Genomic DNA, 56,690 nt, shown 5'->3' on the forward strand with positions numbered 1-56,690 from the left:
GCGATTTCGATGACTTATTTTGAAAAAGTGGAATATTAGAGGCGTCGACAACGTCAGGGCGTTTGAGAAACCTCATCGCTATCACTTCGGTAAGGCCTGCGCGAGGTCCAGCACAATGCCGCGATCTTCGACATCAACGAGAAGCAGCGAGCGAAATTGTCTTCATCTCATTATCCTCGATTGCCTCCGCTTGCGCCGCCGTCAGAACGGCGGCGGCGTCAGCGTTTCAGGGATTTCATGAAGCTGCCGATATGCGGGAACAGTTCTTTGAAAGGCGTATCCGCTCGGTGTCTCATGAGAACCTCTGTGAAGAGCTTCAATCCGACGGTGAACTCTGCTGCCTCATCGTCGGGCAGCAGCTGCTTTTGACGCACTGCCGAGAGGATTTTGAACAGATCGTCGTGGTTGGTGGTGTGGAAAACAAGAGCTTCGTCGTCAGCCGAACGGACGTCGCCCTCCAGCCGCTCCACCGTGACCCGGTAAGTGTGAGCCATTGGCGTTTATCTACAATTCGATGGCGTAGTAGGTGAACCCGCCCTCGTCCTTGCCGACGCCGGAGATGGCATCATTGATCTTCTCCAACGGCCACACCATTGGCGACATGACCGACATGTCGATGATACCAGCCTCGACCATGGCAGCGATTTCCATGCCTTCAGCGGCGGTGAACCAGACCGAGCCGATCAGTTCCATCTGCTCGTCCATCCACCATTTGACGTCGACGGGCAAAGCTCCGGACGTTCCGCCGATGTTGACGATGCGACCACCCCGTTTGACGCCGCCCATGGCGTCCAGCATGGAATCCAAGGGGGCCTTTGCGCCGAGCGTATCGAGCATGAGGTCGGCGCCGCTTCCGTTGGTCTGCTCTTTGACGAAGCTTCCCGACGATCCATTGACATTCGAAAAAGTGACGATCCGGTCGGGAGCGATCGCCTTAAGCCGCTTAAGCAGCGTCTCGCCCCTAGCGACGGCATAGATTTTTGCGACGCCCATGGCCAGCGCGAAGAGCGTGGCCCCCAGCCCTAGAGTGCCGGTCGCACCGTTGATGATCAGGCTCTTGCCCATCAGCGGCCCGCATTTCTTGAGGGCGGCGTAGGAGGTGCCAAGATAACCAACGCGAGAGCCTTGGACGAAACTCATCTTGTCCGGGATCTTGATAACCTGCGCCTGCGGGGCGAGCATGAATTCGCCGAAGCCACCGTAAGGATAGCGCGCGAACATCTCCAGGCTTTTCTGATTGTAGCCGAAGTAGCCGCCGAGGGTCCAATGTTCGCAAGCCTGCGGCTTGCCCGACGAACAATGGTGGCAAGCGCCGCAGAATCGACCGGGGTTCACATACACCCTGTCGCCCGGCTTGACGTTGACGACCTGGGGGCCGACCTCATGGACGATCCCGCTCGGATCGAGTCCATGGATTGCCGGGCGTGGCGGGAGCGGCATCTGCGGATACCAGGTCTCCCAGTTGGCCAGGACGTTTGCCAAATTCGGGACCATTCCGCAGGCTTTCACGCGGACGACGACATCGCTTCCGGTCGCCTTCGGCCGCTCGACTTCGTCAATCCTCATCGGTTGACCAACGGCATGCAAGCGCGCAGCACGCATCATTTCCATAAGCTTTACCCTCCCAAACTCAGAGATCGAGTCGTATTGACATCCTATTTGGATTGTGAATACCGTTTAGTATCTGAAAAAGCAAGCGGGGATTGCCAATTATCCTCGCGGACCCGGCTAGAGGCCGGCGTCAAGGAGGAGACATGGACTTCGTGTTGGTTGACTGGCTCCGCATTCTTTGCGGCGCCTGGCTTGTTCCCCATCTCATCGGCAAGGGACTGCATTATGAGAAGGCCGGTGGAACGTTCGAGGCGGCAGGCTTCAGGCCCGGCAAGCTGTTCGTCGGGCTCACCATGGTTGCGGAAGCTTGCGCGGCCGTGGGGCTGATTTTCTCGATATACCCCCGGATTGCAGCCCTTTTCGGTGCTCTGGTGCTGCTTGGCGCGGGCTACGCAGTTGTGAAAATCAACGGCAAGAATTGGCGCTGGCAGAAGATGGGTCCCGAGTACCCGATTTTCTGGGCACTCGTTTGTCTTCTAACGGCTCTTGTGTGACGACCTCATTTTGAGGTACGCCTCGGTGTCTGGATACGCACGAAACGGATTTGCGAATGGCACGGCTGACACGTGAGCAAAGTCAGGCTCGCACAAAGGAAAAGCTTTTGGCGTCCGCTTACGAAGTCATGGCACGCTACGGCTATGCCGGGGCTTCGATCGAACGCATCGCCGAAGAGGCGGGCTACTCGAAGGGGGCGTTTTATTCAAATTTTGCCAACAAGGAAGATATCTTCCTGCAACTCCTTGCCGGTAACGCGGGTGGCGACGTCGTTCAGCTGACCGAGCTCCTCGGAAAACACGATGACCCAATGGGACTGATCGATGTCTTGGCAGGGTGGGCAAACGATCGCGGCGACGATCGCCGATGGGGCATGCTGGCGATAGAGCTTCTTCGGATGGCCCAACATGACCACACGCTCGGAGACCGGCATATAAAACTATTCAGGGATCAGTGGGAAGGCGTCGGCAAGATCCTTATCGACAAGCTGAACCTTGTTCTGCAGCCGCCGGCGAGCCCATTTTATATCGGCGGTATCGTGCTCGAGCTGACTTATGGCGGTATTTCGAGCTTCCTCAAGGACGGCGCACCTGGGGACATGGTCCGGGTCGTGCTGAGGGAAATGTACCGGTCCTCACGCGCGTCGACGCCCGCCAAAGCGGCTACAGTATAACCAAAATCATCCGCCATCTGATCATGTGAAGTGCGCGCCGCGGCCGGGCGCGCTCTTGAGCATGAGCAACAGCTCGGCCCATGTCGAAAGGACTTGCCAAACGCGCGAAAGCAAATCTTTCCGCGCAAATCGGCTTGACATCGTAAAACTCAAAGACTAGCTTTCATCCAGAAACTGCTTGGTATGTGAAAACCGAATGGTATTTTGGCCGGGAACGGCGACCGCTGTTGAGGAGCATGCGGGTTATGGGGGTATCATGGACAAAGTCATAATCGTGACGACCTGTCGAAGTGCACGAGCCGCAGGATAAGACACCTCGTGCGCGTCAGCGGCACGTCGTGGATTGGCAATTCGGAAAATCACTACATGCTTGGATTTGGCAACTCCCCTCAGGAGACGCTGGTCGCGTCCCTGCTCGTCATGGCGCTTGTTGGCTTTTTTGTATCGGGCCTGATGCGTTGGCGCGGCTTGGCGCGGCTGACCGACCTCCTGATGCCCGCAGCATTGCTGGCAGCCTATTGGCTCACCTACAACAAAGTTCCGACGTTTCCGCCCGTCGGTGCGATCAATAAGGTATTTTACGTGATCGTTGTCGGAACGGCGATCGGCTTCGCCGCCGAGATAGCGGCCCCACGCGCGGTGCGCCTTCTCGCGCTTCTGCAGCCGGTCGCGGTCGCATTCTATATCGGTTCGCCGCGATTGGGGACAGCGTCCTGGGAAGCGGCGCTCGCCGCGGTCGCCGGAATGGCGATCATGGGGATGGTCATGTGGCGCGGAGCAACAGGCGCAGAGGACGACGTGAAGCGAGGCGGCGTCGTTGCCGTACTTGCTACCGGCTTTGCACCGATTGCCCTTCTCGGCGCCTCATCTTCCTCGTTTCAGCTCTGCCTGATGTTTGCGACTGGATGCTGCGGAATTCTGATTGTTCACGCAGCAAAGCCGGCCTTCCGTTTTGGCGGCGCCTCGTCCCTCGGCGCCTTGGGCGGCCTCATCGCCATCGCCGATACCGTCGTGCTGATCACGCGCAAAGCCGATCTCATCGCACTTGCGGTACTCGCTCTCTGCACTGTGCTGCCGGCGCTCTCGGAACGCATCTGCCTGAAGCTCGGCCTTTCTCGGCCGTTTCCACGCCTTTTCGTCCATATCGCCTTGGCTGCACTGCCGGCTGCAGCGGCGTTTGCCGTCGCGTTCGTCGATTATGGATCGAGCTTTCCAGTTTAACGTGAGGAGGAGAATGAAAATGAAATACCGACTAGCAGCATTGTTACTTTCGATGACGACGCTCGCCGGCGCGGTGTCGCCCGCCTCGGCCGCGAAATTCGACATCGATCCGGTGCATTCGGGTATTGCGTTCTACATCGACCATCTTGGCTTCTCAAAGGTGATCGGTGTCGCGCAAGAGTTCTCCGGCACGTTCGATTTCGACGCTTCCAAGCCGGACGCCAGCAGTCTCGATGTCAAGGTCACCGTTGCGTCGATCTCGACGAATAACAAACAGCGTGATGGCGACATCCAGGGCGCCGCCTGGTTCAATGCCACGGAATTTCCGGACATCACCTTTGTCGGCAAGGAGTTCAAAAAGACAACCGACAACACCGGCCAGGTCGTCGGGGACCTGACGATAGCGGGAGTGACGAAACCCACGACCTTGGACGTCACGTTCAACAAGGAAGGGCAGAACCCTTGGGATAAGAGCCACGTTGTCGGTTTCAGCGCCACGACCAAAGTCAAACGCAGCGATTTCGGCATGAAAGCGGCGCTCGGCATGATCGGCGATGAGGTCGATCTCGTGATCCAAGTGGAAGGCCGCGAACACAAGGGGTGATACGAGACCGTCAGGTCGCCTCCCGAAACGGCGCCGTCGTGTTATCGCGACGGCGCCATTTTTGTTCAGGATGCCTCAGGCTGCTCTCGGCCGGCTCCGCCGAGCCGGCGGTCGCATCCGCTACTCCGTCACCGACAGCGGTGCGGATTTGGCGATTAGCCCCTTGATTTCCATCGCCGTTTCGCTGAGCGCTGTGAAGGTTCGTGAGGTAAGCCCGAGCGATCCGCAATCGTTCGAAGCATCTCAGATACTTTTTAGTATGCAGATGCTATTTGGTATGTTAACGAAGATCCCGTGCTGCTGACGAAAGGAAATTCTAAATGGACGTTCGCGCCGCCGTAGCCGTTCAGGCCGGAAAACCGCTGGAAGTGATGACCGTGCAGCTGGAGGGGCCGAAGGCCGGCGAAGTGCTGGTCGAGGTCAAGGCGACCGGCATCTGCCACACCGACGATTTCACCCTGTCGGGCGCCGATCCGGAAGGCCTGTTCCCGGCGATCCTCGGCCATGAAGGTGCCGGCATCGTCGTCGATGTCGGCCCCGGTGTCACTTCGGTGAAGAAGGGTGACCACGTCATTCCGCTCTACACGCCGGAATGCCGCGAATGTTATTCCTGCCTGTCGCGCAAGACCAATCTCTGCACCGCCATCCGCTCGACCCAGGGCCAGGGTCTGATGCCGGACGGCACCTCGCGCTTCTCGATCGGCAAGGACAAGATCCATCACTATATGGGCTGCTCGACCTTCGCCAATTTCACCGTGCTGCCGGAGATTGCCCTTGCCAAGGTCAATCCCGACGCGCCCTTCGACAAGATCTGCTACATCGGCTGCGGGGTGACAACCGGCATCGGCGCGGTGATCAACACCGCCAAGGTCGAGATCGGCGCCACCGCGATCGTCTTCGGTCTCGGCGGTATCGGCCTCAACGTGCTGCAGGGCTTAAGGCTTGCCGGCGCCGACATGATCATCGGCGTCGACATCAATCCTGAGCGCAAGGCCTGGGGCGAGAAATTCGGCATGACGCATTTCGTCAATCCGAAGGAGGTCGGCGACGACATCGTGCCCTATCTCGTCAACATGACGAAGCGGGGCGGCGATCTGATCGGCGGCGCCGACTATACCTTCGACTGCACCGGCAACACCAAGGTGATGCGCCAGGCGCTGGAAGCCAGCCACCGCGGCTGGGGCAAGTCGGTCATCATCGGCGTTGCCGGCGCCGGCCAGGAGATTTCCACCCGGCCGTTCCAGCTGGTCACCGGCCGCAACTGGATGGGCACCGCCTTCGGCGGCGCGCGCGGCCGCACCGACGTGCCCAAGATCGTCGACTGGTACATGCAGGGCAAGATCCAGATCGACCCGATGATCACCCACACCATGCCGCTCGAAGACATCAACAAGGGCTTCGAGATGATGCACAAGGGCGAGAGCATCCGCGGCGTCGTGGTGTACTGACGCAAATCTCCGAACGGAATGCGGCGAAGGTTTTCATTGGTTTAGCCTCGGCCGGACCGAAACCCACCGTCGCGTCGGATCAGTGACTTTCAAATTTTAAGGGAGGGATACATGCTAATAGGGTCGCCTCGAGAGAGGCTGGAAGGAGAGGCGCGCGTTGCAATGACGCCTGACAGCGCCACACAGCTTCAGAAGCTCGGCTATCAATGTGCCATCGAAACTGGCGCCGGCAAACTTGCGGGCTTCTCCGACGATGCCTTCCGTGCTGCCGGGGTAACGGTTGTCGACAGCGCCGAAACGCTCTTTGCAAGCGCCGACGTGATCGCCAAAGTGCGCCCGCCGGAGTCAAGCGAAATGGCGAGGCTTTCGAGCGGCAAGACGCTGATCTCGTTCTTCTATCCAGCACAGAACAAGGACCTACTGGACCGGGCGAAATCGACCGGCGCCAACGTGATTGCCATGGATATGGTGCCGCGCATTTCGCGCGCCCAAAAGATGGACGCGCTCTCCTCCATGGCCAATATTGCCGGTTATCGCGCCCTGATCGAGGCCGGAAATAACTTCGGCCGCTTCTTTACCGGTCAGGTGACCGCCGCCGGCAAGATCCCGCCGGCCAAGGTCCTGGTCATCGGCGCGGGCGTTGCCGGTCTTGCCGCGGTCGGCACCAGCGTTTCGCTCGGCGCCATCACCTATGCTTTCGACGTGCGGCCGGAAGTCGCCGAGCAGATCGAATCCATGGGCGCGGAATTCGTCTTCCTCGACTTCGAGGAACAGCAGCAGGACGGCGCTGCGACAGGCGGCTATGCCGCGCCCTCCTCGCCCGAGTTTCGCGCGGCACAACTGAAGAAGTTCCGCGAAATCGCGGCTGACATCGATATCGTCATCACGACGGCGCTGATCCCGGGCCGCGACGCACCGAAGCTCTGGCTTGCCGACATGGTAGCGACGATGAAGCCCGGTTCGGTGGTCGTCGACCTTGCCGCCGAGCGCGGCGGCAATTGCGACCTGACCGTCCCGGACCAGAAAATCATATCCGACAACGGCGTCACCGTGATCGGCTACACGGACTTCCCAAGCCGCATGGCCGCACAGTCGTCGACGCTCTATTCGACCAACATCCGCCACATGATAACGGACCTGACGCCGAACAAGGATGGCGTCATCGTCCACAACATGGAGGATGACGTGATCCGTGGTGCGACGATCGCTTTGAAGGGCGAGATCACCTATCCGCCGCCACCGCCAAAGATCCAGGCGATTGCCGCCCAGAAACCAAAGGAAAAGCCCAAGGAGCTGACGCCTGAAGAAAAGAAGGCCGCGGAGGCCGCCGGCTTCAGGTCTGCGACGCGAAACCAGGTCGGGCTTCTTATCATTGGCGGTCTGCTCATGCTCCTCATCGGCGCCTTCGCACCGCCGGTGTTCATGGGCCATTTCATCGTTTTCGCACTCGCCTGCTTCGTTGGCTTCCAGGTGATCTGGGGCGTTTCGCACTCGCTGCATACGCCGCTCATGGCAATCACCAACGCCATCTCCGGCATCATCATCATTGGAGCGGTCCTGCAGATCACCGCGGGCGGTTGGCTGGTGACGGCGCTTGCCGCCATTTCCGTGGCGATCGCAGCGATCAACATCGTCGGCGGGTTCATGGTGACACGCCGCATGCTGAACATGTTCCAGAAGTCCTGACCGCGTCGAGGGAGAATTGACAATGTCTATCGGTATCCAGACCGCGGCCTATATAGCAGCCTCGGTTCTCTTCATCCTCGCGCTTGGCGGTCTTTCGGGCCAGGAAAACGCGAAGCGCGCTGTGTGGTACGGTATCGTCGGCATGGCGATCGCCGTCGTTGCGACGATCTTCGGGCCGGGCGTCGGGCTTTCGGCGGTGCTCATCGTCATGCTCGTGATCGGCGCAATCGTCGGGGCGGTCATGGCGCGGCGCGTCGAGATGACCGGCATGCCGCAACTCGTGGCGGCCCTTCACTCCTTCGTCGGCCTCGCCGCCGTCTTGATTGGCCTCAATTCCGATATGACGGCGCATGAATTCACTGCGCATGCCGAGCAGATCATCCACGAGGTGGAAATCTTCCTCGGGGTCTTCATCGGTGCTGTGACCTTCACCGGTTCGATTATCGCCTATGGCAAGCTCTCAGGCCGCATCGGCGGCAAGGCGCTGATCTTGCCCGGCCGCCATGCCTTCAACATCGCGATGGTCGCCACCTCCCTCATCCTCATGCTGCTCTACATGAACGGCGCGGGCTCATGGACGCTCTATCTGATGACGCTGATCGCCTTCGTCATCGGCGCCCATCTCGTCATGGCGATCGGCGGGGCCGACATGCCGGTCGTGGTTTCCATGCTTAACTCCTATTCGGGCTGGGCGGCTGCAGCTACCGGCTTCCTGCTTGGAAACGACCTTCTGATCGTTACCGGCGCGTTGGTCGGCTCCTCCGGCGCAATCCTCTCCTACATCATGTGCAAGGCAATGAACCGGCAGTTCCTGTCCGTGATCCTCGGCGGTTTCGGCAATGCCTCGGGCCCGGCGATGGCCGTCGAGGGCGAACAAATCGCGATCGACGCCGAAGGCGCTGCCGCAGCGCTTAACGATGCCGACTCAGTCATCATCGTCCCCGGTTACGGCATGGCGGTTGCGCAGGCACAGGGTGCGGTCTCCGAGCTCACCCGCAAGCTGCGCGCCACCGGCAAGGACGTGCGCTTCGCCATTCACCCCGTTGCCGGCCGCTTGCCCGGTCACATGAATGTGCTTCTGGCCGAGGCAAAGGTGCCCTACGACATCGTCCTGGAAATGGACGAAATCAACCACGATTTTTCGAATACCGACGTCGTCATCGTCATCGGCTCCAACGACATCGTCAATCCAGCCGCACAGGAAGATCCGAATTCGCCGATATCAGGCATGCCGGTCCTGGAGGTTTGGAAGGCCAAGCAGGTCTTTGTTTCCAAGCGCGGCCAAGGGACCGGTTACTCAGGCATTGAGAACCCTTTGTTCTACAAAGAAAACACCCGGATGTACTACGGCGACGCGAAGGATTCGATCAACAAGCTTCTGCCGATAATCAACTGATCTCAGCCCGGCAGGGGAGTCTCGCCTACGTGGCGAGTACCCTCGCCCAAGCAGCCGCGTATCCAATTGCTTCACATGGGAAGACCGTAGGAACGGCGTAACTGATATTCCGCTCCCACGTTATCGTGTCTGTCCGAATTCTGTGATCGCCTTTCCATGGGACGAGCAATGGGAGCTTCTCCATGGAGAGTACTTTGGAGGCTCTCACGACCAGGAAGCCTGGACGTGAGGTTCACCGGCACTGGCCGGACGAGGTCAAAGCTTAGATCGTTTCGGATAGCGTTCGGCCCGGCACGGCGGTGAATGAGGTCGCAGAGCGGGGATTCAATGTCATGATTGCCCGGCAGCTTCCAGAATGAGCTTCGCGATCTCATCCGGATGTGAAATGAGCGACAGATGGCTGGAATTGAGTTCGATGGCTTTAGCGCCCATGCGTCTGGCCATGAAACGCTGCAGGTCTGGATTTATCGTCCCATCTTGCGTCGAAACGGCGTAGTAGCTTGGCTTGGAGCGCCAAGCAGCGTTTGAGGTTTTGCCGGTGAGCAACGCCTTTTGGAATGGTTGTTGAACGGCATAAAGAACCCTCGCCCTGGCCTCGGGAAGGTCGCCCCCGAAATCGCGCAGGAACGCTTCTTCCGTCAGCCGTCCTTCATCGCCGTCGAAGACAATGCCCGCGGTTGCGGGTGGTGTCGGGTAGGTTTTTGCCAAAGCTGCATAGTCCTCACCTGCATCCGGTGCTCGGGCAGCGACATAAACCAGTGAAGAGACGTTCGGGTGTACACCTGCTTCGGTGAGGATCATCCCCGAAAAGGAGTGGCCAACAAAGACGGTCGGACCGTCCTGCCGGTCGAGGACGCGCCGGGCGGCCGCCACGGCATCGGGCAGCGTGGTGAGCGGGTTCTGGACCGCCGTGCAGTTCAGGCCCTTCGCTTGCAGCAGGGCGATAACCTCGGTCCAGCATGATCCGTCGGCGAAAAGTCCATGCACGAGAACGACATTGCGCGCCTTTGGAGGCGTGTGTGTGGCGGCCAGGCCGGCATGTGTCGCAACAAATGACGTGGCGGCACCGACGAGCAAAGTTTTCGAAAACGTGCGTCTGTTCATCATCATGATCGAATCTCCATCGTTTGCGAAGCGGTAGGATTATTTGGACTCAGTCCGGAGCGGCATCTCAGATTGACATGCCGCCCGAGACCTCGATGCGTTGGGCATTGACCCAGCGGTTATCCTCAGAGAGCAGCGAGGCAATCATCGGACCGATATCGTCGGGCAGGCCGGCGCGGCCCAGCGCCGTCATTTCGGCGACACGCTGGTTCAGATCCGGATTGTCGCGCACCATCCCGCCGCTAAAGTCGGTCTGGATGGCGCCGGGCGCGACGACATTGACGGCGATGCGACGCGGTCCCAGCTCCTTTGCCATGTACCGGGTCAGCACCTCAACCGCTCCCTTCATCGCACCGTAAGGAGCGCTGCCAGGAACGATGATGCGAGTCAGGCCGCTCGACAGATTGACGATCCGGCCGCCGTCATTGATCAGCGGCAAGAGCTTCTGCGTCAAGAAGAAAACGCCCTTGAAGTGCACATTGTAAAGCATGTCCAGTTCATCTTCCGTCGTCGCCTCGATGCTGTTGTGGTGCGAGGTTCCGGCATTGTTGACGAGGTAGTCGAAGCGCTCGGCGCCTAGATCGGCAAGCGCCTGCTTTACGGCGCCGACGAAAAGGTCGAAACCGTGGGCGTCACCCGTGTCGAGCTTGAGAGCAATGGCTTTGGCACCGGTTTCAGCAACCAGGGCCACGACCTTTTCGGCTTCCGCCCTGCTGGAATTGTAGGTGAAGATCGAGTCAACACCGCGTCTGGCAAGGATGAGCACGGTGTTGCGGCCCAGCCCGCGGCTGCCGCCGGTGACGATTGCGATTTTGCGTTCGGAATTCTGTGTCATCGTCGTTCTCCTTTGATTGATGATGCTCAACATAAGAGGGCGAAGCACGGGCGAACATGCCGGAATCGGCTTCTTTCTTGCCTGATCCTGCCTGGGGCGTTAGCTTGGAATTCCAGATTTGCGGGGAATCCGATTGAGCACTCTTTCGATGTTGCATGATGCTGTCGTCGCCGCGTTTGCGGCTCATGGAAACAGGAGCCCCTATTTCACCGCGATCGACGGGCTGGCCTTGCTCCGATCCTTCTCCGAGCGGCATCCGAACCACCTGATCCACCGGCCGGCGCTCTGCATCGTGGTGCAGGGCGCGAAATGGACGACGTTCGGCGAACGGAGGCTCCACTATCGCACCAGCCAGGCCATGGTCGTCAGCGTCGAGATGCCGGGTGCAAGCCAGGTGGTGCACGGCGCGCCGGATGCGCCTTATCTCAGCGCCGTCATCGAACTCGACCAGGCAATCCTACGCGAAGTCTATGAAAGCATGGAGGCACCGCCCACTCCGGCCTCCGACGAGCATGCCGCCTTCGTTATGGAGCTCAACGAGGCGATCCTCGGATGCGCCGCGCGCGCCGTCAGCCTGCTTGGCGAGCCGCAGGCAATCCCGCTGCTCTATCCCGGCGTCAAGCGCGAACTCTGCTACCGCCTGTTGGCCGGCCCACATGGCGCTGTCTTCGCCCGCATGGTCGTCGGTGCGGAGCGAAACCGGCGTCTGGTCGAAGCGATCCACGCATTGCGGGGCAATTTCGACAAGCAGGTGCGCGTCGACGATCTTGCCGCGCTCGCCGGCCTGAGCCCGACAGCCTTCCATCGTCAGTTCAAGGCAATGACCGCGATGACACCGGTGCAGTTTCAAAAGCAGATCCGCCTGATGGAGGCGCGCCGGCTGATGCTGTCGCGCGAAATGTCGGCGGAAACGGTCGCCTTTGAGGTGGGCTATGCCAGCCCCTCACAGTTCAGCCGGGAATATGCCCGGCTGTTCGGGGCTCCGCCACGCCGGGACATCGGAAAGCTTCTGTCGTCCTGACTGTTTCGCACACTAAAACTGCGGCTGACAAATCTTTCCGTCGTTCGAACGCCGATGGTCCGGCCGAATATATGCCCTCGATAGACCGTGGGTCTCGCCCGGCTACGCCGCCATATGGGTTTTTGCCTAGTCGCCAATAGTGCCGCCAGCATCAGCATCTCTGCAAGTCCGGTATTGGCGCGAAGTAGCCGTCCCGTTGCAGTGTGCTGTCGGATGGCCCGCAGAATGCTGCAATCACGGATTTCGGGACGGCGGACAAACCATCTCTCATCGCCTATGCACGCGATCCAGAGGTAAATGCCCTTGAGCTTGAGCAAACTGAACCTCAGGCCGCCATCCGGACGTCGTTCAGCCGCCCCCGATGTTAGCGAGATTGACGTGCGACATCCTCACACTCTAGTCTTCGGGCGCAATTCCGATCACGATGCCGCTGAGTGTTTCATCGAACGGTATCTGACAGGAAAGCCGGGAGTTCTCCTGCCGGTAATCAGATCCCTCGAGCAACTCGGTCTCATCGATTGAGGCAACCGGCAAACTGGCGCTGCCCGGCACCTGCTCGACATACACATGACAGGTGGCACAGGACAGGCAGCCACCACACATCGCCAAAAGCTCTTCAAGTCCAGCGTTCCGGATATTCTCCATGAGCGAGGCGCCTACCCGTCCGTCGAAGCTATGGATCTCTCCGTCCCGGGTCCGCACTGATATGGTAGCCATTTTTTCCTCCACTTTTCCTACGCCTGCACCGCCTTATGACGTGACGAGGTCGATTTCCTTGAGATGTCTCGATGTGTCCGCCAAGGCGGCGGGATCAATCATTGCTGCGCTGTCGACAAGCTTTCGCCCCTGCACGTAATCGCGCGGCGAATTGATGCAATCGAGGGCGAGAACCGCTCCGTCCTTCAGATAGATGACACTGAAGCTCCGCGAGGCGGGATCTCCTCTCGTGACGAGACTGTCGAAGCCGTAATTGAGGCCGACCGTCTGCATTTTCAGGTCGTACTGGTTGGACCAAAACCACGGCGTTGCATCGTATTCCTTGAACTGGCCGCAGATCGCTTTGGCAGCGGTGGTCGCCTGATCGGTCGCGTTCTGCACAGATTCAATGCGGATGCCCGGGCCATTTTCCAAGCGGGCGCAGTCGCCGACGCAATAGATGTTCGGCAGCGACGTGCGGCAAAACTGATCGACGTCAACACCGTTTGCGCCATTGGCTCCCGCCGCGATCAGCGGATCGACCGACGGGATGATGCCAATTCCGACGACCACGATGTCGGCTGCAATCGCCTCGCCGGAGGCAAGAACGACGCTCGACACGCGGTCGTTCGCCCCCTCCAAAGAGGCGACATTGCTGTTGAGTCGGATGTCGACGCCGCGCGCCCGATGCTCGTTTTCGTAAAAGCGAGATATTGGCTCTCCAGCCACACGGGCCAGGACACGGTCAAGCGCCTCGACCAAGGTCACGTCCTTGCCGATCTCGCGGAACACTGCGGCCGCTTCCAGGCCGACGTACCCGCCGCCGATGATCACCATCCTTTGCGCGTCGGGAAGAACATCGATCAGTGCGTCGCAATCCGCCTTGCTGCGGATGTAGAAAACGCCTGCCAGGTCGCTGCCGGGGCAGGAAAGCCTCCGCGGATCGCCCCCCGCGGCCCAGACCAGCTGGCCGTAGGAGAAAGATTCACCGCGATCGGTCATCACGGTGCGAGCCGTGGGATCGACCGCGCGCACATGCCGGCCAAGCAACAATTCCACCTCACGCGCACCCCAGAAATCCTGGGGTCGCAGGTGCATCCTGTCGAACGTCTTCTTGCCCGCCAGATAGTCTTTCGAAAGCGAGGGGCGGTCGTAAGGCACTTCCGGCTCAGCACCGATCAGCGCGATGCTTCCCGTAAAGCCGGACTGCCTGAGTGCGGCGGCGGTCTGCGAACCGCCATGTCCGCCGCCGACGATCACGCAGTCGAAAGATCGGGTGAGGTTGTCCGGTGTCATCTCACGACTTTCTTTCAGCGCCGATGAGGACGAAGCACATCGTGGCAGGCCTGTCGCCCTTATTGCGCCAGGCATGGCGGGTTCCGCACTGAACCACGACGTCGCCTTGCTTCAGTAGGGTTTCGGCGCCATCGTCGAGTTCGAGCCAGATCTCACCGTCGAGGACGATGTCATAGTCGACGGTGTCGGTGGTGTGCATGCCGGGCACGTCAGGTTCGAAAGCGTGGATCAGGCCGGGGATGTGAACTGTCTGCTCTTCGAAGGCGGAGGCGTGATCGACGGTGGCGAACACCGAATCCGGCGGGAAGACGACGATCATGAGTTTCGTCGCGCCGGGTTCAGGCGTGATCAGGATTTGCGGTGGGGCCTGCTCCGAATGATCCTGCGGAAGGGCGGGTTTTCCGGCTGTCGCGTAAAGAACCGAGGTCAAATGTCCCGGCACAGAATCGTAGGCGTGGGCATTGGGCGTCGGGCCGTCGCTGACAAACACCGACTTGCCGTCCCTGATACCCGTGACGACGCGGCGAGGAATGCGCAGTTCAGTAGCCCTATTCATAGGTCAGGCCCTTCGCTTGGAGCTGCGGACGCATGTTGTTGATGTCGAGGCTGAGTTGGCCCGACTCGTAAAGGCCGCGCTTTTCGTCTTCCATCTGTTGTCGCTTGAGGGCCTTTTCGAGCACCTGAGCTGCCTCATCGCGCTTGACGACGCAGACCCCGTCGTCATCGGCGATGATGACGTCACCCGGTTCGATATAGGCGCCGGCACAGACCACTGGCGCCTGCACGTTCGCCAGCGTTTCCTTGACGGTGCCCTGGGCTGATATGGCCTTCGCCCATACCGGAAACTTCATCGCACGAAGATCGGCTACGTCGCGGACGCCGGCGTCGGTCACCAGGCCGAGAATCCCTCGCGCCTTGCAGGAGGTGGCGAGCAGGTCGCCGAAATAGCCGTCGGTGCATGGTGAGGTCGGTGCGACAACCAGGATGTCCCCCGGCTGGGCCATCTCCAGCGCCACATGAATCATCCAGTTGTCTCCGGGCGGAACCTCGCAGGTCAGTGCCGTGCCACCGATGCGCGCGCCGTCGATTACCGGACGCAGGTGCGGCGCCAGCAGCCCTTTCCGTCCCTGAGCTTCATGAACTGTGGCGACGCCGAGCTTACCCAGCGCCTCGCATATTTCGCGGTCGGTCCGCGGCGTCTTTGTCATTACTTTCATCGAAAATCTCCTGGTGTGACCATGGAACGCGCCTCAACAGATCGCTTAGCTGGATGCAGCTTCGAGGAGACCGTGATCGAACACGCCACCCGCTGAAGGTCTGGCGGCTTCGTCAAGCAGGTTCGCGCGGATCATAAGGTCGATGGTGGTGTCCATCGCAGCTTGTGGAATGGATAGGTCACTGGGCCACATACCCATGTCGCGCATATAGCGAAGGCCATGTGACGCCAGATCGATATCCTCCTTCGTTGTGATCCGCTGGAAAATTGGCAGCGTGATATCATCCCGACTGGGATTGTTGGTGATCGCATAGGCGTCGAGCAGCGCCCGCAGGAAGCGGACAACGATGTCGCGATTGCCGTCCAGCCAGCTCTTGCGGCCGATGACGGCCGCAAAGACGATTTCAGGGATGACGTCGTTGATCTCGCCGATCAGGTTGAAGCCGTCCCGCTCGGCCAGGAAATTCCAGGGTGCCGGCTGCGGCGCGCAGTCGATCTCTCCTGCCTGGAGTGCTTCCCAGCGCTTGGTGTGGATGCCGGCGAGTTCGAATTCATAGTCGCCTGGGTAATGCAGCCCATCCTTGGAGAGCAGCATCTGCGTGTAGATCGCAGTGCCTTCGGTGAGCGACGACGTGCCGACCTTCTTGCCCTTGAGGTCCTTGATCGACTTGATCGAAGGCTGGGCGACGAGCGACATCGGCAGTCGGTTCGAGTTCGAAGCGATCACACGCAATTCGCCGCCCTTGACGAAGTCGGCGACCGCGCCTTCCGGCGGCGTGATGGCGAGGTCTGCTTCACCCTCGAGCACAGCGCTGGTCGCCTTGTCGACGGTACCCATCTTTTTGTATTCGATGGACAGCCCATGTTTGGCGAAAATGCCGAGTTCTTCGGCGACGAAAATCGGTAGCCAGTTGAACCCTTGCGCCCCGCCTGCGAGGCTCAGATGTTGGCTCGAAGCCATTTGATTTCTCCCTGATAGTTGCGAGGCCTTCAAAGGCCGCGCTCGCGTAGTCTCTTGTCCAACAGCGGGTAGACTCGCCGCGCGTTTCCTTCGAAGACCGCATGTCTTTGGTCGTCGTCGAGCCCGAGCTGATCGATGTATCTCTTGGTATCGTCGAACGGATGCCCGGTCTCGGGATCGATCGCCTTGACCGCGCCGAGCAACTCCGAGCCGAAAAGGATGTTCTTGACTTCGACGACGTTGAATAGCGTGTCGATGCCAGCCTGATGGTAGACGCAGGTGTCGAAGAACAGGTTGTTCATCAGATGCGTGTCGAGGCTGGGCTTTTCGAGCATGATCGACAGTCCGCGATAACGGCCCCAATGGTAAGGAGCAGCCCCGCCGCCGTGCGGGATGATCAGCTTGAGCTCCGGGTGACGCTCGAACAGATCTCCCTGGATGAGCTGCATGAATACCGCGGTGTCGGCGTTGATGTAATGCGCTCCCGTCATGTGAAGGCAGCGTTCGCAGGAGCTTGACACGTGGATCATCGCGGGAACCTGGAGGGCGACCATGGCCTCCCACATCGGGTCCCACCACGGATCGTAGATCGGTGGGGCGCTCCACCGTCCGCCCGAGGGATCGGGATTGAGATTACAGCCGACGAAGCCGTTTTCGACGCATCGCTCCAACTCGTCGATGACCGCAGAAAGGTCGCCGTCGACGGTCTGCGGAAGCTGGCATACGGCAGCAAAGTTGTCGGGGAACATGTCGACGATCCGGCCGACATTGTCGTTCGACAGACGCGACCAGTCCTTGGCCACTGCCAGACCTGGAACGTGGTGGCCCATGCCGGAGGCACGCGGGCTTAAGAGCGTCACATGCGAACCGCGCTCGCGCTGTATCTTCAGCTGGTTCGCTTCGATGATGTCATGGAGTTGCTTGTCAGGAATGCCCGGATAGATGGGCTGCTCTAAGGATTTGCCTTCCGCATAAGCGACCTGCGCCGTTCGGAAGGCATGATGCTCCGGCGGTTCCGTCGTGAAGTGGCCGTGGCAGTCGATGACGAGCGACATTATGCGTTCCACTTCGCCGGAAGTTCGCAAATGCCGCGAAACCGCCAACCCTTGCCCTTCATCTCGCGCGCGGGGTCGAGCCGGAGTTCAGACAATTGCCGGAATACCTCCGCCAGCGCGATCTCGCCCATTGCCCTCGACAGGAAGTGGCCGGAACAGAAATGCGGGCGGAAGCCGAACGACAGGTGCTGCTTCTTCTTGCGGAACATGTCGAAGCTGTCGGCGTCTTCGAAGCGGGTCGCGTCGCGGTTGGCCGAACCCATGACGATCGCCACCGACGCTCCATGCGGAATGACAGTCCCCGCGATCTCGAAGTCCTCTCTGGCGACGCGCGGCGTCACGCCGATCGGAGCGATCCAGCGCAGGCCCTCGTCGAAGGCACGCATGGCGTTTTCCTGCGGCTGCTCCGCCATGACCTTCGCTTGACCGGCATTTGTAAGAAGACCGGCGCAGGCGTTCGCTGCCGCGTGGCCCGGCTCCTGCAGGCCGCCGAGGATGATGACGCGCATGGTGGGCGAAATTTCCTCCCAGCTGCGGACCTCGCCTTTGGGCATGCCTCCGTACATGACGTGGCTCAAAAGCGAATTGTTGGGCTTGGAAAGGCAGGCTTGGTAAAGATCGCCCATCTGCCTGTCGATGTCGGCAAGCGCATCGTCGAGCCGCTTCCAGATTGCCGCGTCGTTGCTGACATTCTGCAGGCCGAGCGCCATCGCATGGAACCACTCGACGAGGATCTCGTTGGGCGTTTCCGTCAGGCCGATGACGTCGCCGATGCAGCGCACCGAGATCGGCTCGAAGAGTTCGACCGTGAGGTTCGCTTCTCCATTCTTCTTGATGGAGTCGATATAACGCTGAACGACCGGGCGCGTTAGACCTTCAACGAACGAGCGCACGCGCTCCTGCGTAAGGTTCTGATCAATGCCTTCGCGAAGGCATTGATGGTCCTCGCCGGACATCGTCAGGACGTTCGGCATCCCCATCACGCGGGCTTCCGGCCGGTCAGTCGACCCCGACGGTCCGAACATCTTGTCGTTGCCGCCGACGGTGCGGCAATCGTCGAACCGAGTGATGAAATATTCCTTCGTTCCCTCGAAGAAGGCCACGGGCTGCTCTGCCCGCAGACGCGCGTAAACGGGATACGGATCCCGGTAAAGGTTTTCGCCCGTTAGTTCGGTGTGTGATCCCGTCATTGATTTCCTCCCATGCCCCCTTTGGGGAGCTGTCGCCAATCTAGCCGCCACGGTCTCCAGCCGGACGGTACGTGGACGTTTCGGGAAGCAATCGAGTGCGATTGATACTTGACATACCGAAACGTCTTCGGATACTGATAGGTATCCAAAGCGGGGTGAGCTGTCAACAACAGAAATCGACAGATCGAGGAGAAGCCGCTTCAGGAGGGAGGAATAAAGTGAACGACAGCAGCATCGAAGAGGTGCGCCCGGTGCTCCGGGCGCGGGGTGTTTCCGTGCAGTTTGGCGGCGTGAAAGCGCTGACAGACGTGTCGCTTTCCGTAAGACCGGGTGAAATCTGTGGCCTGATCGGGCCGAACGGTGCCGGAAAATCGACCTTTCTCAACGCGGCAACCCGCCTCGTAAACTACGCGACTGGATCGATCATGCTCGACGGCCAGCCGCTCGAAGGCGTGGAAACGCGCGAGATGATTGGAAAGGGCGTCGCACGGACGTTTCAGAATCTGGGCATCTATGCTTCGATGACGGTTCTCGAGAACGTCATGTTGGGTGCCCATCACCGGCTTGGCGGAAATTTCGCTAAGGCGATCTTCGCACCGTTCCGCGCAAGAGTGCTGGAGCGGTCTACGCGTGAAAGGGCAATGGCGGTGCTCGAGGAGGTCGGCATGGCGAACCTCGCCGCACGCGCGGCCGGCTCGCTGCCCTATCCCCTGCAGAAGCGGATGGAAATCGCCCGGGCGCTTGCCGCGGAGCCGAAAATACTCCTGCTCGACGAACCTGCCGGCGGGCTGACCCACGGCGAGGTCCACGAATTCGGCGCGCTCGTCGACGGGATAAGGCGCAGACACAATCTCTGCATCCTCCTTATTGAGCATCACATGGGTTTGGTGATGAGCCTTTGCGACCGGATCGTCGTCTTCCACCTCGGCCGCAACCTGGCCGAGGGAACTCCTGCCGAAATCAAGTCAAACGATGCGGTGATCGCCGCCTACCTCGGGAGAGCGGCATGACCCTTCTGGATATCAAAGATCTGTCCGTTTTTTACGGCAAGACGCGGGCACTGTTTGACTGTTCGTTCTCAGTTGATGAAGGCGAGTTCGTTGCGCTGCTCGGCGCAAACGGCGCCGGCAAGACGACGCTGCTGCGCGCAGTCTCTGGCCTCCTGCCCTTCAAGGGCTCGGTTTCCTATGCCGGCAAAGGGCTCGACACGATCTCCGCCCAGACGCGCCTTGCCCTCGGTGTTGCACACATACCGCAAGGTCGCGGCACCTTCACAGAGTTTACCGTGGAAGAAAACCTGTCGCTCGGCGCCACGATCGTGGCCAGCCGCTCGCAGGCGAAGGAAGACAAGGAACGCTGGTACGAGACGTTTCCAAGATTGCGGGAACGGCGCAACCAGCTCGCCGGAAATCTCAGCGGCGGCGAACAGCAGATGCTCGCCGTGGCTCGGGCGCTGATGTCCAGGCCGAAACTGCTGATGTGCGATGAACCATCTCTCGGATTGGCGCCCTCGATCACGCAGGAAATCCTGGCGATCTTCAAATCCCTGAACAAAGAGGCCGGCATGACTTTGCTCGTGGTCGAACAGAACGTCGACATCACCCTTCAATATGCCGACAGGGCCTTTGTCATCGAAGCTGGCCAGATCGTCGCGAGCGGTGCGGCAAGCGATCTGATCGGCAACGAAGACATCAAGAAATCATATCTGGGAGTCGCCTGATGAGCTTTTTCTTCCAGCTCGCCGTCAGCGGCTTGACCACGGGCGCCATCTACGCGGCGCTGGCGCTGGCGCTCGTCCTGATTTTCAGGGCGACGAATGTCGTCAATTTCGGCCAGGGCGAGATGGCGACGTTCTCGGCCTATGGCGCATGGCAACTGATGCAGTGGGGCGTGCCGCTCTGGCTCGCCGTTCTTGCGAGCCTCGTGGCGACATTCGCCATCGGGATCGTGACATTCCGCCTGATCATCCGACCGATGATGGACGCTCCCGTGGAAGCGACCGTCGTCATCACGCTAGGCATCCTCGTGCTATTCCAGGCCGCCTGCATGTGGATTTGGGGGGCGGAACAGCTCTCCTTCCCAAGCCTTTTTCCAGGTGGCGGCTTTAGCATCGGCGACGTCCGCGTGCTTGCCTCTGCCGTCGGGACACTGGCAATCCTCCTGGCGATTGCGTTGGCGATGGGTTTTGTCTTCCGCTTCACCAAGCTCGGCCTGTCGATGCGCGCAGCTGCCTTCGATCGTACACGCAGCGTTCTCGTTGGTGTCGATGTCGAACGAATGCTGATGCTCGGCTGGGGCTTCGCCGCCGTCATCGGGGCACTCGCCGCGATCCTGATTGCGCCCCGCCTGTTCCTTAGCCCGACGATGATGACACCGATCCTGTTCTATGCCCTGGCGGCTGCAACGCTCGGTGGCTGGGATAGTCCGCTCGGCGCCATCGTCGGCGGTCTCGCGGTCGGCGTCGCCGAAAGCCTGGGGGCAAGCTACCTCCCGTTCATCGGAGCCGACATGCGTGTCGCCGTCCCGATCGCGCTGACGTTGACCATCCTGCTCGTGAAGCCCGTTGGCTTGTTCGGCTCCTACAAGGTGACAAAACTATGAGAGACATTTCCCTCTCAACCGCGATCAAGCTTGGCGTCTTCGCAATCGTCGCGGTATCGATCCCGGTCTTCGCCCCGGCCTACGCACTCCAGCAAGTGGCCATAGCGATCGCCTACACAATTGCGATCCTCGGTCTGAACCTTCTGATGGGATATGCCGGGCAGATTTGCCTTGCCCAAGGAACGCTGTTCGGCGTTGGCGCCTATGTTACCGCCATCTTGAACGCGACCTACGGTATTTCTTCGCTGGCTACGCTACCGGCCGCGGCTGCGGTCGCCGCCGCAGTCGGCCTGGTGATCGGCCTTCCGGCGCTCAGGCTTCAAGGTCTGCAGTTGGCCATCGTCACTTTCGGTATCGCGGCGGCATTCCCGCAGTTGCTCCTCAAGATGGGAAGCCTGACCGGCGGCGTATCCGGGCTTCCCGTCGACGCTCCCGAAACGCCCGATTTCATGGCGGATGTTCCGGAGCTTTGGCTTTACCTGATCTCGCTCGCCTGCGCCGGCGTCGGTGCATTGCTCGTCTCCCGAATGCTGTTCGGCGACGCCGGTCGCGCTCTGAGGGCACAGCGCGACAACCCTCAGATTGCCCAGGCGCTTGGCGTGAACCTGACTCGCACCCGGCTCTGGGCGTTCGCGATCAGCTCGGCGCTCGCGGGGCTGGGTGGCGGGGTATTTGCCATCGTCAGCGGCTTCATCAGCCCGGAGTCTTTCCTGGCGATCCTATCGATCAACATCGTGATCGGAAGCATCGTCGGTGGCGTCACCAGCATCGTCGGCGCGTTCGTCGGCGGCCTGTTCATGGTGTTCGTTCCGAGCTGGGCATCTGACATCAACCTGAGCCTCGGCAATCTGATTTACGGCCTCGCGCTGATCCTCATCATGATGGTCGCACGCAATGGGGTGACTGGTTTCATCGAAAAATGGCTTTCGGTGATTTTTCGGAGGGCGGCTGGCTGAAAGCCCGCCATCGAACTGGGAGGAATTGAAATGAGACTGATCTCTATACTGAAGGGATGCACGATGCAGCTGGCCGCGGCCGGGTTGCTCGTCGCTTCTCACGCTAGCGCCGCGGAACCTTCGCCAGGCATCACCGATGACACGATCAAGGTTGGCGTGACCGGACCTTTGACCGGTCCTGTCGCGGTCGTCGGCGGCGTCGCCGAGGGCATTCGGGCGCGTGTCGAACAGGCCAACGCCGAAGGCGGCGTCAAGATGGGCGACGGCAAGACACGCAAGATCGAACTCGTCATCGAGGACGATGGCCTTGATCCGCAGCGCACATTGGCGAATGTCCGCAAGATGGTGGAAAAGGACAAGGTCTTCGCCTTGATCGGCACGGCTGCCACCCCGAACAACCTCGCGATCGGACGCTACATCACTCAGAAGAAGGTGCCGAACGTGTTCATGTACTCCGGGGTTATTTCCCTGAACGCTCCCGAGTGGGAAGTTGGGTTCGTGCCGTCCTTCTCGACGGAAGCGGACGCGTTTGCCGAATATCTCGCGATGAACAAGCCCGACGCCAAGGTCGCGTTCCTGTATCTGAACACGGAAACAGGCCAAACATTCATGAAGGCATTCGACCGGGCGATCGAGGGTTCGGCGATTAGAGTGGTTGAACGTCAACCAGTGACATCACAAGATCCCACTGTGGAAACCCAGCTCAATACGCTGAAGGCCTCCGGCGCCGACACGCTCGTCATCATCGCCGCGCCTCGCCAGGGCGGCGAGGCCATCCGCTTCCAATCCGAAAGCGGCTGGAAGCCGTTGACCCTGGTCACAAATCTTTCGTCTTCGTATCCGGTCCTTCAGTCCGTTGGCCTGGAAAATGCCAAGGGTATCATCACCTCGGACTTCCTGAAGCCGATCATTAGCGACCAGAAGTCCAGTGACGAGGGCATCAACCGATACCTCGATGCCATCAAGTCGGCCAAAGTGAACTTTGTTTTCGCCAACACGATCGGCCAAACCGGTTATTCGATTGGCGACCTGCTCATCCAGTCACTTGAAAAGCTTAAGGAGCCGACCCGCGAGGAACTGATGAAGGTCGTCCACAATATGGACGGCTGGCGGAGCCCGCTGCTTTTCGACGGCATCAAGGTGACAACCAAGGAGGGGTCCGACATCTTTCCGATCGAGGCACTCCAACTTTACCAGTTCGATGGGCAACAATATAATCCGGTCGGCGGGGTATTGCATTTTGAAGGAGATACGCACGAGTGAGCGTTTCGTTCGCTTCGCGCGCACCATGGCGCCGACCCCTATCTTCGCCAGTCGGTATCCAAATTGGGCCGCAGGGGACGGTGCGCTTCATTAGCTGTTGAGCGAATACAGCCGTTCCGGCCTTTGCAAAGACCGGAACGTCCATTCCTGAAAGCGGCAGCTAACGTTCTTCTGGCCTCCCCTCTGGGATGGATCCACCACACGCTCTTCCTGCTGCACCACTGGCAGAGACCTTGGGCATGGTTGGACAGGTACCGCGCTGATAATACCGGTCCCGATCATACTCGGTATACACGTGGGCGCTCGTGCTGGTGCTCGCTGGTCTGGTCATTTCAGAATTCGGAAGACGATCTGCTCCAGCTCAGGAGGGGTTTCTGCGGTAGATGCGCCAATCGGCGGTCTCCCGCACGAGGTCATAGTGTCGGGCTATATAGTGCGCATAGATGTCCCGCATGCCGTCTCCGGTCCAGATTTCTATGGGCCACTTCGGGTCGAGGATCAGGTCCACGTCGGCGAACATCTCTTTCGCGGCTGGATGATACTCAGGCCCAAGAGTGCGTCCCCAATGATACCAGACGCTATCTCCGTCCGGCGGCGTGAGACGGAGGCCGGCAGAAAACGGATTAACGAAATCCAGAACGGCAACACGCTTAGACCCCGCATCCAATTGGGAAAGGGCGGCCGAGGCGTCGGCAAGTGTACGGTTGTAACGTTGGAAATATTCGAATTGGCCGGCACTCCACATCTCAACAAGCCGAACCCCGGAAAAGGCAGGCAGCGGAACAGCTTCGCCTCGTCCACCGGCCGAATAATAGGCATGAATGGCAAGCGACGCAGCATTGCCGACCGCAGTCGGCATGAGCAAAAATGCTACGAGCAGCGGCAGGGCGATCCGCGCTCTGGCATACCGAGAGCGAAGCTCGGCGCGAAAGAGACTTTCCGACAGCACGGCAGCGCTCGCACCCAGCGTCAGAATCCCAAAGAATTGGAAGTTCTGCTCGATCAGGAGGATTCCTGATGTCATGCAGAAGGCGACAAAGAGCAGATGCCGATAGGTTGGTGTCAGGATGAGAAGGATGACGGCGACAGCCAGGTAAGCAAGAAGGTCGGCGAAATTATTCCGTACCACGTGACCGATAGCCGTCATCGTCGGGAAGCCGCCGCTGTTCTTCCCGGCAAGACTGATGTCGAGGAGGTAGTTGACCCCTCCGCCCCAGACCATCTCAATCGCCAGGATGCTAGCGGCGACGATCCCAAACGCGAGCGCCACCCAGCCGGTCTGGCGACGGTCAAAAAGCATGAACACCAGAAAAGCAAGGCCCACGACACCATAGGTGATCTTGGTGTAAAGCATCAGCAGCACGAGGAAGCTGGCGCATGCTGCGTCCGCGCCTTTGCCGCTGGTGGCGCCAGGCAAGCGGCACAGGTACATAACCAGCAGCAAGCCGAGTGACGACCAGCCGATCCGGTTGTAAAACATGGCAAAGCTGAGCTCCCCGAGCCGTTCGCCCGGGTTTGCAGGTACCGCAAGCACCAGAAGCAGACAGCTTGCCAGCAGCAGCCCGAGCGGCCAATGCATTCGGCTGCCGACGATTTCGGCGGCGACGAGCGAAAATAAGAGGATCAGCAGGGACAGTCCCACTGGCATTGCCGCACCCATGCTACCGGACAGAGCGTAGCCGACAGCCGGGATATAGAATGTCAGCGGCCCGAGAGGTGTGTGGAAATCAACGTTCGGCACCTGTCCCGCCGCGATCCGATGTGCGCCATCCAGAAAAACGAATAGATCGTTGACATATTTGGTTGTGACCGTTGCGCCCGGCAGTGCGAGGAGTCCGGCAAGAAACAATCCGATGCAGGGGACAATGGCACGCCACCAGTTCAACTGAACGGCCGGTCGCGCTGTACCTTTCTCCCGTATCGACGTCGATGCTTGCGTCACCGTGCCTCACTTTGCGCCTTTGCCTGGGCGCCACTGATAAATCGTCCATTCGGATGTCTTCCGCACCACATCGAAATTCGCCGAAAGGAACGGACCATACAGCTCCTGCAACGGCAGGCTGTTGATGCCTGTTTTGGGCACCATGACGATTTTGACGTCGGCAAAGAGCACCTCCGGCGGGATATAGGATCTTTCATTGATGTTGCGGTTCCAGTGAAGCCAGGCGGTGTCGCCGGCGGGCGGGCGAATGCCGAATCCGGCCGAAAACGGGTTTGCGAAATCGAGGACGAAAACCCGTTCGGCTGGAACCGGCAGAGACTGGAGAAGCGCGCCGCCGCTGACAATGCCATAGAGGTAGCGCCTTATGAAATCGGGCTCCCCGCCCGGTGGATCGACTTCCCGGACATCGTCAAATCGCGGCAGCCCGAGAGACTTCCCCGCCTTCTCGGCCGCGAGAGCCGTATGCAAGGCGACGGCCGCGCTGTGCTGCACGATCGGAGGCAACAGGAACAAGATAACGATCAGCGGCAGGGCGCCGGCAGCACGAGCCAAGCGTCCTGCTGGTCCGCCTTCATTGCCCGGTTGAAGCCAGGCCGTCCTCTGCGCCAGCACGGTTGCCCCGCAATAGAGCGTGATGATGCCCCAGCTGTGGGCGTTCTGATTGATGAGCGCCACGCCGGCGCCGATGCAAAACCCACAGAAGACAATATCTCGCAGGCTGCGGCTTTGCCAGGCGGCGAGCGAAGCGACGGCCGCGAACACGGTGAGATCGGACATATTTTCGCGCAGATTTTTCAGAATGCTGCCGACATCATGACCGCCGCTGACGCGCGCCGCCGCCCGCAGATCCTCAATGTGCTGGGCAGTTCCGCGCCAGAAGAACTCGATGGCGACCATCGCCAGTCCTGTCAGCAGCAGAGCCGTCACGCCCCAGCGCCGTTGTTGCCGATCAGATAGAATGATCAGGACCAGACCGGTTCCGGCAAGGCCGTAGGTCACCTTGGTATAGAACGAGACAAGCAGAAGAAAGGCGGCCGCGAAAGCATCGGCAATATTATTGCGCCTGTTTGGCGACTGCGGCGCGAGATACATAACCAACAACAGGCCGAGAGCGACCCAACCGATGCGGTTATAGAACATCGCGAAGGAAGGATACCAGATCGAACTGCCGAGATTGATCGGAGCCGCAAGAATGAGAACAAGGAATATGCCGAGTGCGGCAGCCAATGAAGGGCCGAGGCGCGACACAAGAATGCGGATCATCGCGGGGATGAAAGCGACGAGGACGATCGCCATCCCCAGTGGTATGGCAGCTCCGAAATTTCCCGACAGAAGATATCCCGCAGCCGGAATGTAAAATACGAGTGGCCCGAGCGCCGTGTGGAAATCGCGGTTCGGCACCTGACCAAAGGCGATGCGATGCGCACCGTCGATAAAGATCAGCACGTCATTGATGAAGGCGGCATTGATGGTCCTGCCCGGCAGTGCCAGCATGGCTGCACAGGCCAAGGCGACGACGATGATTGCGAATTCCGCCGACAGCAATCGCCGTATCCAAGCCGCAGGTCGCCTGTGGGCACTACCTCGCGCTCCGATGGCGTAGGCGGCCTGATTGGTGGGTTCCGTCACAGTCGCAACCTCTTGAAGATGGACTCGGGGATTGACCGGATTAGCGTCATGAGCGGTCGCCAGACCCCTCTGACGTAGACGACGTCACTGCGGCTCCCGCCCTCGGCGGCCGCGAAAATCTTTTGCGCCACCTCCTGCGGTTCGGCCGTGAGAAGCGGCGGAAGCTTCATCCCATCGGTCATCCGCGTGCGAACAAAGCCGGGCTTCACGGTCAGCACGCGCACGCCGGACCGGGACAGCCTGTTCCTCAGGCCCGACAAGAAGGCGGTCAGGCCGGCTTTGGCGGCGCCATAGACATAGTTCGACGCTCGTCCGCGATCGCCGGCGACAGAGCTCGTGCCCACGATCGTGCCCGATCCGCGCGCCGCGAAACGCTCGGCCAGAAGACCAAGAAGCAAAGCCGGCCCCTCGAAGTTCGTCCGCATGACCATGGCGGCATATTCGAGCTCTTGTTCAGCCCGAGACTGCTCACCCAGTTCGCCGACGACGCAGACCACCGTGTCCGGCAAGGGTGACACGGCGCCGAGGAAGGCCTCGAAGCGCGCAGTTTGGAGGATATCGAGCTCATGAACGGTGACAGCTGCTCCCGTCCGCGCAGCGATGTCGTCGGCTTCACGTTGAACGGCCGCGCGCGTCCGTCCCGCCAAATGAATGGCCCAGCCTGCCTCGGCATAGACAAGTGCCGTCGCCCGACCAATATCCGAGGTCGCGCCGATCATGAGCAGTGTCTTGCCGGTCCCCTTCATATGCCGAGCCTTTTTGCCAAGCGGGAATTGAAATGACGATCGGCTCCGGTTGCTCTTCGCAGCTCTTTGAACGCGTCCAGTCTGGGGTAGCCGGATTCGAATGTAAGGCGGGACTGGCGCGCATCCTTGGCGAGATAGAGGCGCCCCCCTGCCTTGACAACCAGCTCGTCGATTTCGTCGAGCAGCCGCAACACGTCCTGCGTGACCGGCAGGTCGAGCGCGAGCGTATAGCCCTGCGCAGCAAAGGAGAGCAGACCTGCACTGCCTCGCAGCCTTTTGAGAACGGCAAGAAATGAACCTTTGCCCGACTGCGCAAAACGGTCGAGGATGCTCGTGAGGACCTGGAGCGCGTCAGCATCCGGCACCACGCATTGATGCTGGATAAAGCCTCGTTTGCCGTACAATCTGTTCCATCGAAGGATGCGGTCGAGGGGGAAGAAGTAATTATCCCAATGGACCAACAAGGGCTTGGCCGACTTGCGAATACCGGACCGGAAGTAGAGCTCATTGAAGGCGGCAACGCTCGCCGTGTTCAGGAGCCAACCCGGCATATCGAGCGGCAGGGAAAGGGCCGCGCTGGGGGGCGAAGGAAAGCGATCGGCCTTCGGCGTCTCACCGACCTGATCCTGTGTTGCGTGCTCGCCCGCAAAAATCAGCGAACGTCCGAGAGAAGCGCCTTTCGACAGGCAATCGATCCAAGCCACCGAATAGGTCGCGTCCTCCGATTGCCGCAGCGCCCTCAATGCTTCGCCGAGATTCTCGGCTACGGTCGTCTTCTGGGTGATCCAGCCTGTCTCGATCGGCCTCAAGCGAAAGCTTGCTTCGGCAATGATGCCTGTCAGGCCCATCCCGCCGATAGTCGCTGAAAAAAGCTCCGCATTCTGCGAGCGGCTACAGGTGAGGATCTCGCCGCTGCCGGTCACCAACTTGAGTTCGTCGACGTGATCGCCGAATCCACCATGGCAATGATGGTTCTTGCCGTGAACGTCTGATGCGACCATCCCGCCGATCGTGACGAACTTCGTGCCCGGAACCACCGGCGGAAAATAGCCGCGGGGCACCAGCGAATGCAGGACGTTGGAAAGCATGACGCCCCCCTCTACGGTGAGGACGCGATCGGTAGCATCGAACCTTTTCATCCGGTTCAATCCACCACACATCAAGGTGGAATTCTCGCCGATCGCAGCGTCACCATAGGAGCGGCCATTGCCGCGAGCGATCAAACCTGCGTGCGATGCTGCAATCCCGCTCAGGGCCTCCGGAAACCGGCAGTTCAACACCTCGCTCTCATGACGCGGATAACGTCCCCAGCCCTCCATTGTCCGTCACGCCTCCCTTGGCTTGAAGACGAACTTTCGGTCGAGAGCGTATTTCGAGACATAGCCGATCGCCAAGCCGATCGCTCCGCCGGTGTATTTGGCAAGTTCCGTCTTCCAGAGTGTCCAGAAGGCAATTTCGAACCCCCAGAATATGAGCGTCGTCAGCACACTGAACAAGCCGTAAAGCGCAACTTTCGACATCTCGTCGCCATGCGAGGAGTAACGGTCGAAGAAGATCCAATTTTTGTCGAGAACATATTTCAGGGCGAAGCCGGCGGCGGTGCCCGCAAGGATCGATGGCATCAGGCCCGACCACGGCGCTATTTGGAGAACGATCGCCTGAACCAAGAAATTGGCGGCGGTGGAGAGCAACGCGAAGGCGACATAGCGGACCGCGACGCCCGTGGGAGTGCTTCGCTGCTGGAACTGCGAGCCCATCATGACCACCTCACATCGCGGCAAAGACGAACAGGCTGGCAGCCCCTAGCGTGGCGAGACTGACCTTGTCCCTGATAGCGAAGACCACCGGATCATCATGCATCTGCCCCCGATGGGCCAGCATGAGGATGCGCGCGATCCAGCAGGCAAGGACCGGACCGGCGAACCATAGCATCCCCGGCCGCTCATAGACGTCTCGTGCGTTGTCGCTCGCGGCATACAGGGCAAACAGCGTCAGCGCATTCATCCCCGCCCCCGCTGCCAAGGCACCCACCATGCCGATGTCGGCCTTCCTGTAGTCCCGGCCCTTGGAGTCCGGCAGGCGCGCGGCGCGACGTCCGATCAACTCGGTGTACCGTTTGACCAAAGCGAGCGAGAGGAACCAGCTCATCATGAAGGCCAGGAGCCAAGGCGATGGCCAAACAGAGAGGGCTGCGGCCCCTCCGATCACCCGCGTGGTATAGAGAGATGCAAGGGCCACGACATCCAGGATCATCTTGCGCTTGAAGAAAAACGAATAGGCGGTGGTCAATGCAAAATATCCCGCCAACACAAGAACGAACCCTGGCGTCACCATGACGGCCACCATGAGCGATAGGAGAAGCAGGATTGGGATGACGGCGATGGCGTGCGAAAGCGGGATGTCACCGCAAGCAAGAGGCCTGCGGCATTTCGTGCGATGGCCGCGGTCGTCCTGGAGATCCACCAGATCATTGAGGATATAGACGCCGGAAGCACAGAGGGAGAATGCGAGGAAAGCCAGACCGGCGTTGACCATGTTGTTGATATCGAAGAGCTGGCTGATCAGAAGCGGGACAAAGACCAGCCCGTTCTTGACGTACTGATGCACGCGTAACAGCCGCGCCCAGGTGCGCCAAGTCGCCTTTTCATACGGAAGATGTTGGATGTTGACGCACTGCCGGGTGAGTTTTTGCGCGACCGCGGGCGATGTCCGTATGGCATAGGACTTGGCGGCATGGCGCCAGACAGGGAGATCAGCCACGTCGTTGCCGATATAGTCGAACCCGCTTTTTCCGAAAGCGGCGACGAGTTGTTCCGCTTTGACATCGGCAGCGCAGTTCGTTGTTTCGCTGGTTGCAAACCAACCGTCGAAAAGGCCGAGATGTTCGGCAACTGCGGAAACGAGACGCTCATGGCTCGCTGACGCGAGATAGATGGGTCGTCCCTCCTCCCTTGCGGCCCGGATCACCTTCAAGACCTCCTCGTCATACGGAAGGAGAGCCGGATCGAAATCCACTGGTTGCGAAAGACGGTGTTTCAGGCAGGCTTTTCCGCCGCACAGGGCCCTGACGAGATCCACAGCCGAGTGAGGGCGACGAGCCAGTTCGGCGAAAGCAGTTTCGATCAGCAGATCTGATCGTACGAGGGTGCCGTCCAGATCGACCACCAATGGGCAAGGCTGCAGTAACGTTTCGAGGTTTCCGGGACAGACCGCCGATGGCGGCGCATGCGTTGGCTCGAGGCGCTCATCCTCCTGGAGTCCCGGCAGAAACTCTCTTTGCAGGAGGAACTCACGTTGCAGTTCGCTCAAAGGAATTCCCCTCTGCTTCAAACCCAGGAGTTCGTCGAACGCCGGCCGAGGCGGTTAGTTCCATTGGCGCAGAAATGCTCCCTCAGGTTGCGCTTCTCCTGCCCATCCCGAAACATTTCCCGGAAAACTCGTGTCCTGTGAGGGAGGATGATTGCCTCCGTTCATCCGTGATGGCTATCGACGAAGTGTCGAAGAAAGGAACAAAGCCAGGAAGAGATGACGGCATTCATTTCGCTGAGCCTCAACCTCCTCGGGGTCGTATGCGGCAATGGCAGCCGTCGTCTTGGCGACATGACCTGACGCGCAAACGTGGTCTTGCGCATGGGCGACGAGGCTCCCTCGCAGGTGCTCAGATGTCTCCCGGGGCTATGAACCGCAATGACGACCCCCGAGGCTTTCAGACATTGGCTTGAGGTGGCGGGACCGGCCTCGATGCCCGATGGGGCCAAGGACTTTCCGTTCGACCTGTGCTGGGGGTTCAGCCGATGTTCAGCCGAAAAGGTATTGTTCTCGCACTCGCCGTAGGCGGTTATGCACCGCGACCGCCGCTATTTCGCCTTGTGCCATGGACACGCCGAGTTGATTGAGGCCGGTCACGACGTCGCCAACCGCATATAGGCCTGGGACCTGGGTCGCCTGGTGTGCATCAACCTTTATGCGCCGATCCTGCTCCAACTCCGCCCCCAGCTGTTCCGCGAGCTGCGAGCACGGGCGAATCCCCAACGCCGAATACAGAATCACCCCTTCCAACGTGGCCGAGTCCTTCATGATAAGATCGACGGTTCCATCGACTGAACGCGAGCAGCGCACTAACTTGTCGCAGCGGATAGAGACGCCATGCTCGATCAGCTGGGCCATTATAGCGTCCTTCACATCCAGTATTTCGCCGAGCGTTGCGATTGTGATCCTTCTCGTGAACGATGTCAGGAACAGGGCTTCTGAAGCGGCCCGCTCTGTCGCGCCGATCACCACCGCTGCTCTTTCGGCGATTTCGTAGCCGTCGCAGATCGGGCAGAGGCGAAGATGTCCTGACCGTATGAGGTCGCTGGCTTTACCGATGGGCGGGAGCTTGTCTTCGACGCCGGTCGCAAGGATGATGTTTTCTGCATACGTCGGCCGGCCGGGGAGTTCGACGATGAAGCCGGCGTCAGCCCCGCGCTCCACCCGCGATACCGCCGCTGCCACGACCTCGATACCTAAGTTCTGCAGTTGCGTTCTCATGCGTCTTGATAGGTCACCACCTTCGATGCCTTCCGGAAAGGCCGGATGATTGCGCGAGAGCGGGATAAGCAGCGCACGGCTGTGGCCTGAATCGACGGCGACCACGCGCCGGTTTAGTCGCGCCAGGTAAAGAGCGGCTGTCATGCCTCCCGGGCCTGCCCCTATCACTAAAGCATCCAGTCTTGCCGGCGTCGTCGTCATCACTGCGGCTCCTTTGCAATCAGTGCTCCCGACCTTCACAAGCTTCCATGGCTCCGGGACGTCGCAGCGGACAATCGAAGTGTCACTGATCCGGTGCGACGGCCGAGCATTGTTCGACCAGACGCTTGAGGAAACGAGAAAGGGAGTCGCCGGAGCTTTCGCCATCGCCAGAGATGACGGTTACGCCCCATCTCTTCAGGACATGCGTCTGAACTTCACTCGGCTCGTGCATGAACAGAAATAGTGGCGGCCGGTGCCGGTCCAGCCCGGTCTGTTGCCAGATCGACCAAAGGCGATGAAGCAGGAAGCGGATATTCAAATCGGACATACTGTAGCCGACGAAGAGCATGGTCGAGGCGAAGGCGTCGCTCCTGAACTTTATATCGAGGGGAGCGTCGAAGGAGAGGCGATCGAAATAGTCCGACTCTGTCAGGACGAGTGTATCGGGATCGGAGAAATCCCCATGGTATTTGACGATATGTGTGAAGCCCACAGTGGCCGTTGCGATGTCCTTCGCACTCGTAATGCGAGCGTAGGGTCGTCCGAACGCCTGGTAAGAGAGCTCGAGATTGGCATCGTAGTTGGTTGTATAAATCAGAGGAAAATCTAGCGCTACGATAAGCCGATGCAACTCCGAGTTCTTCAGTTGCTCCGGAGAGATCTGCCATTCACTCTTCATCCAATCGACCAGCCGCGACAAGGAGCCGTGCTTCAAACGATAGTACTCGGCAATTTCCTGGTACGTTGCGTCGCGGCCCATCGACGACTGTGCAAGATCGAGATCCGCCAACATATGTTCGATAAGGCAGGTCCATGAAGGCAGCCCGACATTCATCGATATCCCCGCGCCTACGAAAAGAATTGCTTGCCGCCGTTCAAGCGCGGTTACGATCGCAGATATGTGTTCGTCGTGTGCCACCTGTCCTCCAGTCCAGAATGAAATCCGCCTGGAGGAAATTGGTTTCTGTCCGCTAGCGCACCTCCGGCGGAGGTTCCGTAAGGATCCGCCGCCTGTGTACGCCCCGGCGCATGCCCACACCGGCGGCTGCGGAAGATGTCTCTGGTTCTATTCGCCTGGCATTGCTCTTGTCGCGCTCACGCTGCTCGTCGCGATTTTCCGAGACGCTTGATCGCCTGTTCCAGCGGCCGCTCGCTGTCGCAATAGTCCTGCCAGGCAGAGCTCTTGGTCAGAAGCGCCGGCACCGTTCGAAGCGTAAAACGTTTCGGGTCGAGATCGGACTTCACCTGCTCCCAGGTAAGCGGCATGGACACGTTGGCGCCGGCGCGGGCGCGCGGTGAGAGCGGCGCAACCGCCGTCGCCATGCGATCGTTGCGGAGATAATCCAGGAAGATCCTGCCGCCACGGAGACTCTTGGTCATCTTGATCAGGTAGAGGTCGGGATTGTCGCGCGCCATCTGCTGGCAAACGTCATGGGCAAAGCCCTTGGCTTCGGCCCATGACAAGGCTTTGCGTTTGTTGGCGGTCAGCGGGGTCACGACATGCAAGCCCTTGCCGCCGGTGGTCTTGCAGAAGCTGACGAGGCCGAGGTCATCGAGACGGTCGCGCATCTGGCGGGCGGCTGCGACCACCGTCGCAAACGGCACGTCAGGACCAGGGTCGAGGTCGAACACCAGACGGCCGGGCACTTCCGGCTTGCCGGGTTGGCAGTTCCACGGATGCAGTTCAACGCCGCCGATCTGGGCGATAGCCGCCAGCCCCTCGATCCGATCGATCTGCAGGTAAGGCTTCTTGTCGCCGAAGACCTTCACCAGTTCAAGGAGGTTCGAAGTGCCGGGCATCGCGTGACGCTGAAAGAACTGCTCGCCGCCAATGCCGTCGGGTGCTCGAATGATCGAGCAGGGTCGGCCCTTGATATGCTCGATAAGCCAAGCTCCGACGGCCTCGTGATAGCGCGCAAGGTCCTCCTTTGTGACGGGCTGTCCGTCGCCCGCGTCCGGCCACAGCGGTTTGCCGGGATTCGAAATGAGAACACCCATCACCTCGGCCTTCGCGCCTTTACGGCGGGCAGACTTGTGTCTGGCGGACGCGACAGGCTCAGTGGTTTCAGTCTCGGCAGGCGGCGCCGGCTTCTCGGCATCGACCTCTTTCGCCGGCTTGTCCTCGCGCAGGCCCTTGAAGGCAGCCTGGCGGACGAGGCCGTCCGTGGTCCACCCTTCAAATTCGATTTCGGCAACAAGCTCTGGCTTCAACCAGAGCACTTCGGCCTGCTTCTTCGGAGCACCGATACCGCCGAAAGGCGATTTCGTCGTCTCGAGCGCCTTCAGTTTCGGCAGCAGCATCTCGACTTTCTTTGCGCCGTAGCCGGTTCCGACACGGCCGACATAGACAAAGTGATCGCCGCGGTGAACGCCGACCAGGAGAGATCTGAACCTGCCGTTGGTCTTGGCATAACCGCCGATCACCACCTCGTGTCCGGCGCGACATTTCGACTTTGCCCAGGTGTCGGTGCGGCCGGACTGATAGGGTGCGTCCATCTGCTTGGAGATGACACCTTCGAGATGTAGCTTGCAGGCGGAGCGCAGCACGGCGTCGCCACCGGATTGGAAATGTTCGACGTAGCGGATGCGGGGATCGTCGCCGGCAGCGGCGAGAAGGTTTTGCAGCCGCTCCTTGCGCTCGAGGAGGCGCATCGACCGCAAGTCCTCTCCGCCATCAAACAATAGGTCGAAGGCGAAATAGACGAGGTTACCGGTCTTGCCTTCCGACAGAGCCGCCTGAAGTGCGGCGAAATTCGGTGCGCCATTCTCATCGAGCGCGCAGATCTCGCCATCAATGATGCAGTCGGGCAGTCCGGATGCGGCTTCCGCAATCCCAGGATATTTGGACGTCCAATCGAGGCCCTTGCGCGTCTTCAGCGTCACCTCTCCATCGGCGACCCGCATCTGGATCCGATAGCCGTCGAACTTGATTTCGTGCAGCCAATCATCGCCGGCGGGTGGTCGATCGAGCCTGTCGCAAAGCTGCGGCTCGATGAAATCAGGCAGATCGGCCGCCGTGGAGGTCGCGACATCCTCGCGAGACGTCTTCTTGCGCTCGTCGGCGGCCAGACCATGCTTGCTGTCCCACACGGCGTCCGCCTCGACGTCAGCGTTCGCCATCATGAAAGGTCGCGGCTTGCGCCCCTTCCCTTCGGCGATCTCATCCATGCTGCGGCCGGAGGCGACCGAGGTCGCGTTCTCCTCCAGAATCGCTTCGCCATTCTCCTCGACCGAATGTTCGTCATGATGTTTGATCAGCAGCCAATTCGTCCGCTTGCCGCCATCGCGGTCATTACGCATCCGAACCAGGACGAAGCTGCCGTGCAGTCGCTTGCCCTCAAGGGTGAACTTGAAGTCGCCTTTCCTCAAAGCCTCTTCCGGAGACTTGCGGCCTTCCGGCTCCCAGTAACCGCGGTCCCACAACATCACCGTGCCGCCACCATATTGGCCCTTCGGGATCGTACCTTCGAAGTCGCCGTAGTCCAGCGGATGATCCTCGACCTCGACAGCGAGCCGTTTGTCATGTGGATCGAGCGAGGGTCCCTTGGTCACCGCCCAGGACTTGAACACGCCGTCGAGCTCGAGCCTGAGGTCATAGTGAAGCCGTGTGGCGTCGTGCTTCTGGATCACGAACCGCCGGCGGTTCGACGGTTTGACGCCCGCTTCCCCGCTCGGTTCGCGGGTCATCTTGAAATCGCGCTTGGCCCTGTATTTCGAGAGGTTGTCGGCCATGACTTGTGACTCCTATCAACGCACACCAGCGCCAGCTTCCTTCACCGCTCAGCGCTGCGAAACCCGCAGCCCGCCGGCATCTCCAAGACTGCGCTGGACGGCGGCGAGCTCAGTGGATGCGACATCCACCGAAACCTCGATCTCGCCTTCGAGCGGGGCGTCGCGACGGGCGCCATCGCTATGCGAGACGTCGCCCCCCGATGGCGCCGAGCCGGCGGTATTGCGATCGGTCGCCGACTGGATGAAAATGTCGGGCCTCGCGATACCGTGCTGCTGAACCAGATGTTCGACGGCGCGATCAGCTGCCTCTCGCGTTTCAAAGGTCGCTCTGATCGTCATGGTGCTGTCGTCCGCCATTGGGCGTCTCCTGATATTGATTTCCACAGGGTGAGAACGCCTGCGGAGGCTGGTAGTTTCGGCGGAAGAACCAAGGCGCCTGTCGAAATGGTTGATCTCGCCTTGAAGCCTGATATGTTCCCTTTTTGTTTCGGCGTAAATCTCCAGGTGCCGATGCCATTGCGATCGCTGAAGCCGCCATGAACGAGATGAGTCCAACGCCAGTCCGAAAGATCGTCCACATCGACATGGATGCGTTTTATGCGTCGGTCGAGCAGCGCGACAATCAGGACTTGCGGGGCAGACCGATTGCCGTTGGCGGATCGGCCGCTCGCGGCGTGGTGGCGGCAGCAAGCTACGAGGCACGGGCATTCGGCGTTCACTCGGCCATGCCGTCGGTCACCGCCAAGCGGAAATGTCCCGACCTGATTTTCGTGCCGCCGCGCTTCGACGTCTACAAAGCCGTGTCGCAGCAAATCCGCGAGATCTTTGCCGAATACACCCCGTTGATCGAGCCGCTTTCACTCGACGAAGCCTATCTCGATGTCACAGACAACCTCAAGGGCATGGAAATCGCCACCGAAATTGCGACGGAAATCCGGGCGAAGATCAAGCAAGTCACCGGCCTCAACGCATCGGCCGGGATTTCCTACAACAAGTTTCTCGCCAAGATGGCAAGCGACCTTAACAAGCCGAATGGCCAGGCCGTCATAACCCCGAGGAACGGGCCGGCCTTCGTCGAGGCCCTCGTCGTCAAAAAATTTCATGGCGTCGGCCCGGCAGCGGCCGACAAGATGCACCGGCTCGGAATCGATACCGGCGCCGACCTCAAGGGGAAGACGCTCGAATTCCTGGTGGAGCATTTCGGGAAGTCAGGACCGTATTTCTATGGCATCGCGCGCGGCATCGACGAGCGCCGGGTCAAGCCGAACCGGGTGCGCAAATCCGTCGGCGCCGAAGATACCTTTTCACAAGACCTCCATGCCTATGGACCGGCTCGCGAAGGTCTTGAGCCGCTGATCGAAAAGGTGTGGGGCTATTGCGAGGCCAATGGGATCGGTGCCAAGACGGTAACGCTGAAGATCAAATATGCCGACTTCAAGCAGATCACCCGCAGCAAGACAGTTCCGGCCCTCTTGCCCGCGATCACTGACCTCGAAGAGATAATCAGCCTGCTGCTGGCGCCGATCTTTCCGCCACGAAAGGGCATCCGGCTGCTCGGCATTACCCTGTCTTCGCTGGAACGGCGGGCCTCTGGAACGGAACCGCAGCTGCGACTGGCGTTTTAGATCGCCAGCATCGGCTGAGGAGAAGCTACGGACTAACATCCTCGGGCGTCAAAACCGCCCTCATTGCAGGCTGGTGCTCTCCGCCCAACGACGACGGAGCCGGGAACTTCTTACCCTGCTGGAACAAAGCGGGAAGATCGAGGTTCGGCGATGACACACATTCCAAGCCAAGGAGGCCCCAATGACTGACGTATTTTCCGCGCCGGAAGGAGAACGCAGTCGGCCTGCGAACCCCTCTCCGACCACTGAGCTGAAAGACAAGATCAGCGACGATATCAGCGCGACCAAGGAGATGGTGAAGGAGGCATCCGACGCCGGCCTGGATAAGGCAAAGGCGGTTGTTTCCGAGCAGGTGCACTTTGCCGCTCACCAGCTGAGCGGCATTGCAATTGCATTGGAGAAGGTAGGGGCGGAGCTCGAAAGCTCCGATCAGCGGCACGTCGGCCGCTACGCTCGGGAACTCGGTCGCAGCGTTGCCAGTGCGGCAAGACGGGTGGAGGGCAAGGACCTCCGGGAGATGGCTATCCTGGCTGAGGATTTCGGTCGCAGGCAGCCGATCGCATTTCTGGGAATTGCCGCCCTCGCCGGGCTGACTGCAAGCCGGTTTCTGACCGCCTCCGCGAAACGGACCGACAAAGCCCAGAATGACAAGGCTCGGACAACTGCTCCGTCTGCACCGGCATTCGTTTCGGGAAGCAAGGACAACCAAAATGGCTAAGCCATCTGAAAACACACCATTGGCCGAGCTGATCGGCGGGCTGTTGGGTGACGTTACTGGTCTGCTGCGCAAGGAGATCGACCTCGCCAAAGCGGAAGCATCGGAGAAGCTCTCTGCCGCCTTAAGCGGCGTCGAAATCCTGCTCATAGGAACGATCCTGGCAATCGGTGCCGTCGGCGTGCTGTTGAGCGCCGTCGTCAGCGGTGTCGCTGCGCTCTTCCTGGCGCAAGGGTTCAGCGAGCCCACGGCCAGTGCGCTGGCTGCGATCATCGTCAGCGTCGTCATCGGCCTTATTGCATGGATCATGATCAGGCGGGGCCTTGCCGCCTTCCATCGCAGCAATCTGACGCTTGAACGCACGACAACCTCGCTGCGTCGAGACGTGCAAACCGTGAAGGATAAACTCTGATGGAAACGTCTTCAGACAAGACGTCGCTGGAGCTTCAGCGCGAAATCGACCAAGATCGCCAGCGACTTGGGGAACGTATCAACGCAATCCAGGAGCGGCTGTCACCTGGCCAACTGGTCGACGAGGTTATCGCCTACGCCAAAAACAGCGGGGGCAGCGAGTTCGTCGGAAACCTCGGCCGAGCGCTTAAGGAAAATCCGCTTCCGGTGGCGCTGATGGGCGTCAGTCTCGCCTGGCTGATGGCCAAAGGCACTCCTTCATCGGCGACCGGCTCAACGACGTCTACCGAGCCGGAATATGACCTCTATCCCGTTCAGGGGCCTGTGCGCCGCCTTGGCCCGCCGAGCTCGGTCGGGGGCGTTCGGTACAGCCATTTCTCCGATAGCACTGGCAAGACGCTGAAGGCTCTCACTGATGAAACTGGACGCCGTGCGGGTCATTTTGTCGATGAAACGGGCAAGACCTATCGCGGTTTCGTGGATGCCAGCGGCAATCGGGTCGACCAGATTGTCGATGAGACCGGGGCTGTCCTGGATGCTGCATCTGGTTGGGCCGCCGAAAAGTGGGAGCAAGCCAAGGCTGCTGTGCAAGGCGTTTCCGACCGCGCGACGGGAAGGGCGAGTGCGCTCGCCGACCAGGCCTCTTCTGCTGTAACGAACCTGCACGAACAGACAAACAAGCTCAATGCAATGATCCTCCACCAGTTCCGCGATCAACCGCTGGTCGGCGGCGCATTGGCTTTTGCAGTCGGAGCCGCGATCGGCGCGGCGCTTCCGAGCACCGAAATTGAAGATGAACTCGCTGGCGAAGCATCGGATGCCACCAGGGAAGCGATAAGCGAACAGACCTCTGAACTTGTCGATCAAGGCACCGCCATCGCTTCCAACGCCTACCAACACGCGGTCGCGGTTGCATCCGACGCTCACGACGAAATCAAGGATCGCCTTTCTGAAGAAGTCGAATCCCTCCGCAAGCCAGGAGCCCGTGATCCGACGATACCGGGCTGACCGCAACCACAGCCTGACTGAAGTTCAACCGGTGACGTTGGCAGGCCGGCTTGATCGAACTGTCCGCCAAACGACGATGGCGAAGCCGGCCGCACCGCCAATCATCGTCCCAAAGGGGCGGCCGGCAACGGCGGAAAGGATGCATTTGCGCGGCATCAGCGTCCTTTCTCCAACATGCACGAACATGATCCGCGCTGAAGGGCGCCTCCAATCGGAAGCCGCGTCTTCAGTCTGTTGGATTTAGTTCCTCAGATGGGTGCCGGACCTCCGCTCAAAGATAAGCTCGCGAAAAGAACACCGCGGTCGTCAAAAGGGCGACCGCGAGGGTTAGCACCCGGACGATCGATGATGGCAGCCTGCGTCCGACATGCGCTCCGATCCATCCGCCGATAACGGCTCCGAACGTCATGGAAATGCACTGTTGCCATACGATTGCCCCGGCCAGTACGAAAACGACGACGGCGACCGCGTTCGCGGCAGTGACCATCACCATTCTTGTCGGATTCAGGCTCTTGATCTCCCCGCCCCCGAGCACGCTCCATGCCGCGAGCATCATAAGTCCAACTGCGCCGCCGAAATAGCCGCCATAAAGACCGAGAAAGAACTGAACCATTGCGAAGGCCAGAACACTCGGACGTGCCCGCGTCTGAAGCCTTGCGCTGAGCCTTGGCCCTGCAGCCAGCATCAATGTCGCCACCAGCAAAAGCCATGGCAGGATTCCATCGAAGATCCTGGCTGGGGTTAGAAGTAATAAAACACTTCCCGCCACACCACCCACCACTGTCACGATAGCGATGGCCACGACATTGATACCGCACACACTCTTAACCCCATCACGGTAGACCCACGAGCTCGCCATACCGCCGGGAAACAAGGCTAAAGTGCTTGTCGCGTTTGCGGCAACCGACGGCACTCCGACCGATATCAGCGCAGGCAGGGATACGAACGACCCGCCGCCCGCCAATGCATTCATGCTGCCTGCCAACAAGCCGGCCAGGAAAAGAAGAATAATATCGTACATGTTCAGGTCGCCTTAGCACCGAAGCTCCGCCGAGACACTTGTCTAGAATCGCGGCCCAAGACAATCGCGCCGGTGTAAGTCCTGTGGAAAAGCAGGCGCCCTGAAACGATCAGACTCCTCGGCGACTCATTTCCCAAGCCGAAGTTCGTGCTTTGGTTTCTGCAACTTGGAAAGCAGCTTTGTCATGGGGTTGCAGCGTTGTTGAGGTCATGCAACGCGACCATCAGTATCATTGGCTCGATGGGGAAAGGCAGAAAGCCAACCGCCTTTCAACGAATAACGGAATCTTGATCGGGCGCAACAGTTTACCGATCGCCGCATCGGCCTATCTGCGCGGTAATCACACTGACGACGCCGGCTCTCGGCTGGCGATGGGGAGGGGTAGGGATGTTGCAGATTCGCAAATCACTGGCAGCCGTAGCAGCCGTCGTCGCGGTTGCCGTCTCGTTGACTTCCTGCACGAGCTCAACCGACTCGGTGCAAACCGGCTCGGTTGGATACAGCAGCGTCGACTATGGACTGAGACCCGCCTGCCGCGACGGCTTTGGCAACGATCGTCCCTGCAGCTACTGAATGTATGGCCGGTCGGGGCGACCTTGGGATACACGGTCTGAGGCAGAAATTTCATTCGGCTTCAGCTTTGCTGCGAGCGTTCAAAGTAGCGATTTACGATGTCCTTGACTTGGCTTGAACGGAACCCCGGAACCCATCTGTGCGGTATCGCGACGGTCCTTTCAAGAGGCTGCCGCTTGCGCAGTTGCTCAAGTATTTCCGGATCAGCATCCTTGCGCACAGTCAGATAGATCAGCCCCGCCCACCAGGTTCGGGGAATGTCAACACGCTCGATCATTGACCAAGGGATGAGCTTCGGCAGCTTTTGACCGGTGATGCCCTGGGGTCCGATTACCATCAAGGGCTTCGTGAAATCCGCCTGCCGGGCCTTTACCGCAACATAAACGATGACGCCGAGGAACAGGATCGCGAACAGGCCCTCTCCGATACCACTCGTGGGTCTGCTCATTTCGATCTGCCCAAGGGCGACAAGTGAGAGGCAGACGAAAAGAAGGGCCATGACGCCAAGGAACATGAAGAGGTATCGGACGCTTCCTCGCAAGACGAGAATTGGATGGGTGGCGTTTGGGTCGCGGCCAGTGGCGGGAGAATGTTCATCGGTCATCTGTTGAATTCAACTCTCCCCGCAAGTAATTCCGCGCACATTTTAACTGTGTAGAGCTCGGCCCTTGGTTACAAGCATCTACCGGAAAATCGTTACGAACACCTGCAAGCGTGATAGACAATCGAGATAGTGCTCTAGGAAAGACGGTCATGCGGTATCTTCGGTCAGGGCCGCGTCGGCTTCACACCCAGGAGATGGGCGGTCCGCGTGCCAAAACGGTGGGTCTGAGGTCGGGCGAGATCGCCGACCGGAATATTCGCGTCATCCTGGAAGCGATCCGCCGGCATGGGCCGCTGACCCGTACCGAGCTTGGGCGGCATAGCGGGCTGACCGGGCCCGGTATCACCAATATTCTGCGGCGGCTGGCGGAGGAGAAGCTCGTGACCTCGAACCGGCGCAACGGGCTTGGCGGCGGCGCCGCGGCGACGGAATTTGCGCTGCGGCCGGAAGGCGCTTTTTCGGTCGGGGTCAAGCTTCGCAAGACGCGCGGCGAGATCGTGCTCGTCGATCTGAGCGGCCAGGTGCATGACCGGGCCTATTTCGATGTGGAGCCGGCGGACAAGGTCCAGCTGGTGCATGCGGCCGTCCGCGACATGGTCGATCGGCATGCCAGCCTGCCGGTCATCGGGCTCGGCATCGCCGCCAACGACTGGACGGAGGATGAGAGCGACGCGATCGCCGCGCTGTCGACGATTGCGCGGCCCTATGTCGAGAACGAGTGCACGGCGGGCCTTCTTGCCGAACGCACCATCGGCAGCGCCATGCCGGAGGGCGGGCTCGCGATGATTATCATCGACGACGACGTGCAGGCGGGGTTCCTCATCCGCGGCGTTCCCTATTCCGGCGTGCACGGGCGGGCGGGCAGCATCGGCGAAATGCTGACCGGGCCGGATAATGTCCAGCTCAACACCGTCGTCGGCTTCGGCTCCCTGCGCTCGCGCATCGGCGAAGACGATTTCGCCCGGCTGCTGAAGAGCGAGGAATTCTCCTGTCCGCTGCTGTCGCAATGGATCCGCGAGGCCGCGGGCCATCTGCTCGATCCGATCATCGCCATGGCCGGTTTCTTCGCCCCGAGCACCGTCATGATCGGCGGAGATCTGCCGCAGGGTGTGATCGAGGCGCTGATCCACCAGCTTTCGATCGAGCGGCGCGATACATCCACACGCCCCATCATCACGCCATGGATTTCGCCGATGCGGCCGGCAAGCTTCAGCGGCGGCGTGGCGCTGGGAGCGGCGCTGCTGCCCTTCCTCAACACGCTGCTGCTGCCGCCGGCTTCAGCCTAAGTGAGCGCCTCATCGGCGTGGCTGAGATCGGAGGCCAGCGCCTTGTCGAGCACCTTCTGGATATTGGCGGCGCGGCGGAAAGACGGTTCCTGGGTCTTGCCCGCCCGCACCGCCTGAACGAAACGCTGGTAATTCGTCTCCACGGGATCGAAGGGCACGTCGCGCCAGGTCGCCGTGTGCACATCCTCGCCGAGGCAGGCGCGCAGCGTCGAATTGCCGGTATCGTAGATCATCTCGACCGAGCCGGTTTCGCCATAGACCCTGAGACGCAGCTGATCCATCTGGCCGGCGGCGGTGCGCGTTGCCTGGATCGTGCCGATCGCGCCATTGGTGAAGTCGACATTCATCGTGAAGCTGTCATTGGCGTCGAGATCGTACTCGCCGATCTTATGGCCCGGCGCCTTGTCGAAGGTCTTCAGCCGGGCGAAGACATGGGCGACGTCGAGGCCGGAGCCGTAGGAAGCGAAATCGACGATGTGGATGCCGATATCGCCGAGCGCGCCGTTCGAGCCGTGCTTCTTGCTCAGCCGCCACAGCCATTTGCTTTCGCTCTTCCAGTCGCCCCAGTGGCGGCCGACCAGCCAGCTTTGCAGATGCGACGCCTCGATATGGCGCACCGCGCCGATCTCGCCGGCGAGCACCATCTGCCGGCCTTTCTGCAGCGCCGGCGAGTTGCGGTAGGTGAAGTTGACCATGCCTACCTTGCCCGCCCGCTCGATCGCCTCGGTCATTTCCATGGCCTTGACAGCATCGGTGGCGAGCGGCTTCTCACAGAAGACATGCTTGCCGGCGGCAATCGCCTGCAGCGTCGTCGGATGGTGGATGCTGTCAGGCGTGACATTGGCGACCGCATCGAACTCGCCCCAGGCAAGCGCATCCTCGAGCGAGAGGAAATGATTGGCGATGCCATGTTCGGTGCAGAAGGCCGCGAGCCTTTCCGGAACGACATCGACGCCGCCGACGACGCTGACGCCTTCGATCGCCTTGAAGCGTGCGGCGTGCTGGTTGGCCATGCCGCCGGTGCCGAGAATGAGTAAACGCATCTTCTTCTCCACAGAGTTGGATTTCCGGCTGCCGCCGGGCAAAAGCCGCCGCTTGCGGTCGCGGCAATCCGCGATCGCTCGTGCTCTTCCTCGGGAAAATTGCGAGGTGGATGCGCCGCGCGTCCAGGAGAGATGCTCCGACGTGGCGGACCGGCGCATGACCTCGCGAAGTCGACTCGATTTTCGCCGGCGGCGCGCTAGCTGGTGTTGAATGTCGCCAGCATCTCGATCCTCCCAAAGCTCTGGCTTGACATCAAATCAAAGTAACTTAATCTAATTAATGCAGCACGGAAATGAGGAGAGGTCAACTGACCGCCAGGCTGTAATCGTTCAAAATGGGGAGGAGACCCATCATGAAGAGCGCAACCGTCAGCGCATTGGCGCTGAGCACTATCTTATTTTCAGCATCCGCCATTTTTGCCCAGGAACTAGCTAGCAAAGACCGGATCGGCCTCGCCGATGCGGCCAAAACCCTCGTCGTCCGCCTGACCAACGACAGCCCGAACAACTCCGACCCCGCTATTGCCGAGGGTTATCAGAAGCTGTTCGTCGAATTCATCAAGAAGCATCCAGAGTGGAAACTGCAGATGCAGTTCATGTCCTCCGACATCGGCACCGAGCAGGCCAAGATGCTGGAGCAGGCCAAGGCCGGCAATGCGCCGGATTGCGCTGCCGTCGATTCCTTCGTGCTGTCGCAGTTCATGGTCAACAAGGTGCTGGCCGACTTCACGCCCTACTTCTCGAAGGAAGAAGTGGACGATCTCTTCCCCTTCATCCGCGCCGGCATCACCGACAAGGACCAGACGGTGCGCGCCTGGTGGTGGGATACGGACCTTCGCGTGCTATACCGCAACAAGTCGATTGTAGCAGATGCGCCTGAGACCTGGGACGACCTGAAGAAGGCCGCCCTTGCCTCCACCAAGGAAGGCATGGAAGGCGTGCTCTTCAATGGCGGGCGCTGGGAAGGCACTACCTTCGACTGGCTGGCGAACTACTGGGCGCTCGGCGGCAAGCTCGTCGACGACAGCGGCAAGCCGGTGTTCGGCGAGGGCGAGAACAAGGAAAAATTCCTGAAGGCGCTGAATTATTTCAAGGATCTCGTCGATTCCGGCGCGGCTCCCAAACGCGTCAGCACCATCGCCAATTATGACGATATGAACGCGGCGGCGGCAGCCGGCACGACCGCCCTCTTCATCGGCGGCAACTGGCAATATGCGCAGCTGAAGACGACGCTCGAGGAAGACGAGTTCGCCAACTGGACCTTCTCGCCCATCCCCGGCCCGACGGCCGATCAGCGCTCGACCGGCACCGGCGGCTGGACGATCGCCTCCTTCAGCAAGGACAAGGACAAGGTCGAGATGTGCGCCAATCTCGCCCGCGAGGTCTATATGGGCCCGGCCAATGCGCTGCAGCAGCAGCTGCCGACCCGCAAATCGCTGTTCGACAAGTATGAGGTCTTCTCCACCGAAGCCAACAAGACCTTCGCCCAGGCTCTGGTCAACGGCCAGGCTCGCCCCGGCGTGCCGATCTATCCTGAAATATCCAACCAGATCCAGATCATGATGGGCGACGTGCTCTCGGGCACGAAGAAGCCGGAAGAGGCTCTGGATGCCGCATTCAGCGCGGCTATGGAGGCTTATAAGCGTCTGTGATGCTGCGGTTAAGCTCAGGAGATTGCGGACTGCCCCTCATCCGGCTGCCGCCACCTTCTCCCCGCCTGCGGGGAGAAGGGACGATGCCGCAACCTCTCCCTCTATCACCGGCGTCTCGCGTGGCACGTCCCCTCTCCCCGTTTTTACGGGGAGAGGTTTAGGGTGAGGGGCAGCTATCTCCGCCACTTCAGATAGCGACGGCGCCTGGCCTTGAGGCGCCGTCGAAAGTGCTAATAACCCGGACAGAGAAGCCAATGAGCCCCATTGCCATCGAGGCCGACAGCCCGCCTCAAAGCAGAACGTTCATGCGCCGTTTCGCTGGCGCGCCCCTGCCCTGGATCATGCCCGTGATCATCGTCATCGGCATATTCTATCTTTACCCCGTCATTGATGTTTTCCGGCTTTCCTTCACCAACGCGACGCTGATCGGCGACAATCAGGACTATACGCTGGGCTCGATCACCAATGCGCTGAGCTCGCCGCAGCTGCCCGACATTTTATGGGCGACGCTGATCTTCGTCGGCGGCAGCGTCATCGGCCAGCAGATCCTCGGCCTTGCCGTCGCCGTCACGGTCATCCGCGGCGAAAAGCGCGGCCTGTTCGGCACGACGATCTTGAGAACGACGGCGCTCGTCGCCTGGGTCGTGCCCGGCATTGCCGGCGGCATCATCTGGCAGATGCTGTTTTCCGAAGCGCCCTACGGCGCACTGAACAGCATTCTGAGATTGATGCACATGCCCACCGTTGCCTGGCTTTCCGATCCGGCAATCGCGCCATGGTCGACGCTGATCTCCAACATCTGGCGCGGCACTGCCTTTTCCATGGTCGTCATGTATGCGGCGCTGAAGGCGATCGATCCCTCGCTTTATGAAGCCGCCGAAGTCGACGGCGCCACCGCCTCGCAGCAGTTCTTCTTCGTCACGCTGCCGCAGCTGCGCGCCGCCATCCTGGTCAACATGATCCTCATCACCATCCAGACGGTGAACACCTTCGATGCGATCATCACGCTGACGGGCGGCGGTCCCGGACGGGCGACCGAGGTCATCTCGCTCTACGTCTTCAACATCGTCTTCCGGAACTACGATCTCTCCGGCGGCAGCGTGCTCTCCGTGCTGATGCTGATCATCAGCCTCGGGCTCGCCTTCATCTACGCCTCGTTCCTGCCGAAGGAGGAAGAGCAATGAGCCAGCGGACCGGAACACGGCTCGGCGATGCCATGAGCTATCTCTTCATGCTGGCGATGTTCATCTTCTTCGCCGGCCCCCTCACCTATCTCCTGTCGATGGCGATGCGCGACAAGCGCGAGATCTATCGCGGCGCAGCGCGTTATATTCCCAACAATCCGACCATCGACAATTTCATCACCGTTCTCAACAACAGCTATTTCCCGATTTATCTCTGGAACGGCCTGAAGCTCGCGGCGCTCAGCGGCTTCGGCGTGCTGATCGTGGCGCTGCCCGCGGCCTACGCCTTTTCCCGCTTCAATTTCCGCGGCAAGGGCCTGTCGATGATGGGGCTGCTGCTTTTCCAGATGATCTCGCCGCTGGTTATCATGGTGCCGCTCTATCGCTACATGAACCGGCTCGGAATGCTGGATACGCATTTTGCCGTCGTCATGGTCTATATCGCGCTCGGCGTTCCCCTTGCGACCTGGCTCTTGAAGAGCACGGTCGACGGCATTCCGCGCAGCCTCGACGAGGCGGCGATGATCGACGGCTGCAACCGGTTCTCGGTCTTCTGGCGGATCATTCTTCCGCTGTCGGCGCCGGGCATCGCTTCGGTCTTCATCATCACCGTCATAGCCGGCTGGTCGCAATTCCTGGTGCCTTTCCTGCTGCTCACCAAAAATGACCTGATGCCGATCGGCGTTGGAATCTTTAACTTCCGCGGCATGCAGACCGACTCGTCCATCCAGCTGCTTGCCGCCGCCTGCCTGATCTCGGTCGTTCCGGCGATCGTGGCCTTCCTGTCGCTGCAGAGGCTGATCCTCGGCGCGATGACCAGCGGCGCGGTGAAAGGATGAGACGGTCTGCTTCATTCTTGACGCGTGAGGAAGGATCGAACGCATGAACCAGACGATCGGCGCCAGGCTCTCCCCGGATCTGACGGGGGCTAATGTCGAAGATGCGGGCGAGCATAACAGGGCCGTCGTCCTGCGCTACATCCATCGTCAGGCGCCAATCTCGCGGGCTGAAATCGCCAGGCGCACCGGCTTCACCAAACCGGCCATCGCCCGCATCGTCGACCGCCTGCTCGACGAGGGCCTGATCATGGAAGCCCGCCGTCGCCACGGGCTGCGGGGCCAGCCGGCGATCGAGCTGGAGATCAACCCGGATGCCTCTTACGCCATCGGCATCAACATCGATCGCGACCATCTGACGATCCTCGCCGTCGATGCCGTCGGCAATGTCCGCGCCCGGGTCCATCACGAGAAGCGCTTCATCCTGCCTGGCGAATTCATGCAGCTGACGGCAGACGCGATCTCGCATTTCCAGCGCAGCCGGCTGATCGACGATGCGCGCCTTTGCGGCATCGGGCTTGCGGTGCCGGATTGGCTTGGCGAGATTTCGCTGCTCGGCAAGCCGGATGCCTATCAGGAATGGACGGAATTCGATGTGCGCGCCGCCCTCGAAAACCTGACGCAGCACCCCGTCTTCATCGAGAACGAGGCCAATGCCGCAGCCCTTGCCGAGCTCGATTACGGCCTCGGCGCCGAAAGCAGCAGTTTTTTCTATATTGCCGTCAATGCCTGCCCCGGCGGCGGCCTGGTGCTTGACGGCAACGGCCATCGCGGCGCCATGGGCCTCAGCGGCGAGATCGGCTGGCTGCCGATCGCCGACGGCCGCGACGGCAAAGGCCAGAAGGTCCAGCTTCTCGGCGAGATCTTCTCGCTGTTCTTCCTCTATGATTTCCTCGCCAAACACGGCATCGAAGTGAGCGTTCCCCAGGACCTGCTGACGCTCGACGGGCATGGAAGGCGGCTCGTTTCGCAATGGCTCAAGGAAATGAGCGCCCATCTGGCGGTCGCCGTCAAACATATCGCCATGATCGTCGATCCCGATGCCGTGCTCGTCGGCGGCAGGCTGCCGATCCGCATCGTCGATGAATTGCTGCGTTATGTGCACGAGCATCTCGACGCCGAGGATACCAACCTGCCCTCGCTGCATCGCGCCTCGATCGGCGAGGACGCCTCGGCGATCGGCGCGGCGGCGATGCCGATGGCGGCCGCCCTCATGCTCGCATCGGCGGATGTGGCGCAACGCACGCGCTCGCCGCTCAAATTCATGGATCGGCTGAACAGTTGAAACGGCAGCAAGACCCGGGAGGATATGGTGAAGATCGGCTTCTATACCTCGACATTCAATGACCGCCCGCTGGAGGAAGTAGTGGATTTCGCCGCCGCGGCCGGTTTCGACGCCATCGAGATCGATGTCGGCGGCCATATCAAGACACCCGACCGGGTGGCGGACGCCGTCGCGCTTGCGAGGCAGCGCGGCCTCTTCGTCTCCTCGATCACCTATTTCGGCAACCAGCTCGATGCCGACCGCGACAAGCGCCGGGAGCTCAGGGCAATGACGGCGGAATTCGCCCAGGCGATCGGCGAGACCGGCGTGCCGATCTTCGTGATCTTCCCGGGCCGGAACGACAGCGCCAGCGACGAAGCCAATTATGACGATTTCGCCGACTTCGCGAACGGTCTGATCGCCGAGACGCAATCCTCCGGCCTCACCTTCGCGATCGAAAACTGGCCGGGACCGAAAGACAATTTCATCGGCACCACGCCGAAGGGCTGGCAGGAGCTTTTCGCCAGAATCCCGGATCGCCGCTTCGGGCTGGAATTCGATCCCTCGCACCTCATCCGCATCGGCGTCGATCCCTATCACGCAATGGAGGCGGTGAAGGATCGCATCTCCATCCTGCATGCCAAGGATACGGCGATCGACAAGGAGGCCCTGCAGGCGATCGGCTATCACGGCAGGGGCTGGTGGCAATACAAACTGCCGGGTCTCGGCCTTCTCGACTGGCCGCGTTTCCTCAGCCAGGCGCGCCAACATGGCTTCGATGGCACGCTCTCGATCGAGCATGAGGATGCCGCCTATGGCTGGCCGGGCAAGGATCTCCATGCGCGCAAGGAGGGCGAGCGCCTCGGCCTCGATTATCTCAAGAGTGTCTTGAACGGACTTTGACGGCGAATTCTGGAGGAGTTTCATGGCCCATGTTTCGGTCAACAATGCGCGCAAGGATTACGGCGCGTTCAAAGCCATCAAAGGCGTGTCGGTCGATATCGGCGACGGCGAGTTCGTCGTGCTGGTCGGCCCCTCCGGCTGCGGGAAATCGACGCTGCTCCGGATGATCGCTGGCCTGGAAGGCATCACCTCAGGCCAGATCCAGATCGGCAAGCACATCGTCAACGAGCTGGCGCCGAAGGATCGCGACATCGCCATGGTGTTCCAGAACTACGCGCTCTATCCGCATATGACGGTCGCCAAGAACATGGGCTTCTCGCTGCGGCTGAAGCGCATGCCGAAGTCGGAGATCGACCACCGGGTCGGCAATGCCGCCAAGATCCTCGGCCTCGAAAATCTCTTGGAGCGCTATCCGAAGCAGCTTTCGGGCGGTCAGCGGCAGCGCGTGGCGATGGGCCGCGCCATCGTGCGCGATCCCGCCGTCTTCCTCTTCGACGAGCCCTTGTCGAACCTCGACGCCAAGCTGCGCGTGCAGATGCGCTCGGAGATCAAGGAACTGCATCAGCGGCTGCAGACGACCACCATCTATGTCACCCACGACCAGATCGAGGCCATGACCATGGCCGACAAGATCGTCGTCATGAAGGACGGGCTGATCGAACAGTCCGGCTCGCCGCTCGAACTCTACGACCGCCCCAGCAATCTCTTCGTCGCCGGCTTTATCGGTTCACCGGCGATGAATTTCATCGAGGGCAGCATGAGCGAAACCGGCTTCAGGACCGTCGACGGCCTGTTGCTGCCGAGCGAGCGGCACCTGGCAAATGCCGTCACCTATGGCATTCGCCCCGAACATATCAGGCTCGACCCCGATGGCATCGAAGTGACGACCATCGTCGTGGAGCCGACGGGATCGGAAACCCTGGTCCTCGTTCGGCTGGGAGGGCAGACGCTCACCTGCGTCTTCCGCGAGCGGATCAGGGCGGCCCCCGGCGACATATTGAAGATCGCGCCGATCCACGATGCCGTGCACCTCTTCGCCGCGGACGAGCAGCGGATCACCACAGGCGAAGCGCCATTGAGTTAAGCCCGCCGAATGCCCCTCCCCTTCGGCCGGGCGCCGCCGGGGGCGCGTTATCAGCGCCCCCGGCCCAAACTCCCCGGCCTCCCAGACATGATGCAGCACTGGCCAAGTGTTTGAACGCGCAGCCAAAAGGTTAATATGCGTTAACCTTAAAATTCTTGGCCGGTATCGGAGAATCGCGGATAATAACGGTTAGACGGGCCTTTGATCCCGAAAATCGTTATCCGAGAGATTGCCGCCGATGAACGCTAATTTGAATGCCTTGAAGGCAGCGCCACTGCATTTCGAGGATCAGATCCTCGAACAGGGCGACGTGATTTCGAAGAAGCTGCATCTGCTCAGCGTGCAGCGTTTTCCGCCCAATGCGAAGAAGACGCTGCGCAGCTTCTCGCTGGCGGAGGTCGCCAATTATGTCGGGGCGTCGCAGAGCACGCTGAAGAAACTGCATCTCGAAGGCAAGGGCCCCTGCCCCAGGACCTCGCCTTCCGGGCGCCGCTCCTACAGCGCCGAGCAGATGCTGGAGCTCCGGCGCTATCTCGACGCGCATGGCCGCTCCGAGAGCCGCATGTATGTGCCCCATCGCCGCGGCAATGAGAAGCTGCAGGTCATCGCCGTCGTCAACTTCAAGGGCGGCTCAGGCAAGACGACGACGGCTGCCCATCTCGCCCAGCATCTGGCGCTGACCGGCCACCGGGTGCTTGCCGTCGATCTCGATCCGCAGGCATCGCTCTCTTCCCTGCACGGTTTCCAGCCGGAATTCGACCAGGCCTCCTCGCTTTACGAGGCGATCCGTTACGACGGCGAGAAGAAGAAGCTCTCGGAGATCATCCACAAGACCAATTTTCCCGGCCTCGACATCGTGCCGGCCAATCTGGATCTGCAGGAATACGAGTACGACACGCCGCTCGCCATGGCCGACAAATCGAGCAATGACGGCAAGACCTTCTTCACGCGCATCTCGCGCGCGCTTGCCGAGGTCGACGAACGCTACGACGTCGTCGTCATCGATTGCCCGCCGCAGCTCGGCTATCTCACGCTGACGGCGCTGACGGCGGCGACCAGCGTGCTGATCACCATCCATCCGCAGATGCTCGACGTCATGTCGATGGGCCAGTTCCTGCTGATGCTCGGCGGCATCCTGAAGCCGATCCGCGCGGCCGGCGCCGAGGTGAACCTCTCCTGGTACCGCTATCTCATCACCCGCTACGAGCCGACCGACGTCCCGCAGGCGCAGATGGTCGGCTTCATGTCGAGCATGTTCCACGAATTCATGCTGAAGAACCAGATGGTCAAATCGACGGCGATCTCGGATGCCGGCATCACCAAGCAGACGCTTTACGAGGTCGAGCGATCCTCGATGAACCGGGGAACCTATGATCGCGCGATCGAGGCGATGGACGCCGTCAATGCCGAGATCGCCGGCCTCATTCACCAGGCATGGGGGCGGTGAATTTGTCGGCTGACAAATTCACCGTTTCCTTGAAGCAAATCAATGGAATGATTGCAATCGGAGGAAGTCATGGCACGGAAAAATCTGCTGGAGGGACTGACCGAGATGCCCGAGAGCGCGGGCGCGCCGAACTATCCGATGCGCGGGGCAGGCCGCTCGCTCGTCCGCTCGCTGGATGAGCTGGCCAAGCAGGCGGAAAAATTCCTCGAGGGCGAGGCGGTGGTCGATCTCGACCCCGATGCCGTCGAGGCCTCCTTCGTCAAGGACCGGCTGTCGGAGGATGACGAGGCGTTCCGCGCGCTGGTCGAGGCGATCCGCGCACGCGGGCAGGACACGCCGATCCTGGTGCGCCCACACGGCAAGATCGACGGACGCTATCAGGTGGTCTTCGGCCACCGGCGCCTGCGCGCCGCCCGCGAGCTCGGCCGCAATGTCCGCGCCGTCGTCAAGGCGATCGACGACCGCACCCATGTCATTGCCCAGGGCCAGGAAAATTCGGCCCGCGCCGACCTCACCTTCATCGAGCGGGCGCTTTTTGCCCGGCGGCTGGAGGAGCTCGGCTATGACAGGGAGGTAATCTCGACGGCGCTCGCCGCCAATGCGGCTTCGGTCTCGAAGATGATGTCGGTCATGGAGCGGCTGCCGCAGGAGGTCGTCCAGGCGATCGGCCCGGCACCCGGCGTCGGCCGCGAGCGTTGGGTGGAGCTGTCGCTGCTCGCCGGCAAATCGGCCAATGCGGCAAGTGTCGCCAAGCTCCTCGAAGAGGACAACTTTCATCAGTTACCTTCCGACAAACGTTTCGAAGCGCTCTATGCGGCGCTGAACAAAAGCGCGCGGCCAGTGAAGAAAACGATCGCCGCAAGGAAGGTGAAGTGGCAGCCGCTGGACAAGGCGGTCCAGGCGGAAATGAAGAATGACGGCAAGGCGTTCTCGCTCTCGATGAAGGCGAGGAATGCCGGCCGCTTCGGTGAATTTCTCTCGAGCCGGCTGGATGCGCTCTACGACCAATTCCTCGCCGAGGAGGGCAAACAAGGAGACTGAAACCGCAAAAGAAAAAGGCCCCCAAACGAACGAGTCGTGGAAGCCCTTCTCACATCCTTAAGCAAGACAGAGAATCGCATTTTCACGAATCCCAGTCAAGAGTCCTGAAGCGCCCCCGCGTCTTTTCAGACGCGCGAATGACGCTGCAGTGCTTTTCCTCCTCGCATCGTTTCGGTGAGCGGATTTCTTTTGCCTGAATAGAGGTGAAGGAAATGGAGAGTGAAGCTGTGACGACGCCCTTCGGGCGGCGGCCGATGTCGCTTGCCCTGCTGCTGAAACAGCGGCGCGGCGAAGCGATCGCGGCCGGAACGACACGCAACAAATGGAAGCTGTTTCGATCGGTCTGCGAGGCGCGGGCAGGGCTCAGCGTGACCGACCGGGCGCTCACCGTGCTCGATGCGCTGCTGAGCTTTTATCCCGAGGACGAGCTCTCCAGCGAAAAAGGGCTGGTAGTCTTTCCCTCGAATACGCAGCTGTCGCTCCGAGCACGCGGCATGGCCGCCGCAACGCTGCGCCGGCATCTCGCCGTGCTTGTCGAGGCCGGCCTGATCTCCCGCAAGGACAGCCCGAACGGCAAGCGCTATGTCCGCCGCGACAGGGCAGGCGGCATCGACGAGGCCTATGGCTTCAGCCTGGCGCCGCTGCTGGCCCGCGCCTCGGAGATCGAAGCGATGGCGGCCCGGCTCGCCGCCGACCGGCAGATGCTGCGAGCAATGAAGGAGCGGCTGACGATCTGCCGGCGCGATATCGCCAAGCTGCTCGCCGCGGCCGTCGAGGAGGCCGTTCCCGGCGAGTGGGAGCGGATTTCTTCGCTGTTTCACGCGCTGCTGCAGCGCATCCCGAAGGCGGCAACGCTCGACAATCTGCCACCTATCCTCGAAAAGCTGGAAACGATCCGCCTCAACATCATCAACACATTGGAATCGCATGAGAAAGTACAAATGGCGAGCACCAATGAATCCCGGTTTGAGCGCCACATACAGAATTCGAATCCCGAATCCCTATCTGAATCTGAACCCGGCCTGGAGACGGGGCAGGAGGCGAGGCCGGACGATCAGCCGAGCGCAGAGCTGAAAAACAATGGGCAGGGCAGGCGAGAGGACGGCGGGCAGGGGTTGCAGGCCGTACCCCGGACGCATGCCGGGAGGTTGAAATCCTTCCCGCTCGGCAAGGTGCTGCAGGCCTGCCCCGATATCATCGATTACGGTTCAGGCGGGGCCATCGGCAGCTGGCGGGATCTCATGGCGGCGGCGGTCACCGTGCGCGCGATGCTGCGCGTCAGCCCGCCGGCCTATGAGGAAGCCTGTTCGGTGATGGGGCCGGAAAATGCCGCCACCGTCATGGCCTGCATCCTGCAAAGGGGAGGGTGCATCAACTCCGCTGGCGGCTATCTGAGGGATCTCACGCGACGCGCCGGACGCGGTGAATTCGCGCTCGGCCCGATGCTGATGGCGCTGTTGCGGGCGAAGGATACGCCAATCGGCATGGCTAGCTGACGGTGCTCTTTCTGCCGCGCAGAAGGGCGGCGCGGATCTGTTCGTTCTTGCTGAGGACGGGAGAGGGAACCGGCGCCGGCTCGGGCGCCTCGGCCTTGGCGCTCTGCTTGAGGCTCAGGAAGCGTTTCTGCGCGACCAGCCGATCTTCCACCGACAAAGGTTCGACCGGCTGGCCGTCGATGTTGTGGCGCATGGAATCGGGCTGGGCGCTGGCGAAATAATAACGCCGGCAATGGACATAGGCAGCAGTCGCGCGCCGGAGCGTCGTCACGCCGGCATCGGGCTTCAAGAGCGGGCGCAGCTCGTTGAACAGGCCGACGGCGAAGGGGAGGACCGGATCGCCTGGCTTGGCGGGAAGCACGCCGACCGGCCGGATCAACATGCTGTTGATCGCGTTGGCCTTCTGCACGTCGAGCTCGGTCGCCGCAATCGGCCCGCGGCTGATCTTCCAGGGTGTTTCCATGCGTTCTCCATAACGGCCGACTATGATGGTATCTTGACGGACAGGGCCAATAACGCCGCGGCCCGAACATTGCTAGCCCGCGGCAAGCTTCCATTTCCGGGCGGATATAGGTTCGGCCTTATTGGTCTGCCATTTCCATATAATCGTTTTTATCGTGGAATGTGCATTGACCTCCGGCATCGATTACACTTCTTATCCGCGCCCAAGAAGAATGACCGGCCGCGGGGGAGGATATATGCGGGTTTTCTCGAGCATTGAAGAGCTGCGCCACACGCTCGATGCGCTGAAGCGGCAGGGGCGGACCGTCGGCCTGGTTCCGACGATGGGTTATCTCCATGCCGGTCATATGCAGCTTGTCGCACGCGCTCGCGCCGAGAATGACATCGTCGTCGTCTCGATTTTCGTCAATCCGCTGCAGTTCGGCCCGGCAGAAGATCTCAGCCAATATCCGCGCGATCTGGAGCGCGACGCAGCCATGCTGAAACAGGCCGGAGTCAACTTCCTTTTTTCGCCCGGCGTCGAGGACATGTATCCCCGCCCGATGCAGACCATCGTCGACCTTCCCGATCTCGGCCGCGAGCTGGAAGGTGCGGTGCGGCCCGGGCATTTTGCCGGTGTTGCGACAGTCGTCTGCAAACTTTTCAACATCGTGCAGCCCCAAACCGCTTATTTCGGAGAGAAGGACTACCAGCAGGTCGTCATCATCAAGCGGATGGTGGACGATCTCGCCGTGCCGGTGCGTGTCATTGCCGTGCCGACCGTAAGGGACGGCGACGGGCTCGCCCTGTCGTCACGCAATGTCTATCTCAGCGAGGCGGAGCGGCATGCCGCGGTGATCATCCCTCAGACCCTCGACGAGGCGGAGCGTCTCGTCGCCGATGGTCTTGCGGATGCCGCGGAGCTCGAAGAAAAGCTGACGGCGTTTC

The 56,690-nt window shown here is 60.6% G+C and carries 54 protein-coding genes (1 of these 54 running past the window's edge); 29 read left to right on the forward strand and 25 right to left on the reverse strand.

Annotated features, from left to right (window positions below):
- Nucleotides 1-218: 218 nt before the first annotated feature.
- Both K6M89_RS01755 and K6M89_RS01760 read right to left on the reverse strand, forming a co-directional pair.
- The gene (locus K6M89_RS01755) at nt 219-494 is read right to left on the reverse strand and encodes a DUF3861 domain-containing protein (protein ID WP_222138214.1); all 276 of its coding nucleotides are present in this window, start codon (nt 492-494) and stop codon (nt 219-221) included.
- A 10-nt stretch (nt 495-504) separates the two neighbouring features.
- A complete protein-coding gene (locus K6M89_RS01760) occupies nt 505-1,611 on the reverse strand; it encodes an alcohol dehydrogenase catalytic domain-containing protein (protein WP_222138215.1) in 1,107 nt (368 codons plus the stop codon).
- A 143-nt stretch (nt 1,612-1,754) separates the two neighbouring features.
- On the opposite strand from K6M89_RS01760, the gene K6M89_RS01765 reads away from it, so the two are divergent.
- From K6M89_RS01765 to K6M89_RS01795, 7 genes are all read left to right on the forward strand, one after another.
- Complete coding sequence (locus tag K6M89_RS01765) at nt 1,755-2,105, forward strand: DoxX family protein (protein ID WP_222138216.1); 351 nt, start codon at nt 1,755-1,757, stop codon at nt 2,103-2,105.
- 56 nt (nt 2,106-2,161) lie between these two features.
- Nucleotides 2,162-2,779 carry a TetR/AcrR family transcriptional regulator gene (locus K6M89_RS01770; protein WP_170964809.1) on the forward strand — a complete coding sequence of 206 codons (618 nt, stop codon included), beginning with the start codon at nt 2,162-2,164 and terminating at the stop codon, nt 2,777-2,779.
- Between the two features lie 366 nt (nt 2,780-3,145).
- Complete coding sequence (locus K6M89_RS01775; protein ID WP_222138217.1) at nt 3,146-4,000, forward strand: hypothetical protein; 855 nt, start codon at nt 3,146-3,148, stop codon at nt 3,998-4,000.
- Nucleotides 4,001-4,013: 13 nt separating this feature from the next.
- On the forward strand, nt 4,014-4,604 hold the full coding sequence (locus K6M89_RS01780) for a YceI family protein (protein WP_246642277.1): 591 nt from the start codon (nt 4,014-4,016) through the stop codon (nt 4,602-4,604).
- A 320-nt stretch (nt 4,605-4,924) separates the two neighbouring features.
- Nucleotides 4,925-6,052, forward strand: coding sequence for an S-(hydroxymethyl)glutathione dehydrogenase/class III alcohol dehydrogenase (locus K6M89_RS01785; RefSeq protein WP_222138218.1), 1,128 nt, complete (start codon nt 4,925-4,927; stop codon nt 6,050-6,052).
- Between the two features lie 111 nt (nt 6,053-6,163).
- Complete coding sequence (locus tag K6M89_RS01790; protein ID WP_222138219.1) at nt 6,164-7,738, forward strand: Re/Si-specific NAD(P)(+) transhydrogenase subunit alpha; 1,575 nt, start codon at nt 6,164-6,166, stop codon at nt 7,736-7,738.
- Between the two features lie 22 nt (nt 7,739-7,760).
- Nucleotides 7,761-9,134: an NAD(P)(+) transhydrogenase (Re/Si-specific) subunit beta gene (locus K6M89_RS01795; protein WP_222138220.1), complete on the forward strand. Its 1,374-nt coding sequence runs from the start codon at nt 7,761-7,763 to the stop codon at nt 9,132-9,134.
- Between the two features lie 330 nt (nt 9,135-9,464).
- On the opposite strand, the gene K6M89_RS01800 is transcribed toward K6M89_RS01795, so the two are convergent.
- Both K6M89_RS01800 and K6M89_RS01805 read right to left on the reverse strand, forming a co-directional pair.
- Nucleotides 9,465-10,244, reverse strand: coding sequence for an alpha/beta fold hydrolase (locus K6M89_RS01800; RefSeq protein WP_222138221.1), 780 nt, complete (start codon nt 10,242-10,244; stop codon nt 9,465-9,467).
- A gap of 61 nt (nt 10,245-10,305) precedes the next feature.
- On the reverse strand, nt 10,306-11,073 hold the full coding sequence (locus K6M89_RS01805) for an SDR family NAD(P)-dependent oxidoreductase (protein WP_222138222.1): 768 nt from the start codon (nt 11,071-11,073) through the stop codon (nt 10,306-10,308).
- A 133-nt stretch (nt 11,074-11,206) separates the two neighbouring features.
- Between K6M89_RS01805 and K6M89_RS01810 the strand changes: the two genes are divergently transcribed.
- The gene (locus tag K6M89_RS01810) at nt 11,207-12,094 is read left to right on the forward strand and encodes an AraC family transcriptional regulator (RefSeq protein WP_222138223.1); all 888 of its coding nucleotides are present in this window, start codon (nt 11,207-11,209) and stop codon (nt 12,092-12,094) included.
- Between the two features lie 396 nt (nt 12,095-12,490).
- Here the strand turns inward: K6M89_RS01810 and K6M89_RS01815 are convergent, their stop codons facing one another.
- Genes K6M89_RS01815 through K6M89_RS01845 form a run of 7 tightly spaced genes read right to left on the reverse strand, consistent with a single transcriptional unit; the run spans nt 12,491 to nt 18,508 of the window.
- A complete protein-coding gene (locus K6M89_RS01815) occupies nt 12,491-12,811 on the reverse strand; it encodes a 2Fe-2S iron-sulfur cluster-binding protein (protein ID WP_222138224.1) in 321 nt (106 codons plus the stop codon).
- A 33-nt stretch (nt 12,812-12,844) separates the two neighbouring features.
- Nucleotides 12,845-14,086 (reverse strand): NAD(P)/FAD-dependent oxidoreductase, encoded by a 1,242-nt coding sequence (locus K6M89_RS01820; protein ID WP_222138225.1) that lies wholly within the window; start codon nt 14,084-14,086, stop codon nt 12,845-12,847.
- Nucleotide 14,087: 1 nt separating this feature from the next.
- Nucleotides 14,088-14,642: a cupin domain-containing protein gene (locus K6M89_RS01825; RefSeq protein ID WP_222138226.1), complete on the reverse strand. Its 555-nt coding sequence runs from the start codon at nt 14,640-14,642 to the stop codon at nt 14,088-14,090.
- The gene (locus tag K6M89_RS01830) at nt 14,635-15,303 is read right to left on the reverse strand and encodes a 4-carboxy-4-hydroxy-2-oxoadipate aldolase/oxaloacetate decarboxylase (protein ID WP_222138227.1); all 669 of its coding nucleotides are present in this window, start codon (nt 15,301-15,303) and stop codon (nt 14,635-14,637) included. Before K6M89_RS01830 ends, K6M89_RS01825 begins: the two co-directional genes overlap by 8 nt.
- Nucleotides 15,304-15,348: 45 nt before the next feature.
- Nucleotides 15,349-16,263: an ABC transporter substrate-binding protein gene (locus K6M89_RS01835; RefSeq protein WP_222138228.1), complete on the reverse strand. Its 915-nt coding sequence runs from the start codon at nt 16,261-16,263 to the stop codon at nt 15,349-15,351.
- Nucleotides 16,264-16,292: 29 nt separating this feature from the next.
- Nucleotides 16,293-17,318, reverse strand: coding sequence for an amidohydrolase family protein (locus K6M89_RS01840; protein WP_222138229.1), 1,026 nt, complete (start codon nt 17,316-17,318; stop codon nt 16,293-16,295).
- Entirely contained in the window at nt 17,318-18,508 is a 1,191-nt protein-coding gene (locus K6M89_RS01845) for a cytochrome P450 (protein ID WP_222138230.1), read from the reverse strand. Before K6M89_RS01845 ends, K6M89_RS01840 begins: the two co-directional genes overlap by 1 nt.
- Nucleotides 18,509-18,726: 218 nt before the next feature.
- Here K6M89_RS01845 and K6M89_RS01850 point away from each other — a divergent pair, with 218 nt between their 5' ends.
- The 5 genes from K6M89_RS01850 (at nt 18,727) to K6M89_RS01870 (ending at nt 23,328) form a co-directional block, all read left to right on the forward strand.
- Complete coding sequence (locus K6M89_RS01850; RefSeq protein ID WP_222138231.1) at nt 18,727-19,518, forward strand: ABC transporter ATP-binding protein; 792 nt, start codon at nt 18,727-18,729, stop codon at nt 19,516-19,518.
- Nucleotides 19,515-20,228 (forward strand): ABC transporter ATP-binding protein, encoded by a 714-nt coding sequence (locus K6M89_RS01855; RefSeq protein ID WP_222138232.1) that lies wholly within the window; start codon nt 19,515-19,517, stop codon nt 20,226-20,228. Before K6M89_RS01850 ends, K6M89_RS01855 begins: the two co-directional genes overlap by 4 nt.
- A complete protein-coding gene (locus K6M89_RS01860) occupies nt 20,228-21,109 on the forward strand; it encodes a branched-chain amino acid ABC transporter permease (protein ID WP_222138233.1) in 882 nt (293 codons plus the stop codon). Before K6M89_RS01855 ends, K6M89_RS01860 begins: the two co-directional genes overlap by 1 nt.
- Nucleotides 21,106-22,065: a branched-chain amino acid ABC transporter permease gene (locus K6M89_RS01865; RefSeq protein WP_222138234.1), complete on the forward strand. Its 960-nt coding sequence runs from the start codon at nt 21,106-21,108 to the stop codon at nt 22,063-22,065. Before K6M89_RS01860 ends, K6M89_RS01865 begins: the two co-directional genes overlap by 4 nt.
- A 63-nt stretch (nt 22,066-22,128) precedes the next feature.
- On the forward strand, nt 22,129-23,328 hold the full coding sequence (locus K6M89_RS01870) for an ABC transporter substrate-binding protein (RefSeq protein WP_246642278.1): 1,200 nt from the start codon (nt 22,129-22,131) through the stop codon (nt 23,326-23,328).
- Between the two features lie 361 nt (nt 23,329-23,689).
- Here the strand turns inward: K6M89_RS01870 and K6M89_RS01875 are convergent, their stop codons facing one another.
- The 10 genes from K6M89_RS01875 to K6M89_RS01920 all read right to left on the reverse strand — a co-directional run bounded on the left by K6M89_RS01875 (nt 23,690) and on the right by K6M89_RS01920 (nt 36,465).
- On the reverse strand, nt 23,690-25,270 hold the full coding sequence (locus tag K6M89_RS01875; protein ID WP_222138236.1) for a hypothetical protein: 1,581 nt from the start codon (nt 25,268-25,270) through the stop codon (nt 23,690-23,692).
- 6 nt (nt 25,271-25,276) lie between these two features.
- The gene (locus tag K6M89_RS01880; RefSeq protein WP_246642279.1) at nt 25,277-26,815 is read right to left on the reverse strand and encodes a hypothetical protein; all 1,539 of its coding nucleotides are present in this window, start codon (nt 26,813-26,815) and stop codon (nt 25,277-25,279) included.
- An 80-nt stretch (nt 26,816-26,895) separates the two neighbouring features.
- Entirely contained in the window at nt 26,896-27,645 is a 750-nt protein-coding gene (locus K6M89_RS01885) for an SDR family oxidoreductase (protein WP_222138238.1), read from the reverse strand.
- Nucleotides 27,642-28,964, reverse strand: coding sequence for an FAD-binding oxidoreductase (locus tag K6M89_RS01890; protein WP_222138239.1), 1,323 nt, complete (start codon nt 28,962-28,964; stop codon nt 27,642-27,644). The genes K6M89_RS01885 and K6M89_RS01890 overlap by 4 nt, the downstream gene beginning before the upstream one ends.
- Nucleotides 28,965-28,970: 6 nt before the next feature.
- Nucleotides 28,971-29,402: a GtrA family protein gene (locus K6M89_RS01895; RefSeq protein WP_222138368.1), complete on the reverse strand. Its 432-nt coding sequence runs from the start codon at nt 29,400-29,402 to the stop codon at nt 28,971-28,973.
- Between the two features lie 10 nt (nt 29,403-29,412).
- On the reverse strand, nt 29,413-30,954 hold the full coding sequence (locus K6M89_RS01900) for a UbiA family prenyltransferase (RefSeq protein WP_222138240.1): 1,542 nt from the start codon (nt 30,952-30,954) through the stop codon (nt 29,413-29,415).
- Between the two features lie 489 nt (nt 30,955-31,443).
- Nucleotides 31,444-32,376: an NAD(P)/FAD-dependent oxidoreductase gene (locus K6M89_RS01905; protein ID WP_222138241.1), complete on the reverse strand. Its 933-nt coding sequence runs from the start codon at nt 32,374-32,376 to the stop codon at nt 31,444-31,446.
- 82 nt (nt 32,377-32,458) lie between these two features.
- On the reverse strand, nt 32,459-33,295 hold the full coding sequence (locus tag K6M89_RS01910) for an SIR2 family protein (protein WP_222138242.1): 837 nt from the start codon (nt 33,293-33,295) through the stop codon (nt 32,459-32,461).
- A 176-nt stretch (nt 33,296-33,471) separates the two neighbouring features.
- Nucleotides 33,472-36,108 (reverse strand): DNA ligase D, encoded by a 2,637-nt coding sequence (gene ligD, locus K6M89_RS01915; protein ID WP_222138243.1) that lies wholly within the window; start codon nt 36,106-36,108, stop codon nt 33,472-33,474.
- A 48-nt stretch (nt 36,109-36,156) separates the two neighbouring features.
- Nucleotides 36,157-36,465 (reverse strand): hypothetical protein, encoded by a 309-nt coding sequence (locus tag K6M89_RS01920; protein WP_222138244.1) that lies wholly within the window; start codon nt 36,463-36,465, stop codon nt 36,157-36,159.
- A gap of 179 nt (nt 36,466-36,644) precedes the next feature.
- Here K6M89_RS01920 and dinB point away from each other — a divergent pair, with 179 nt between their 5' ends.
- From dinB to K6M89_RS01940, 4 genes are all read left to right on the forward strand, one after another.
- A complete protein-coding gene (gene dinB / locus K6M89_RS01925; RefSeq protein ID WP_222138245.1) occupies nt 36,645-37,733 on the forward strand; it encodes a DNA polymerase IV in 1,089 nt (362 codons plus the stop codon).
- A gap of 181 nt (nt 37,734-37,914) precedes the next feature.
- On the forward strand, nt 37,915-38,451 hold the full coding sequence (locus tag K6M89_RS01930) for a nutrient deprivation-induced protein (protein ID WP_222138246.1): 537 nt from the start codon (nt 37,915-37,917) through the stop codon (nt 38,449-38,451).
- Nucleotides 38,444-38,860 (forward strand): phage holin family protein, encoded by a 417-nt coding sequence (locus K6M89_RS01935; RefSeq protein ID WP_222138247.1) that lies wholly within the window; start codon nt 38,444-38,446, stop codon nt 38,858-38,860. Before K6M89_RS01930 ends, K6M89_RS01935 begins: the two co-directional genes overlap by 8 nt.
- Nucleotides 38,860-39,867 carry a DUF3618 domain-containing protein gene (locus K6M89_RS01940; protein WP_222138248.1) on the forward strand — a complete coding sequence of 336 codons (1,008 nt, stop codon included), beginning with the start codon at nt 38,860-38,862 and terminating at the stop codon, nt 39,865-39,867. Before K6M89_RS01935 ends, K6M89_RS01940 begins: the two co-directional genes overlap by 1 nt.
- Nucleotides 39,868-40,138: 271 nt before the next feature.
- Here the strand turns inward: K6M89_RS01940 and K6M89_RS01945 are convergent, their stop codons facing one another.
- Nucleotides 40,139-40,888, reverse strand: a complete 750-nt coding sequence (locus K6M89_RS01945; protein WP_222138249.1) for a sulfite exporter TauE/SafE family protein — start codon at nt 40,886-40,888, stop codon at nt 40,139-40,141.
- A 387-nt stretch (nt 40,889-41,275) separates the two neighbouring features.
- On the opposite strand from K6M89_RS01945, the gene K6M89_RS30890 reads away from it, so the two are divergent.
- Nucleotides 41,276-41,461 carry a hypothetical protein gene (locus K6M89_RS30890; protein WP_096771192.1) on the forward strand — a complete coding sequence of 62 codons (186 nt, stop codon included), beginning with the start codon at nt 41,276-41,278 and terminating at the stop codon, nt 41,459-41,461.
- 61 nt (nt 41,462-41,522) lie between these two features.
- On the opposite strand, the gene K6M89_RS01950 is transcribed toward K6M89_RS30890, so the two are convergent.
- Nucleotides 41,523-42,065: a hypothetical protein gene (locus K6M89_RS01950; protein ID WP_222138250.1), complete on the reverse strand. Its 543-nt coding sequence runs from the start codon at nt 42,063-42,065 to the stop codon at nt 41,523-41,525.
- 149 nt (nt 42,066-42,214) lie between these two features.
- Here K6M89_RS01950 and K6M89_RS01955 point away from each other — a divergent pair, with 149 nt between their 5' ends.
- Nucleotides 42,215-43,351, forward strand: coding sequence for an ROK family transcriptional regulator (locus tag K6M89_RS01955; protein WP_222138251.1), 1,137 nt, complete (start codon nt 42,215-42,217; stop codon nt 43,349-43,351).
- Here K6M89_RS01955 and K6M89_RS01960 read toward each other — a convergent pair.
- Complete coding sequence (locus K6M89_RS01960) at nt 43,348-44,394, reverse strand: Gfo/Idh/MocA family protein (RefSeq protein WP_097581396.1); 1,047 nt, start codon at nt 44,392-44,394, stop codon at nt 43,348-43,350. The two genes, K6M89_RS01955 and K6M89_RS01960, sit on opposite strands and share 4 nt — an antisense overlap.
- 353 nt (nt 44,395-44,747) lie before the next feature.
- Between K6M89_RS01960 and K6M89_RS01965 the strand changes: the two genes are divergently transcribed.
- The 9 genes from K6M89_RS01965 to repC all read left to right on the forward strand — a co-directional run bounded on the left by K6M89_RS01965 (nt 44,748) and on the right by repC (nt 55,301).
- Nucleotides 44,748-46,046 carry an extracellular solute-binding protein gene (locus K6M89_RS01965; protein WP_097581397.1) on the forward strand — a complete coding sequence of 433 codons (1,299 nt, stop codon included), beginning with the start codon at nt 44,748-44,750 and terminating at the stop codon, nt 46,044-46,046.
- Between the two features lie 254 nt (nt 46,047-46,300).
- Nucleotides 46,301-47,230: a carbohydrate ABC transporter permease gene (locus K6M89_RS01970; protein WP_088686130.1), complete on the forward strand. Its 930-nt coding sequence runs from the start codon at nt 46,301-46,303 to the stop codon at nt 47,228-47,230.
- Nucleotides 47,227-48,069 carry a carbohydrate ABC transporter permease gene (locus K6M89_RS01975; protein WP_040112498.1) on the forward strand — a complete coding sequence of 281 codons (843 nt, stop codon included), beginning with the start codon at nt 47,227-47,229 and terminating at the stop codon, nt 48,067-48,069. Before K6M89_RS01970 ends, K6M89_RS01975 begins: the two co-directional genes overlap by 4 nt.
- Before the next feature lie 43 nt (nt 48,070-48,112).
- A complete protein-coding gene (locus K6M89_RS01980) occupies nt 48,113-49,351 on the forward strand; it encodes an ROK family transcriptional regulator (protein WP_222138252.1) in 1,239 nt (412 codons plus the stop codon).
- A 27-nt stretch (nt 49,352-49,378) separates the two neighbouring features.
- Complete coding sequence (locus tag K6M89_RS01985) at nt 49,379-50,233, forward strand: sugar phosphate isomerase/epimerase family protein (RefSeq protein ID WP_097581527.1); 855 nt, start codon at nt 49,379-49,381, stop codon at nt 50,231-50,233.
- A gap of 22 nt (nt 50,234-50,255) precedes the next feature.
- Nucleotides 50,256-51,317: an ABC transporter ATP-binding protein gene (locus K6M89_RS01990; RefSeq protein ID WP_222138253.1), complete on the forward strand. Its 1,062-nt coding sequence runs from the start codon at nt 50,256-50,258 to the stop codon at nt 51,315-51,317.
- Nucleotides 51,318-51,555: 238 nt separating this feature from the next.
- Nucleotides 51,556-52,764 (forward strand): plasmid partitioning protein RepA, encoded by a 1,209-nt coding sequence (gene repA, locus K6M89_RS01995; RefSeq protein WP_222138254.1) that lies wholly within the window; start codon nt 51,556-51,558, stop codon nt 52,762-52,764.
- Between the two features lie 69 nt (nt 52,765-52,833).
- Nucleotides 52,834-53,805 (forward strand): plasmid partitioning protein RepB, encoded by a 972-nt coding sequence (gene repB, locus K6M89_RS02000; RefSeq protein ID WP_222138255.1) that lies wholly within the window; start codon nt 52,834-52,836, stop codon nt 53,803-53,805.
- Nucleotides 53,806-54,017: 212 nt separating this feature from the next.
- Nucleotides 54,018-55,301, forward strand: coding sequence for a plasmid replication protein RepC (gene repC, locus K6M89_RS02005; protein WP_222138256.1), 1,284 nt, complete (start codon nt 54,018-54,020; stop codon nt 55,299-55,301).
- Here repC and K6M89_RS02010 read toward each other — a convergent pair.
- Nucleotides 55,294-55,764, reverse strand: coding sequence for a ProQ/FINO family protein (locus tag K6M89_RS02010; protein WP_097581403.1), 471 nt, complete (start codon nt 55,762-55,764; stop codon nt 55,294-55,296). The genes repC and K6M89_RS02010 overlap by 8 nt on opposite strands.
- Before the next feature lie 235 nt (nt 55,765-55,999).
- Between K6M89_RS02010 and panC the strand changes: the two genes are divergently transcribed.
- Nucleotides 56,000-56,690, forward strand: partial view of a pantoate--beta-alanine ligase gene (gene panC, locus K6M89_RS02015; protein WP_222138257.1) — the 5' portion only. The gene runs 203 nt beyond the window's last position; 691 of the gene's 894 nt are visible here — the first part of the coding sequence; the start codon lies at nt 56,000-56,002; the stop codon falls past the right edge of the window.

Source organism: Rhizobium croatiense, from assembly GCF_019793465.1.
GTDB lineage: Bacteria > Pseudomonadota > Alphaproteobacteria > Rhizobiales > Rhizobiaceae > Rhizobium > Rhizobium croatiense.

Coding starts and splice junctions, on each gene's coding strand:
- K6M89_RS01755 (WP_222138214.1), bottom strand. CDS start 494: ATGGCTCACACTTACCGGGTCACGGTGGAGCGGCTGGAGGGCGACGTC.
- K6M89_RS01760 (WP_222138215.1), bottom strand. CDS start 1,611: ATGGAAATGATGCGTGCTGCGCGCTTGCATGCCGTTGGTCAACCGATG.
- K6M89_RS01765 (WP_222138216.1), top strand. CDS start 1,755: ATGGACTTCGTGTTGGTTGACTGGCTCCGCATTCTTTGCGGCGCCTGG.
- K6M89_RS01770 (WP_170964809.1), top strand. CDS start 2,162: ATGGCACGGCTGACACGTGAGCAAAGTCAGGCTCGCACAAAGGAAAAG.
- K6M89_RS01775 (WP_222138217.1), top strand. CDS start 3,146: ATGCTTGGATTTGGCAACTCCCCTCAGGAGACGCTGGTCGCGTCCCTG.
- K6M89_RS01780 (WP_246642277.1), top strand. CDS start 4,014: ATGAAAATGAAATACCGACTAGCAGCATTGTTACTTTCGATGACGACG.
- K6M89_RS01785 (WP_222138218.1), top strand. CDS start 4,925: ATGGACGTTCGCGCCGCCGTAGCCGTTCAGGCCGGAAAACCGCTGGAA.
- K6M89_RS01790 (WP_222138219.1), top strand. CDS start 6,164: ATGCTAATAGGGTCGCCTCGAGAGAGGCTGGAAGGAGAGGCGCGCGTT.
- K6M89_RS01795 (WP_222138220.1), top strand. CDS start 7,761: ATGTCTATCGGTATCCAGACCGCGGCCTATATAGCAGCCTCGGTTCTC.
- K6M89_RS01800 (WP_222138221.1), bottom strand. CDS start 10,244: ATGATGATGAACAGACGCACGTTTTCGAAAACTTTGCTCGTCGGTGCC.
- K6M89_RS01805 (WP_222138222.1), bottom strand. CDS start 11,073: ATGACACAGAATTCCGAACGCAAAATCGCAATCGTCACCGGCGGCAGC.
- K6M89_RS01815 (WP_222138224.1), bottom strand. CDS start 12,811: ATGGCTACCATATCAGTGCGGACCCGGGACGGAGAGATCCATAGCTTC.
- K6M89_RS01820 (WP_222138225.1), bottom strand. CDS start 14,086: ATGACACCGGACAACCTCACCCGATCTTTCGACTGCGTGATCGTCGGC.
- K6M89_RS01825 (WP_222138226.1), bottom strand. CDS start 14,642: ATGAATAGGGCTACTGAACTGCGCATTCCTCGCCGCGTCGTCACGGGT.
- K6M89_RS01830 (WP_222138227.1), bottom strand. CDS start 15,303: ATGAAAGTAATGACAAAGACGCCGCGGACCGACCGCGAAATATGCGAG.
- K6M89_RS01835 (WP_222138228.1), bottom strand. CDS start 16,263: ATGGCTTCGAGCCAACATCTGAGCCTCGCAGGCGGGGCGCAAGGGTTC.
- K6M89_RS01840 (WP_222138229.1), bottom strand. CDS start 17,318: ATGTCGCTCGTCATCGACTGCCACGGCCACTTCACGACGGAACCGCCG.
- K6M89_RS01845 (WP_222138230.1), bottom strand. CDS start 18,508: ATGACGGGATCACACACCGAACTAACGGGCGAAAACCTTTACCGGGAT.
- K6M89_RS01855 (WP_222138232.1), top strand. CDS start 19,515: ATGACCCTTCTGGATATCAAAGATCTGTCCGTTTTTTACGGCAAGACG.
- K6M89_RS01860 (WP_222138233.1), top strand. CDS start 20,228: ATGAGCTTTTTCTTCCAGCTCGCCGTCAGCGGCTTGACCACGGGCGCC.
- K6M89_RS01865 (WP_222138234.1), top strand. CDS start 21,106: ATGAGAGACATTTCCCTCTCAACCGCGATCAAGCTTGGCGTCTTCGCA.
- K6M89_RS01870 (WP_246642278.1), top strand. CDS start 22,129: ATGCAGCTGGCCGCGGCCGGGTTGCTCGTCGCTTCTCACGCTAGCGCC.
- K6M89_RS01885 (WP_222138238.1), bottom strand. CDS start 27,645: ATGAAGGGGACCGGCAAGACACTGCTCATGATCGGCGCGACCTCGGAT.
- K6M89_RS01890 (WP_222138239.1), bottom strand. CDS start 28,964: ATGGAGGGCTGGGGACGTTATCCGCGTCATGAGAGCGAGGTGTTGAAC.
- K6M89_RS01895 (WP_222138368.1), bottom strand. CDS start 29,402: ATGGGCTCGCAGTTCCAGCAGCGAAGCACTCCCACGGGCGTCGCGGTC.
- K6M89_RS01905 (WP_222138241.1), bottom strand. CDS start 32,376: ATGACGACGACGCCGGCAAGACTGGATGCTTTAGTGATAGGGGCAGGC.
- ligD (WP_222138243.1), bottom strand. CDS start 36,108: ATGGCCGACAACCTCTCGAAATACAGGGCCAAGCGCGATTTCAAGATG.
- K6M89_RS01920 (WP_222138244.1), bottom strand. CDS start 36,465: ATGGCGGACGACAGCACCATGACGATCAGAGCGACCTTTGAAACGCGA.
- dinB (WP_222138245.1), top strand. CDS start 36,645: ATGAACGAGATGAGTCCAACGCCAGTCCGAAAGATCGTCCACATCGAC.
- K6M89_RS01930 (WP_222138246.1), top strand. CDS start 37,915: ATGACTGACGTATTTTCCGCGCCGGAAGGAGAACGCAGTCGGCCTGCG.
- K6M89_RS01935 (WP_222138247.1), top strand. CDS start 38,444: ATGGCTAAGCCATCTGAAAACACACCATTGGCCGAGCTGATCGGCGGG.
- K6M89_RS01940 (WP_222138248.1), top strand. CDS start 38,860: ATGGAAACGTCTTCAGACAAGACGTCGCTGGAGCTTCAGCGCGAAATC.
- K6M89_RS01945 (WP_222138249.1), bottom strand. CDS start 40,888: ATGTACGATATTATTCTTCTTTTCCTGGCCGGCTTGTTGGCAGGCAGC.
- K6M89_RS30890 (WP_096771192.1), top strand. CDS start 41,276: ATGTTGCAGATTCGCAAATCACTGGCAGCCGTAGCAGCCGTCGTCGCG.
- K6M89_RS01950 (WP_222138250.1), bottom strand. CDS start 42,065: ATGACCGATGAACATTCTCCCGCCACTGGCCGCGACCCAAACGCCACC.
- K6M89_RS01955 (WP_222138251.1), top strand. CDS start 42,215: ATGCGGTATCTTCGGTCAGGGCCGCGTCGGCTTCACACCCAGGAGATG.
- K6M89_RS01960 (WP_097581396.1), bottom strand. CDS start 44,394: ATGCGTTTACTCATTCTCGGCACCGGCGGCATGGCCAACCAGCACGCC.
- K6M89_RS01965 (WP_097581397.1), top strand. CDS start 44,748: ATGAAGAGCGCAACCGTCAGCGCATTGGCGCTGAGCACTATCTTATTT.
- K6M89_RS01970 (WP_088686130.1), top strand. CDS start 46,301: ATGAGCCCCATTGCCATCGAGGCCGACAGCCCGCCTCAAAGCAGAACG.
- K6M89_RS01975 (WP_040112498.1), top strand. CDS start 47,227: ATGAGCCAGCGGACCGGAACACGGCTCGGCGATGCCATGAGCTATCTC.
- K6M89_RS01980 (WP_222138252.1), top strand. CDS start 48,113: ATGAACCAGACGATCGGCGCCAGGCTCTCCCCGGATCTGACGGGGGCT.
- K6M89_RS01990 (WP_222138253.1), top strand. CDS start 50,256: ATGGCCCATGTTTCGGTCAACAATGCGCGCAAGGATTACGGCGCGTTC.
- repA (WP_222138254.1), top strand. CDS start 51,556: ATGAACGCTAATTTGAATGCCTTGAAGGCAGCGCCACTGCATTTCGAG.
- repB (WP_222138255.1), top strand. CDS start 52,834: ATGGCACGGAAAAATCTGCTGGAGGGACTGACCGAGATGCCCGAGAGC.
- repC (WP_222138256.1), top strand. CDS start 54,018: ATGGAGAGTGAAGCTGTGACGACGCCCTTCGGGCGGCGGCCGATGTCG.
- K6M89_RS02010 (WP_097581403.1), bottom strand. CDS start 55,764: ATGGAAACACCCTGGAAGATCAGCCGCGGGCCGATTGCGGCGACCGAG.